At 65.3% G+C, this 45580-nt stretch carries 37 protein-coding genes and 1 pseudogene; 12 read left to right on the top strand and 26 right to left on the bottom strand.

Going from position 1 to position 45580, the window contains the following annotated elements; all coding sequences use genetic code 11:
* The 12 genes and pseudogenes from GOOTI_RS15280 to GOOTI_RS15225 form a co-directional block, all read right to left on the bottom strand.
* A pseudogene (locus GOOTI_RS15280) lies at positions 1-436 on the bottom strand (NAD(P)H-hydrate epimerase); the annotation flags it as partial.
* Positions 437-445: 9 nt separating this feature from the next.
* Positions 446-2308 carry a glutamine--fructose-6-phosphate transaminase (isomerizing) gene (gene glmS / locus GOOTI_RS15275; protein ID WP_007239512.1) on the bottom strand — a complete coding sequence of 621 codons (1863 nt, stop codon included), beginning with the start codon at positions 2306-2308 and terminating at the stop codon, positions 446-448.
* 6 nt (positions 2309-2314) lie between these two features.
* Positions 2315-3250: a dienelactone hydrolase family protein gene (locus GOOTI_RS15270; RefSeq protein WP_007239511.1), complete on the bottom strand. Its 936-nt coding sequence runs from the start codon at positions 3248-3250 to the stop codon at positions 2315-2317.
* 10 nt (positions 3251-3260) lie between these two features.
* On the bottom strand, positions 3261-3518 hold the full coding sequence (locus GOOTI_RS15265) for a hypothetical protein (RefSeq protein WP_007239510.1): 258 nt from the start codon (positions 3516-3518) through the stop codon (positions 3261-3263).
* A complete protein-coding gene (locus tag GOOTI_RS26410) occupies positions 3515-4603 on the bottom strand; it encodes a hypothetical protein (protein ID WP_007239509.1) in 1089 nt (362 codons plus the stop codon). The genes GOOTI_RS15265 and GOOTI_RS26410 overlap by 4 nt, the downstream gene beginning before the upstream one ends.
* Entirely contained in the window at positions 4600-4956 is a 357-nt protein-coding gene (locus GOOTI_RS15255) for a hypothetical protein (protein ID WP_007239508.1), read from the bottom strand. The genes GOOTI_RS26410 and GOOTI_RS15255 overlap by 4 nt, the downstream gene beginning before the upstream one ends.
* Positions 4957-5181: 225 nt before the next feature.
* Positions 5182-5880: an HAD family hydrolase gene (locus tag GOOTI_RS15250; protein WP_007239507.1), complete on the bottom strand. Its 699-nt coding sequence runs from the start codon at positions 5878-5880 to the stop codon at positions 5182-5184.
* Entirely contained in the window at positions 5877-7241 is a 1365-nt protein-coding gene (glmM, locus tag GOOTI_RS15245; protein WP_007239506.1) for a phosphoglucosamine mutase, read from the bottom strand. Before glmM ends, GOOTI_RS15250 begins: the two co-directional genes overlap by 4 nt.
* Before the next feature lies 1 nt (position 7242).
* Positions 7243-7845 carry a 30S ribosomal protein S9 gene (rpsI, locus tag GOOTI_RS15240; RefSeq protein ID WP_007239505.1) on the bottom strand — a complete coding sequence of 201 codons (603 nt, stop codon included), beginning with the start codon at positions 7843-7845 and terminating at the stop codon, positions 7243-7245.
* Positions 7842-8285 (bottom strand): 50S ribosomal protein L13, encoded by a 444-nt coding sequence (gene rplM, locus GOOTI_RS15235; RefSeq protein ID WP_005174183.1) that lies wholly within the window; start codon positions 8283-8285, stop codon positions 7842-7844. The genes rpsI and rplM overlap by 4 nt, the downstream gene beginning before the upstream one ends.
* Positions 8286-8989: 704 nt before the next feature.
* Entirely contained in the window at positions 8990-11509 is a 2520-nt protein-coding gene (locus GOOTI_RS15230) for an NACHT domain-containing protein (protein WP_007239504.1), read from the bottom strand.
* Positions 11510-11590: 81 nt separating this feature from the next.
* A complete protein-coding gene (locus GOOTI_RS15225; protein ID WP_007239503.1) occupies positions 11591-12535 on the bottom strand; it encodes a 4-hydroxy-3-methylbut-2-enyl diphosphate reductase in 945 nt (314 codons plus the stop codon).
* An 83-nt stretch (positions 12536-12618) separates the two neighbouring features.
* On the opposite strand from GOOTI_RS15225, the gene GOOTI_RS15220 reads away from it, so the two are divergent.
* Genes GOOTI_RS15220 through GOOTI_RS15210 form a run of 3 tightly spaced genes read left to right on the top strand, consistent with a single transcriptional unit; the run spans position 12619 to position 15202 of the window.
* On the top strand, positions 12619-13500 hold the full coding sequence (locus tag GOOTI_RS15220; RefSeq protein WP_039994182.1) for a lipid droplet-associated protein: 882 nt from the start codon (positions 12619-12621) through the stop codon (positions 13498-13500).
* Complete coding sequence (gene xseA / locus GOOTI_RS15215) at positions 13497-14918, top strand: exodeoxyribonuclease VII large subunit (protein WP_007239501.1); 1422 nt, start codon at positions 13497-13499, stop codon at positions 14916-14918. The genes GOOTI_RS15220 and xseA overlap by 4 nt, the downstream gene beginning before the upstream one ends.
* Positions 14915-15202, top strand: coding sequence for an exodeoxyribonuclease VII small subunit (locus GOOTI_RS15210; protein ID WP_007239500.1), 288 nt, complete (start codon positions 14915-14917; stop codon positions 15200-15202). The genes xseA and GOOTI_RS15210 overlap by 4 nt, the downstream gene beginning before the upstream one ends.
* Positions 15203-15236: 34 nt before the next feature.
* Here the strand turns inward: GOOTI_RS15210 and GOOTI_RS15205 are convergent, their stop codons facing one another.
* Positions 15237-15809, bottom strand: a complete 573-nt coding sequence (locus GOOTI_RS15205) for a DUF4245 domain-containing protein (RefSeq protein ID WP_007239499.1) — start codon at positions 15807-15809, stop codon at positions 15237-15239.
* A gap of 112 nt (positions 15810-15921) precedes the next feature.
* Here GOOTI_RS15205 and GOOTI_RS25220 point away from each other — a divergent pair, with 112 nt between their 5' ends.
* The 3 genes from GOOTI_RS25220 (at position 15922) to glpX (ending at position 19463) form a co-directional block, all read left to right on the top strand.
* Positions 15922-17460 carry an ABC transporter permease subunit gene (locus GOOTI_RS25220; RefSeq protein WP_007239498.1) on the top strand — a complete coding sequence of 513 codons (1539 nt, stop codon included), beginning with the start codon at positions 15922-15924 and terminating at the stop codon, positions 17458-17460.
* A 68-nt stretch (positions 17461-17528) separates the two neighbouring features.
* Complete coding sequence (locus GOOTI_RS15190) at positions 17529-18308, top strand: amino acid ABC transporter ATP-binding protein (protein WP_007239497.1); 780 nt, start codon at positions 17529-17531, stop codon at positions 18306-18308.
* 159 nt (positions 18309-18467) lie between these two features.
* Positions 18468-19463, top strand: a complete 996-nt coding sequence (gene glpX / locus GOOTI_RS15185) for a class II fructose-bisphosphatase (RefSeq protein WP_007239496.1) — start codon at positions 18468-18470, stop codon at positions 19461-19463.
* Positions 19464-19530: 67 nt separating this feature from the next.
* Here glpX and GOOTI_RS15180 read toward each other — a convergent pair whose 3' ends face one another.
* Genes GOOTI_RS15180 through GOOTI_RS15170 form a run of 3 tightly spaced genes read right to left on the bottom strand, consistent with a single transcriptional unit; the run spans position 19531 to position 24739 of the window.
* Positions 19531-20976, bottom strand: a complete 1446-nt coding sequence (locus GOOTI_RS15180) for a wax ester/triacylglycerol synthase domain-containing protein (protein WP_007239495.1) — start codon at positions 20974-20976, stop codon at positions 19531-19533.
* Complete coding sequence (locus tag GOOTI_RS15175; protein ID WP_007239494.1) at positions 20973-22502, bottom strand: HAD-IB family hydrolase; 1530 nt, start codon at positions 22500-22502, stop codon at positions 20973-20975. Before GOOTI_RS15175 ends, GOOTI_RS15180 begins: the two co-directional genes overlap by 4 nt.
* Positions 22499-24739 carry a glycerol-3-phosphate 1-O-acyltransferase gene (locus GOOTI_RS15170; RefSeq protein ID WP_007239493.1) on the bottom strand — a complete coding sequence of 747 codons (2241 nt, stop codon included), beginning with the start codon at positions 24737-24739 and terminating at the stop codon, positions 22499-22501. The genes GOOTI_RS15175 and GOOTI_RS15170 overlap by 4 nt, the downstream gene beginning before the upstream one ends.
* A gap of 192 nt (positions 24740-24931) precedes the next feature.
* On the opposite strand from GOOTI_RS15170, the gene GOOTI_RS15165 reads away from it, so the two are divergent.
* The 3 genes from GOOTI_RS15165 to GOOTI_RS15155 all read left to right on the top strand — a co-directional run bounded on the left by GOOTI_RS15165 (position 24932) and on the right by GOOTI_RS15155 (position 28946).
* Complete coding sequence (locus GOOTI_RS15165) at positions 24932-26632, top strand: fumarate hydratase (protein WP_007239492.1); 1701 nt, start codon at positions 24932-24934, stop codon at positions 26630-26632.
* A gap of 197 nt (positions 26633-26829) precedes the next feature.
* Complete coding sequence (locus tag GOOTI_RS15160; RefSeq protein WP_007239491.1) at positions 26830-28230, top strand: class II fumarate hydratase; 1401 nt, start codon at positions 26830-26832, stop codon at positions 28228-28230.
* Positions 28231-28250: 20 nt separating this feature from the next.
* Positions 28251-28946, top strand: coding sequence for a PIG-L deacetylase family protein (locus GOOTI_RS15155; protein WP_007239490.1), 696 nt, complete (start codon positions 28251-28253; stop codon positions 28944-28946).
* An 84-nt stretch (positions 28947-29030) separates the two neighbouring features.
* On the opposite strand, the gene GOOTI_RS15150 is transcribed toward GOOTI_RS15155, so the two are convergent.
* Positions 29031-29993, bottom strand: a complete 963-nt coding sequence (locus tag GOOTI_RS15150; RefSeq protein WP_039994186.1) for a L,D-transpeptidase family protein — start codon at positions 29991-29993, stop codon at positions 29031-29033.
* Between the two features lie 208 nt (positions 29994-30201).
* On the opposite strand from GOOTI_RS15150, the gene GOOTI_RS15145 reads away from it, so the two are divergent.
* The gene (locus GOOTI_RS15145) at positions 30202-31161 is read left to right on the top strand and encodes a phosphotriesterase family protein (RefSeq protein WP_007239487.1); all 960 of its coding nucleotides are present in this window, start codon (positions 30202-30204) and stop codon (positions 31159-31161) included.
* Between the two features lie 40 nt (positions 31162-31201).
* Positions 31202-32734: an AMP-binding protein gene (locus GOOTI_RS15140; protein ID WP_007239486.1), complete on the top strand. Its 1533-nt coding sequence runs from the start codon at positions 31202-31204 to the stop codon at positions 32732-32734.
* Between the two features lie 51 nt (positions 32735-32785).
* Here the strand turns inward: GOOTI_RS15140 and GOOTI_RS15135 are convergent, their stop codons facing one another.
* From GOOTI_RS15135 to GOOTI_RS15100, 8 genes are all read right to left on the bottom strand, one after another.
* Positions 32786-33481: a TetR/AcrR family transcriptional regulator gene (locus GOOTI_RS15135; protein ID WP_007239485.1), complete on the bottom strand. Its 696-nt coding sequence runs from the start codon at positions 33479-33481 to the stop codon at positions 32786-32788.
* Positions 33482-33547: 66 nt separating this feature from the next.
* Entirely contained in the window at positions 33548-34597 is a 1050-nt protein-coding gene (locus GOOTI_RS15130) for a phosphotransferase family protein (RefSeq protein ID WP_373279027.1), read from the bottom strand.
* On the bottom strand, positions 34594-35898 hold the full coding sequence (locus tag GOOTI_RS15125; RefSeq protein WP_007239483.1) for an acyl-CoA dehydrogenase family protein: 1305 nt from the start codon (positions 35896-35898) through the stop codon (positions 34594-34596). Before GOOTI_RS15125 ends, GOOTI_RS15130 begins: the two co-directional genes overlap by 4 nt.
* A 42-nt stretch (positions 35899-35940) precedes the next feature.
* Complete coding sequence (locus GOOTI_RS15120) at positions 35941-36765, bottom strand: SDR family oxidoreductase (RefSeq protein ID WP_007239482.1); 825 nt, start codon at positions 36763-36765, stop codon at positions 35941-35943.
* A gap of 70 nt (positions 36766-36835) precedes the next feature.
* On the bottom strand, positions 36836-38692 hold the full coding sequence (locus GOOTI_RS15115) for an ABC transporter permease subunit (protein ID WP_007239481.1): 1857 nt from the start codon (positions 38690-38692) through the stop codon (positions 36836-36838).
* Positions 38689-39873, bottom strand: coding sequence for a polyamine ABC transporter substrate-binding protein (locus GOOTI_RS15110; protein WP_039994181.1), 1185 nt, complete (start codon positions 39871-39873; stop codon positions 38689-38691). Before GOOTI_RS15110 ends, GOOTI_RS15115 begins: the two co-directional genes overlap by 4 nt.
* Positions 39870-40985: an ABC transporter ATP-binding protein gene (locus tag GOOTI_RS15105; protein ID WP_007239479.1), complete on the bottom strand. Its 1116-nt coding sequence runs from the start codon at positions 40983-40985 to the stop codon at positions 39870-39872. The genes GOOTI_RS15110 and GOOTI_RS15105 overlap by 4 nt, the downstream gene beginning before the upstream one ends.
* The gene (locus GOOTI_RS15100; protein ID WP_007239478.1) at positions 40982-42652 is read right to left on the bottom strand and encodes an amidohydrolase; all 1671 of its coding nucleotides are present in this window, start codon (positions 42650-42652) and stop codon (positions 40982-40984) included. Before GOOTI_RS15100 ends, GOOTI_RS15105 begins: the two co-directional genes overlap by 4 nt.
* 200 nt (positions 42653-42852) lie before the next feature.
* On the opposite strand from GOOTI_RS15100, the gene GOOTI_RS15095 reads away from it, so the two are divergent.
* Positions 42853-44247, top strand: a complete 1395-nt coding sequence (locus GOOTI_RS15095) for an NAD(P)/FAD-dependent oxidoreductase (protein WP_007239477.1) — start codon at positions 42853-42855, stop codon at positions 44245-44247.
* 185 nt (positions 44248-44432) lie between these two features.
* Here the strand turns inward: GOOTI_RS15095 and phoH2 are convergent.
* On the bottom strand, positions 44433-45580 hold a 1148-nt coding region (gene phoH2, locus GOOTI_RS15090), incomplete at its 5' end, for an RNA 5'-3' helicase PhoH2 (RefSeq protein WP_007239476.1).

Genomic DNA, 45580 nt, shown 5'->3' with positions numbered 1-45580 from the left:
GTGGCGGGGTCGATCGACCCGAACACCGTTGCCGCGGCCGGTCGCAGGGGCCCGTGCCCGCCGATACCCACGACACCGTCGACGACGGCATCGAGCGAACCCGGCAGTGCGTCGACGACCCGACCCCCCGGCGTCGGAGAGCCGTCAGCCCGCCGGGGTGTGCCTTGTCGGGAGAAAGGAGGACCGCACGGACAGCCACACCGCGCCTCGCGAGTTCGGCTCCGGCGTACAACGCATCGCCGCCGTTGTCGCCTGCTCCGATTACGAGGCCGACAGTGCGCCCGACGACGGCGCCTGATCGGTCACGAAGGAGTGCGAGCACTGCTCCGGCCACACCGTGGGAGGCGCGGCGCATCAGCGTGCCGGTGGTCAGCAACTCCCCTGTCGCGCGTTCCGCGGCTCGGACGGCGTCGGCGGTGAGGTAGCTGACCGGCATGTGGCTCCCCTATTCGACGGTGACCGACTTGGCGAGGTTTCGCGGCTTGTCGACGTCGTAGCCGCGTGCCTGCGCGACGCTCGCGGCGAAGACCTGCAGCGGCACGGTCGACACCAGCGGCTGCAACAGCGTCGGCGTCTTCGGGATCGGGATGAAGTGGTCGGCGACCGCGCGCGCGGCGTCGTCGTCGTCCTCGGCGATCACGATGGTCCGCGCTCCGCGCGCCTGGATCTCCCGGATGTTGCTGACCATCTTGGAATGCAGCACCGCACGGCCATCGGCCTGCGGCATCACGACGATGACAGGCAGTCCGTCCTCGATGAGGGCGATCGGACCGTGTTTGAGCTCACCCGCCGCGAATCCCTCGGCGTGCATGTAGGCGAGCTCCTTGAGCTTGAGCGCTCCCTCGAGCGCCACCGGGTAACCGACGTGACGCCCGATGAACAGCACGGTCGGGCGATCGGCGAGCGACTCCGCGAGTTCGCGGACGGGCTCCATCGTGCCGAGCACCTCGGTCACGGCGTCGACCATGGCCTCCATCGCACCGAACTCCCGCGCGACCTCGTCGGCGTACTTGGTGCCGCGCGCCTGAGCGAGCGCGAGACCGACGAGATAGGCGGCGGCGATCTGCGCGAGGAAACACTTCGTCGAGGCGACGCCGATCTCGGGGCCGGCATGTGTGTAGAGCACAGCGTCGGACTCGCGGGGAATCTGCGCACCGTTGGTGTTGCAGATCGCGAGGACCCGGGCCTTCTGATCCTTGGCATGCCTGACGGCCTCGAGCGTGTCGGCGGTCTCGCCGGACTGCGAGATGGCCACGACGAGGGTCTGTCGGTCGAGCACCGGGTCGCGGTAGCGGAACTCGCTTGCCAGCTCGACCTCGACGGGCAGCCGGGTCCAGTGCTCGATGGCGTACTTGGCGAGCATGCCTGCGTGATAGGCGGTTCCACAGGCGACGACGAAGACCTTGTCGACGTCGCGCAGGTCGTCGTCGGACAGACGCTGCTCGTCGAGGACGATCCGCCCGTTCTCCAGGTGCCCCAGGAGTGTGTCGGCGAGAGCTCGGGGCTGCTCGGCGATCTCCTTGAGCATGAAGTAGTCGTAGCCACCCTTCTCCGCGGCAGCCAGATCCCAATTGATGTGGAACGGTTTGCCCGGGCGGGGGTTCTGGTCGAAGTCGGTGATGGTGTAGCTGTCGGCCGAGATCACCACGACCTCGTCCTGACCGAGCTCGACGGCATCCCGGGTGTGTTCGATGAAGGCGGTGACATCGGAGGCGACGAACATCTCGCCCTCACCGACGCCGACGACCAGCGGCGTCGACCGTCGTGCCGCGACGATCGTGTCGGGATGATCGGAGTGGGTGAACACCAACGTGAACGCGCCGTCTAGTCGACGCAGCGCCGAGTAGGCGCTCGCTACGAAGTCACCCGCGGTCGGGCCGAAGTTGTACTCGCGCTCCACGAGATGCACCGCGGTCTCGGTGTCTGTGTCGGAGGTGAACTCGATACCCTCGGCTTCGAGCTCGGCGCGCAGCGGTGCGTAGTTCTCGATGATCCCGTTGTGCACGACGGCGAGCTTGCCGTCAGTGCTGACATGCGGGTGGGCGTTGCGGTCGGTGGGCTGCCCGTGCGTCGCCCATCGTGTGTGCCCCATCCCGGTCGTGCCCGCGAGGGCATCCCGACCGACCGACGCGATCTGCTTGTCCAGGTTCTCGAGGCGACCTGCCTTCTTCTCGACGGTCGTGTGACCGTGCCCGTCGAGAATGGCGACGCCCGCCGAGTCATATCCGCGGTATTCCATCCGGCGCAGCGCCTCGACAACGATGTCAAGGGCATCGCGCCTGCCCACGTATCCGACGATTCCACACATAGATGTTCAGCGTACCGGGGATTTTGCGAGCAATTGACGACCCGCACCGCTCGACTTCGCACCGAACAGACGCGACACCGAGTCGAGCCGCTCCTCCGGCGGTTCCTCGACGTCGACGACCGTGGTCTTGCCGATCTGCGCCTCGGGGTCGGTGAAGCCGGCGTACTGGGGGTCTCCGGTCAGGGTGTACAGCAAGAATCCCGTACTGATCGCACGTACGGTCGAATGCGACTTGCGGTCGACCGCACTCAACCCGATCAGCGACTTGATCGACGGTCGCGCGACGATGTCGGCACGCGTGGCCTTTGGGATGGTGCGCAACGCCACATCGCCCGCGTAGTCACGCGCCAACGCCAGGGCGTTCGCGTCGACGTTGTCGAGCTCGCGCGCACCGGTCAGGATCAGACACGGAGCCGTGGCAGTCGCCGCGGCTTTCGGCAGGGCATCGGTCGTCGGGGCGGGGAACAGTGCCACGACGCTGCGCAGAGCGAGCGCTTCCTGCCCGAGCAACTGCTCGTCACTCGCGGCGATCACGGCGGCAGCGGCGCCGAAACCGTGACCGATCACACCGATACGGTCACGGTCGACGGTGACTTCTCCGGTGCCGAGTGAGTAGTTGCTGACCACTGCCGCGGCGGCACGCAGATCGGCTGCCAGACCGACGTCGGAGGCCAGTACTCCCTTCTGATCGTCGGGCGCCGCGACGACGATGCCCCATGAGGCGAAGTGGTACAGCAGGTCGCGATAGCGTTTGGCGCTGCTCAACCACCCGTGACCGAAAGCGACGGCCGGATACCGACCGGCGTCGGCCGGTGTGAAGACCTGACCGTGCATGCCGACGATGCCGAGGTCGCCCCGCAGCACCTTGTGCGGACCACGCCGAGCGAGCTGCTTGGCCAACTTGTCGGGAGACTTGGCGGAGATGCGCTTTTTCCGGGCCACGTAGCTCAGCCTATGTGCTCTCAGCGGGAGAATGCGGACTGGCCTCGGCCATGTCGGCAGGCAACAGCACGCGGGGAAGCGCGTCGGCTTCGTCTGCGTCGATGACGAGCTGCTCACGCGCCAGTGTCGATGGGGAGCCGGGTCGGCTCCGGTGCTCGGCACACGCGCTTGCCAGGTCGGTCTGTGTCGCGCTGAACTCACGTGAGGCACCGACGATCGACTCTGTCGCCGCGCGGGCAAGCGCGTCGATCTGATCTGCGATGGTCACTGGTCACCCGCCAGTGCCAGATCGGCCGCGGAATCTGATTCGGGGACCTGCGACAGGGGTTGATCGGCTCGCGGGCCATCGCCACCCGGCGGTGGCTGGTCGGCCGGCGGGCCGGGGACTGACTGCGGGCCGGGGACTGACTGGGGGCCGGGGACTGACTGCGGCCCCTGCGTGGACGTGGCGGGCTGATCGGGGCGCGGCAGGGTCAACGGGACGTCGACACTCTCGGACTGACGACCTGACCGGGGCGTGTTCTCGCCCGTGTGATCCGGCTGCTCACCCGAACGCGCATGCGCTTCGGGCCCCGCAGGCGCATGCGCGCCGGGTCCGACAGGCGCATGCGCGCCGGGCCGCTCCTCACCGGCCGGCGCCTCGGGGATCACGATCAACGTGCTCTGCGCTTTCGCAGGATTCACGTCGAGACGTCCCCTACCTCGATCGCCGGTCTGATATGCGTCGCCATCAAGGCCCTCCGTCGCACGGTTGAGAGTGTGCAGGATGTCGTCGAGTGCAGCGACCGTCGTCTCGGCGGTGCTGAGGACCAGTTGAACGCGGGAGAGGATGTCGGCGGCGACGAGCGTGAGCGGCACCCTCCCGGTGAGAATCGCTGTCGGCAGTTCGCCGCTGGGTACTCCCGCCACGAGTGGGGACGAACATCGCGCGACAGTGACGTACCACGTCCGTAAGAGACGGTCGATGCCCGTCGCCGCTGCGTTCGTCGAGTCGGACAGGGCACGCAGCGCGCCGAGGTCTGCTTCGATGCGACGCTGATGATCGAGGACGTGGCCGATCGCTGCGTCGCCCGACGCGCTCGACCATCCGTCGTCGAGCCTGACCTGCTGCTCGGGCAGGCAGTGCAGTTGCTCGGCGACCACACGATGGGCGGATGCGAGTCGGTGCGCGTCGTCGGAGAGTCCGGCGATGTCGAACTGGCCTATGCGCACCAACGGTTTTCGGATCTCGTCGTCGTCGGCGGGCACGTCGATCCCCAGTGTTCGCCCGACACCCATCAGTGAGATCAACTCGTCGCTGCCCGCGATCGCCTGTGTCCGTAGTTCGGCGAGACTGCCCGGTCTCCGACTCACGAGGGACTCCCGGTGGCACGGGCGGTCCTGTGAGGTGACGCTGCCGTGGCGGCGTCGCGACCGTCGGCTCGACGTATCGTCGACGCGCCGGCGGAGTCGGCATCGTCGAGGCGCGATGCTCCCTGGGTCAGTATGTCGGCGAGGTCGGCTACTGCGGCGGCCTGCGCTCGGAGACGCCCGACGAGATGCTCGCCCATCGCACCATAGCGTTGCGCCATCAGGGCATACGCCTCCCCGACGCTCCACCGCCCGAACGGTCGGGATTCCATGCCCGACGCTGCAGCGGCGACCACCGAAGACGCGTGTCGATAGAACGACGCCACCGCATTGACCTGATCGACGTCGACACGCACGTGATCTACCGCGGCATGCGGCCCACTCTTCGGCACAGTCCTGCCCCCGTCCGTCCACCGTCACGTCTTGTCGAGATGCCTCGGTGTTCCGTCGTCGGGATGTCCGGTCTGCGGCACTCTACGTGTGGCGTTGAAGTCTAGACGCTGAGCAAGTGCTGTGGGTTCCATGTTCGTCGAGAATTCCGCACTCGACGTCTCGGTGTGTCGCTCGGCCGCGGGCCGCGGTCACGGCAGCGCGATGCCATGGCGTGCAACGGCATCGAGGAGCGCCGTGGGCCGATCGGTAGGCGGGACGTCATGGACCAGCTCGAAAGCGCAGCCGATCCTCGTCGCGCCGCCGTCGGCTTCCTGGCTGTCACCGATCATGAGCGCGTCGTACCCGGCGACCCCGAGTTCGTCGAGGGCCGCGTGGAAGATACGGGGGTTGGGTTTGATCGCACCGACCTCATACGACAGCGCGTACGACCCGACCAGATCACGTAGGCCGACACGCTCGAGAACCTCGCGGACGTCGAAGGCGATGTTGCTGACGACGCCGACCGGAACCCCCGCCGAACGCAGGCCGCGCAAAACGGCCTCGGTGCCGTCGAACGGCTCCCACGACGCCGGATCGAGCACGCGCTCGTAGAGCGACTCCGCCTGCCCGGGAACCGTGAGTCCGGACGCACGCAGGATCGCGAGGTAGGCACGACGATGCTCAGCGGGATCGAGATCCCTTCTCTCCCAGGAGATCCGATCGTCATCCTCGACGGCGGCCGGCAGCCCGACGGGCTGGGTCATCCGTCGGATCAGTTCCATCTGATGGTCGAGGTGCAGCGGTTGGCCGTTCTCGTCGTGCAGATCGGCGAACCACTCGGGCCTGTCGGTGAACCGGAACAACGTGCCGGAGAAGTCGAACAGGACCGCCTTGGGTGGCGAACTCATCCCGCAGCCCCGGCGTCGGCGACGACGCCCGCGATGCGAGCAGCCACCCCGTGCGCGAGTTCCGGGGTCGGCGCCTCCACCATGACCCGCACTAACTGCTCGGTTCCCGAGGGCCGCAACAGGACTCGGCCGGTCGATCCCAGCTCCTGCTCGGCTGCGTCGACGGCGTCACGCACCGACTCCGCGATCGCGACGGCGTGCTTGTCGGCGACGCGGACATTGATGAGCTCCTGCGGCAACACGGTGACGATCGACGCGAGGTCGGCCAGGCGCCTGCCCGACCTGACGATCTGCTCCATGAGCAGCAGGCCGGTGAGGATGCCGTCGCCGGTGGTTCCCGCGTGCGGGTAAACGATGTGGCCGGACTGCTCACCGCCGAGCGAATAGCCCCCGCGACGCAGCTCCTCCAATACGTATCGATCACCGACGGCGGTGGTACGCACCTCGATTCCCGCTTCGCGCATCGCGATGTGCAGACCGAGGTTGCTCATCACCGTCGCGACGAGTACGTCGTCGACGAGTCGGCCACGGGCGTGCAGCGCGGTGGCCAGGATCGCCATGATGGCGTCGCCGTCGACGAGCTGCCCCGTCGAATCGACCGCGAGACATCTGTCGGCGTCGCCGTCGAACGCGATGCCGAGGTCGGCGCCGTGCTCGAGGACGGCTGCCTGCAGTTTCTCCATGTGTGTGGAGCCGCAGTCGGCGTTGATGTTGATGCCGTCGGGTTCGGCGTGGATGGTGGTGACGTTCGCGCCCGCGGCACTGAACACGTGCGGACCCACCTGTGCCGCTGCGCCGTTGGCGCAGTCGACCACGACGTTGAGGCCGTCGAGTCGCGCGTCGATCGCTGCGGCGAGGTGCGCGCCGTAGCGCGCAGCGGCGTCCGGGGCGTCCCGAAGTCGGCCGACGCCTGCGCCTGTCGGATGCGGGACGTCGCCGGAGGTCATCACGGCTTCGATCCGGTCTTCGACCTCGTCGTCGAGTTTGTGTCCGCCCGCGCCGAAGAATTTGATGCCGTTGTCGGGCATCGGGTTGTGCGACGCGGAGATCATGACGCCGAACGTGGCGTCGTAGTCGCCGGTCAGGAATGCGACCGCGGGCGTCGGCAGTACGCCGACACGGATAGCGTCGGCTCCGACGGCAGCCAGGCCCGCACAGACAGCGGCCTCGAGCATCTCGCTGGATGCGCGCGGATCGCGGCCGACGACCACCTGGGGCCGGGTGCCGCGTGCGTCGTCGCGGGGTGTGGAAAGTTGTCCGAGAACGACCGCGGCGGCCGAGGCCAGGCGCAACGCCAACTCGGGTGTGAGTTGATCGTTGGCCAGGCCTCGGACGCCGTCGGTACCGAAAAGGCGTGCCAAGTCAGCGCTTGGAGTACTGCGACGCCTTGCGGGCCTTCTTCAGGCCGTACTTCTTGCGCTCGACCGCACGCGGGTCGCGCGTGAGGAAGCCGGCCTTCTTCAGTGCCGGGCGGTCCTCAGGGGTGACCTCGATGAGGGCACGGGCAATGGCGAGCCGCAGCGCACCGGCCTGGCCCGAGGGGCCACCGCCGACGAGCTTGGCGAAGATGTCGAACGACTCGGTGCGCTCGACGGTCACCAGCGGAGCCTTGATGAGCTGCTGGTGGACCTTGTTGGGGAAGTACTCCTCGAGGCTGCGGCCATTGAGGGTGAACCCACCCGAACCGGGCATCATGCGAACGCGAACGACGGCCTCCTTGCGGCGGCCGACGGTCTGGATCGGACGGTCGATGACCACGGGGCCACGATCGATGGTGACCTCGGCGGCAGCGGGTGCCTCGGTGTCGTAGTCGTCTGCGGCCTGCTCGAGCTCGACTGCGGCCTCCACGGCGGCTTCTACAGCTCCCTCGGCGGCGGCGGTGTCGTCACCGGCAGCGGCCTGGGCGGCAGCGGCATTCTCCACCGCGTTCTCCACAGCTTCGTCGCTGATGTTCTCGTTGCTCACTGGGCCACCTGCTTGATCTCGAAGGGGACGGGGCGCTGGGCCGCGTGGGGATGGTTCGGGCCTGCGTACACCTTGAGCTTCGAGGCCATGGCGCGGCCGAGCTTGGTGTGGGGCAGCATTCCCGTGATCGCCTTCTCGACGACCCGCTCGGGGTGCGATTCGAGCAGCTCGGCGGTGGTCTGCACCTTGAGGCCACCCGGATGTCCGGAGTGCCGGTAGTTCAGCTTGCGGTCAGCCTTGTTGCTGGTCAGCGCAACCTTCTCGGCGTTGATGATGATGACGAAATCGCCACCATCCATGTGGGGTGCGTAGGTCGGCTTGTGCTTGCCGCGGAGCAGGTTGGCGCTCTGCACGGCCAGCCGGCCGAGCACCACGTCGTTGGCGTCGATGACATGCCACGTGCGGGTGATGTCACCGGCCTTCGGGGTGTAAGTAGGCACAGGTGGTCCTCAACTCTTGTTCGATGGTGCTGGTCAGGTGCGCAGACGGAGGTGATTCCCGGCGACCAGTGGGGACCCGGGACTCTGCTACCTTGCTCCACGCGGGAGCGAAGGTGTCACGCACCAGCGGTCCAGAGTACGCGACGCCGCTGGTCAGGGTCAAAATGGCACTTCGGGGTGTTTGGGACTAACGCGCGCTGCGTACCGATATGCAGAGCACCAGCCCTCCCGCCAGATCGCACCGAAAGTAGAGACGATCATCTGAGTAGACGCGGTGACGCTTCGAACGAGACCGCGATCATTCGCCTACTAGTGCGGGTGCCGTGACCACTGGAGCGCACCACCTCTGCTACACGGATAGTGGTACGCAACATAGGCATCGGCCCTCAGTAGCGACTACGCCCTAGGAAAGGTGGGAGGCTAAGCAGAATCTCATCGACCGGTGTCCAGTCATCGAGCGCCGCACCAGCCCGTTCGCGCGGGCCATGGATGCCACACGTCGAGGGCCCCCGATGAGATCAGGCACTTCGGAGCTCCCGAGCAAACTAGCCCAAACTTGACAGCAGTCAGGAGATGCATTCCTGCCGGGATCAAGCAACTCAGCCGATGACCTCACGTTTGACAGCACAGACCCTTGCAATCGACGCATTTGTCGAAACTCGCAAAATAGGTAGGGCGTGTTTTATATTCCACTGGCATCATCGTCAACTACCCCTGCCAGTCTGAGATCCGATGACGCCATTTAAACGACGCTTCTCCTCAGGCTTTTCAATCCGTTCCAGACTCTGCCGGGTCTGAGTGATGCCCTTCTCCACCTTGTTATAGGCCAGCTGCCGGTGTGTGCTGTTTTTATATTTGTAACGATCAACAACGCTCAATACCGCCGCTTTCTTCAGCATAGTCTCTTCACTGGGAAAGTGACGACCAGTCAGGTATGCGCCCACCAACACTAGTGAAAAAAAGTCACGATAAAAGTTAGTCTGCTCGATTTCCTGCACGAGCGGCTTCAAGTCGCTCACCCATCCACGTTGTCCCACGCAAGCGATCAATATCGCGGCGGGAGCCGCATTGCTGACGTCTTCTCGAAAACCTTCCTCTTTCAATAGCTCATCCAGTATCGGCAACAGCTTCCGCGTCGAAAGAGTCGAGTCCATCATATTCGCCACAAAAATGCACGGCACGACGGTTCGCAAAAACATCGGATTGCTGGCTGCGGTTTCATCGCCGTCCGTGTCATCGCTATAGTCTTCCTCACGCGCACTAGCATCGCCGTTCGACAGCATTTCAGTCAGAACGTCGCGCAAGTCGGAAAAGCGTGGATCATGCTCCACTAGTCCGATCAGCTCACTCCAACCCCTAAGGACCAAGCGTAACAACTTTGCTTTTGACGACAGATCCCGAACCTCGTCGGAGTCGCGCAAGATTGAAGATACCGTTTCAAGTGTCAGCATATACCTACGCAAGAACGTTTCTTCTGATTCAACAATATCTACGAACGGATGCCTATCTCGATCGGGTACCACATCCAAGAAGTCGTGACCATCCTCGTCGCTGTCACTATCATCTTCGTCGTCTGCAACAAAAACAGATTGGTCCGATTCGTCATCATCTGCGATCAATCTATCTGGCGCAATGATCGTGCTAAAATTCTCAAACGCTGTGGCAGTTGATTGTTGACTAAAGGAGGATAGGAACTGTATCAACCGCGGCAGGATGTCATCGTTACGCCTATTCAGCGCGGCATAATGCCGTATCACTGGAGCAAACTTTAGTATATTTTCCATCAAAAAATCCCGAAAGTCCAGGTCTCGCGTAGCTGCCTTCGCTGCAAAAAGATGCAGATAAGAGCTGCGTGCGAAGCAAACGCCCGCTTGACTCACTCGCAATATCCGCGATTCCCGGAGCATCGATAACATATCGGAGGCCGTCTCAGGCCATGCGAAATCGCTCTTAAGACGTTCGAGGACCTGCAGCACGCTGCTTTCCGGCCAGTATACAATTTCGTTCCGGGTGTATTCTTCAGCCAGTTTTGAAAGGGCAGTAATGGCTTGATCTGGGCCAATAGAATATCGAGAGTCTGCCAATGGATTACCACGGCCGACCAGTAGACTTAAGTATTGCTCGAGTATTCCTGTTGCTGAAGACTCCGAACTCACATCTTCCCCAGCGAGAAGAATGGAGATTAGCAATGATACGGTGAACGGCGTACGAGGAAGCCGTTCCACACTCAGTAACGAAACTATCTTGGTGACCATCTGCTCGTGTGCGACGGGTGCAACGATCCGCGCTAGCTCGGCGACGTCTGTGGTGTTCAGTTTACCTAGATACACCACCTGGGGGCTAACGCCGACTGCACGCAGTTTCTCAACCACGTCAGCTTCCTCGCCCATCCGGCACCCGAGGAAAATAGTAGCCGCGTCCAAGTTTGCTATGTCGGAGATAGCGTTATTCGACACCTTCGGGACAAAAGGGGAATAATTGTCGATAGCAAGAACGTAAGGAGGTAAAGAATCTCTCTTCTTCTCAATCACTTCCTTGTCAAGCGCTTCCCTCACTACGAGACTTCTGAGTGGGCCAACACCCTTAGGACAGTAGTTGAAATCAACCAGTATTGGGGTAAGCGCAGGGTTTTTCTCGGCCGCACGCAGTGATAGCCATGTCAAAGTTGTCGATAGTCCCGATTGTTCTTCCCCCGCCACAACAGTAACACCAGGACGAGTACATTCGAGCTCAGGATCTAGTCGCTTCACCCCTTCGCGATCCAAGGGCTTGTCAATATATTCTGGATTCGGCACTGGTCGCAAGATCGGCGCTATTGTGGCGCTTCGTATTCCATCCGGAATGTGATCCGGAATTCTTCCAGGACCATAAATCTGCTTCAGTTCCTCGATCACACTGGCCAGAATGCGAAGCCGCGACTCTTCGGGAATATTTCGAGCGATTCCATGTTCGTTACGCCGCACCAATCCTCTGGATGCATCAACGAGACTACTGACAAAGTGGGGAAGGTCTGAATACTCCTTACCATAAGACACCGCAAGAATATTGTCGTCGCTGTGTTGTCGAACAACGTCTTCTAGTTCCGAATCCTTGCATAGACGGAAATGCTTTACGCCAGACTCTGGAAATACGGTTCGATGCCATTCCAATAACTTGCCAAAATTGGGGTCAGCGAGGCCAGAACCACACCCGAGGTAGATAATCGAGCGTGTGAGCAGAATCATACATTTGCGGCGCTCTGACTGATCGGCTAGCTACGAACACGGAGATTGCCTGCCCCATGTAAGCGCGTTAATTGAGACCACTTACCGCGCGGGACGCAATTCACGCGGCAACGCGAACGTCAGCGTCTCCTCGGCGGTGTTGACCTTCTCGACGGTGTCGTAGCCGCGCTCGGCCAGGTAGTCGAGCACCCCGCGCACCAGCACCTCGGGAACCGACGCACCGGAGGTCACGCCGACCGTCGAGACACCGTCGAGCCAGGCGTCGTCGATCTCGCGGGCGTAGTCGACGAGGTGTCCGTCCTTGGCGCCGTTCTGCACGGCCACCTCGACGAGGCGTACCGAGTTGGACGAGTTCTTGGAGCCCACCACGATCACGAGGTCGCACTGCGGCGCCATGGCCTTGACGGCGACCTGCCGGTTCTGGGTGGCGTAGCAGATGTCGTCGCTGGGCGGATCAGCCATCTCGGGGAATTTCTCGCGGAGCCGACGGACGGTTTCCATCGTCTCGTCGACCGAGAGCGTGGTCTGCGACAGCCAGATCACCTTCGACTCGTCGCGCACGGTGACGTTGTCGACGCTGTCGGGGCCGTCGACGATCTGGATGTGCTCAGGCGCCTCGCCCGAGGTGCCCTCGACCTCCTCGTGGCCCTCGTGGCCGATCAGCAGGATGTCGTAGTCGTCGCGGGCGAAACGCTTGGCCTCCTGATGCACCTTGGTCACCAGCGGACATGTTGCATCGATCGTCTTCAGGCTGCGCTCGGCGGCGGTCCGATGTACCTCGGGAGATACGCCGTGAGCGGAGAACACGACGATCGCGCCCTCGGGAACCTCGTCGGTCTCGCCGACGAACACCGCACCGCGCTCGGTGAGCGTGTCGACGACATGTCGGTTGTGGACGATCTCTTTGCGCACGTAGACCGGTGCTCCGTGCTTGTCCAGGGCGCGTTCGACGGTCTCGACCGCTCGGTCGACGCCCGCGCAATAACCACGCGGCTCGGCCAGCAGGACACGCTTGGATTCAGACATGGTCTCCAGGGTACGTGGTGTGAGACCTCCGAACCGCCGTGCTCCGGGTTGGTGTGACGCAGACCAGATGGCAGAGTGTTGTCATGGTTCGCGCACCCTATCCTGCACGTATCGCCGCAGGTCTCATCGTCGTGGCAATCGAAGAGACCCGCCGACTCCCGACACGCCTGTTCACGCTGCCCATGACAGCGGTCAGTCAGACCCTCCAGGCGGGGATGCGCGCGCAGCAGCAGATCGCCGAACTCGCCATCAAGGGCGACGAGGCTCTCGACATGATCTTCGACAAACCGGACGAGCAGCCCGAGTGGGCCCGCTTCGACGAGGACGAGCTCACCGAGATCGATCCGGGAACCCCCATCGAGACCGCGGAAGTCGACGTTCCCGATGCCGAGGACGCGCCGGTCACGACGCTGCACCCGACGCCTCGCGCAACTCCGTCAACCGCGAAGGCTCCCCCGACGCAGAAATCCGCACCCTCCAGCAGCGCCGCACCGAAAAGTGCGTCACCAGAGAGTGCGGCCCCAAAGAGTGGAACACCGAAGAGTGGAACACCGAAGAGCGCGGCCCCGAAAGCCACACCGGCCAAGAAAGCCACGCCGGCGAAGAGCGCCACGGACGCAGACGGTCCGTCGGACGCCGCATCATCACCGAGCGCGGCATCGCCGACGGTGCCACGGGCCGACGCGGGGCGATTCGCGCTCTACAGCTCTGCCCCGGCAGACCTCGTCGCAGGCGACACCCCGACAACCGATGGCACCCCCGACGTCGACAAACCGGAGATCGTCGAGTTCATCGAGTACGACAACCTGACCCTGGCTCAACTGCGCGCCAAGCTCAGAGCCGTCGACCTCGACGATCTGACCGCACTCGCGGCATACGAGGCGGCCACCAAGAACCGCGCGCCGTTCGTCACCATGCTCGACAACCGGATCACGGCACAGAACAAGCGGTCCCCCAACTCGTGACCTCGGCGCACGGAACGCCGACCGGCAACAACCCCGCGGATTCCAGCACCAGGGGCTCCGCTTCCAGGGACTCGGGCAACAAGCACTCAGGCAACAATGCGGACAACCCGTGGCCGGTGCGCACGGTCAACCGCAAGATCGCCGAGTGGATCAACCGCCTCGGTCAGATCTGGGTGGAGGGCCAGGTCACCCAGGTCTCGCGTCGTCCCGGAACGCGCACGTCTTTCCTGACACTGCGCGATCCGGCCGCCGACATCTCGATCACCGTCACCTGCAACCCTGATCTGCTGATGCGCACGGAGGTCCCGGTCACCGAGGGCAGCCACGTGGTGATGCTCGGACGCCCCGACTTCTACGCGGGCCGCGGGACGATCTCGTTGCGCGTCACCGACATTCGACCCATCGGCATCGGCCAGTTGCTGCTGCGGATCGAGCGACTCAAACAGCTCCTCGCCGCCGAAGGTCTCCTCGATCCACGACTCAAGCGCCGGCTGCCGTTTCTCCCGCGCACGGTGGGCCTGATCTCCGGACGGGCCAGTGCCGCGCAACGCGATGTGATGACGGTGGCGGCCGCACGCTGGTCGCAGGTCCGCTTCGCGGTGCGTGACGCGCCCGTGCAGGGTCCGACGGCAGTACCGCGGATCCTGGCACACCTCGCCGAACTCGACGCCGATCCCGACGTCGACGTCATCGTCATCGCACGCGGCGGGGGCAGCGTCGAGGATCTACTCCCCTTCTCCGACGAAACACTCCTGCGTGCCGTCGTGGCGTGCTCGACGCCGGTGATCAGCGCCATCGGACACGAACCCGACAACCCGCTTCTCGACCTCGTCGCCGACGTCCGGGCGGCCACCCCCACCGACGCGGCGAAACGGGTGGTCCCCGACGTCACCGCCGAGCTGGCCGGGATCGCCGAGATGCGCCGACGCAGCGCCCACGCCCTCCGGAACTGGGTTCATCGCGAGGAACGGGTGATCTCGGGGCTGCGCGCCCGACCGGTGCTGGCCAACCCGTTCACGATGATCGACCGACGCTCCGACGACGTCGAGCGCATGCGCCGCGACATCCGCCGCGACGTGGTCCGGATGGTGGATGCCGAGGAACGTCGCGTCGAGCACCTGTCGGCGCGGCTGTCCACCCTCGGACCCGCGCAGACACTCGCGCGCGGATACGCCGTGGTCCAACGCGTCGACACCGGCGAACCCCACGTGGTGACCTCGACCGACCAGATGCCGGCGGGGGCACGGCTGCGCATCCGCGTCGGCGACGGCGCCGCGCTGGCACAGGTCTCCGACGGCACCACAGACCCCGCCGACGGCATCAAGAATCCCGCCGACGGCACCACAGACCCCGCCGACGGCATCAAGAATCCCGCCGACGGCACCGGCAACTGCAGCACGAAGAGGAGCACCACGTGACCGGCCCTGCGAAAGGCAAGTCCGCCAAGCCGATTCCGGTCGAGCAACTCGGCTATGAGCAGGCTCGTGACGAGCTCATCGAGGTCGTCACGGCACTCGAGCACGGGGGCCTCGACCTCGACGCATCCCTTGCTCTCTGGGAGCGTGGAGAAGCACTGGCCACGCGGTGCGAAGCGCATCTGACCGGCGCCCGGGACCGCATCGAGGCCGCACTCTCGCACGAGGTAGACACCGACTCGGACGACGATCCGGACTCCGACGACGAGGATCTCGACGACGAGTGACACCCTGTCCGGCGGGCCACACGCGCCACCGCGGTCAGGAACCGGTCTTCGGCAACGGCTCCTGAGCCAGCACGGACTCGGCCATCTGCTGCATCTCGGAATCGGGGCCACGCGACATCACGGCGATCCGCACGTCCGAGAGGTCGGTGATCCAGAACTTGTTGCCGTCGTGCGTCGAATAGGCCACCCAGGTGCGGCCACCGATCTCCTTGGTACCGGTTCCCGACGACACGTCATCACCACCCAGCTTCTCGACCAGGTCGTCCTCGGACGCGTTGGTCTGGGTGAGCTGCAGGTATGCGCCGGTGCCGGTGACCCATCCGACATTGCTCGACGTCGAATTAGCTATCTCCTGCGTGCTGCCGGAGTTCGGTTTCCAGCCCTCGGGTGTCGGCGGACGTCGGATCGGGAACGGCATGATCCTGGCGTCGGCGGCGAGGCCGTCCCGGACGTCGTAGGCGGGGGTCTTGTCATCCGACGCGGTGCCGGTCAGCCCGACCGAGCAATTCCCCGAGGCGATCGCAACGAGTGCGCACACCGCCAGCAACGGGATCAGCGTCCAGATCATGTCCTTGCCGCTGGTCAGGATGCGGGGTTTGCTCGCCATGGCTCACGAGTATCCCAGTCGTCGACGACGCCTCGTGCCGCGGCCCTCGACGAGCGTGCCCGCGGCCACAGTTGCATCACGTCAGCGTCGGTCCCACGCGGTACCGTTCCGTATGCGCGCGCTACAGCTCGTCGTGTCCCGTCTCGGGTTCAGCACTGTGCTGGTTCGTCGCAGCGGACGGGTCGCCGTCGCGGTGCTGGTCGCGCTGATCGCAGCCGGAGCCCTCGCCGCCTGCGGCAACTCCGACGGTCAACGCAACGGCATCGACGAGATCCGGTCGTCGGGCGTGCTGCGCGTCGGTACGGAGGGCACCTACGCACCCTTCAGCTATCGCGATCCGACGACCGGTCAACTCGCGGGATATGACGTCGACGTCGCGAACGCGGTCGCCGACAAGTTGGGTGTGCGCACCGAGTTCGTCACCACGCCATGGGATTCCATCTTCGCCGGCCTCGAGGCGGGCCGGTTCGACGTCGTCGCGAATCAGGTGTCGGTCACCCCGGAACGCAAAGCGAAATACGACCTCTCCAAGCCGTACGCCGTCAGCGAAGGGGTCATCGTCACGCGTGCCGACGACAACTCGATCCGTTCGCTCGACGACCTGAGGGGCAAGACCACCGCACAGTCGGCGACGAGCAACTGGGCGCAGGTGGCCAAGGACGCGGGCGCGACCGTCGAGTCCGTCGAGGGATTCACCCAGGCGATCAAGCTGCTCAATCAGGGCCGCGTCCAGGCGACGGTCAACGACAGCGTCGCGGTCTACGCCTATTTCGCCGAGACCGGCGACACGAGTGTCAAGATCGCCGCCAAGACCGGGGACACGAGCGAGCAGGCATTCGCCGCCAGAAAAGACAGCGGCATCACCGGCGACATCAACAAGGCGCTCGACGAACTGACCGCCGACGGGACACTTTCCCGCATTTCGCAGAAGTACCTCAAAGCCGATGCGAGCGGCAGCGCGGCGGCCGGGCAGCAACAGGCCGTTCCGCGGAGCACCTGGAAGATCATCGGCGACAACCTGTGGCCCATGGCGAAGGCAACGATCACCGTGACCATCCCACTCGCGGCGATCAGCTTCGTGGTCGGACTGGTGATCGCATTGGTCGTGGCGCTGGCGAGGCTCTCCGACACGCGGGTGGTCAACTGGCTCGCGCGTGTCTACATCTCGATCATCCGCGGTACGCCGCTGCTGGTGCAGCTTTTCATCATCTTCTACGCGCTACCCGAACTGGGCATCAAGGTGCCGCCGTTTCCCGCGGCCGTCGTCGCGTTCTCGCTCAACGTCGGCGGGTACGCGGCCGAGATCATCCGCAGTGCGATCCTCTCGGTTCCGAAGGGTCAGACCGAGGCCGCGCAGACGATCGGCATGAACTATCGCACGACGATGCGTCGCATCATCCTGCCGCAGGCGGCGCGCAATGCGGTGCCGGGCTTGTCGAACACGTTGATCTCCCTGGTCAAGGACACGTCCCTCGCGTCGACGATCCTGGTGACCGAACTCCTACGCGTTGCGCAGCTGGCCGCGGCTCCGACGTTCGAGTTCTTCGCCCTCTACACCACGGCCGCGATCTACTACTGGATCGTGTGCCTGGTGCTGTCCGCGCTGCAGAACAGACTCGAATCCCGACTGGGGAGGTTCGTGACACGATGACCGACCACGACCCGACGCATCCCGACGCCCCACACCACGAGCCACACGACGAGTCACACGACGGCCCGATGGAACGACCTGCGCCCGACGCCCCATCCGGGCCCGTCGTCGACGTCGCCGGACTGACCAAGTCGTTCGGCGACAACCACGTGCTACGCGGAATCGACTTCAGCGTCGACCGGGGCACCGTCACTGTCATCCTCGGCCCCTCCGGGTCGGGCAAGACGACGATCCTGCGGGCGCTCAACGCTCTCGACATCCCCGACGCCGGTGTCATCCGCGTCGGCACACAGACGATCGACTTCAGCGGGCAGTACACGAAGTCCGACATCGCCGCCTACCGCGCGCAGAGCGCGATGGTCTTCCAGAACTACAACCTCTTCCCCCACAAGACTGTTCTCGAGAACGTGATCGAGGGTCCGGTCATCGTGCAGCATCGCGCGAAGGCAGAGGCGGTCGCCGAGGCCGAGGCGTTGCTGACGAGCGTCGGGCTCGCCGACAAGCGCGACCAGTACCCCCACCAGCTGTCGGGTGGCCAGCAGCAGCGCGTGGGAATCGTCCGCGCCGTCGCACTGCACCCGCAGGTGCTGCTCTTCGACGAACCGACGTCGGCGCTGGACCCCGAACTCGTCGGCGACGTGCTGAAGGTACTCAAGGGTCTGGCCGAGGAGAGTTGGACGATGGTGGTGGTCACCCACGAGATCCGGTTCGCTCAGGAGGTCGCCGATCAGGTGTTGTTCGTCGACGGCGGCGTCATCGTCGAGCGCGGCGGCCCCGACGAGGTGATCACCCGCCCTGCCAAGGACCGCACCCGCCAGTTCCTGCGACGCATCCTCGACCCGCTCTGACCGAGGCCCCGACCCGCGTGCGCTGCGTCGACACGTCAGATCAGCCGCCGGGCGAGTGCGTCAGCTCCCGCGCGACGTGAAATGATGAGCACGAGCATCACCGCCGACGCCCATCACCGTCGGCGCACCTCATCGCTGACGCCAAGGAGTCGATCAGACATGACAGCCGAGAACCACCAGGCACCCGACCGCAACCTTGCCATGGAGCTGGTGCGGGTCACCGAGGCAGCGGCGCTCGCCGCGGGACGCTGGGTGGGTCGCGGCGAGAAGAAAAAGGGCGACGGCGCAGCCGTCGACGCCATGCGCGAACTCCTCTCCACGGTGTCGATGCGCGGCGTCGTGGTCATCGGTGAGGGCGAGAAGGACGAGGCGCCGATGCTGTTCAACGGCGAGGAGGTCGGCAACGGGCTCGGCCCCGAGTGCGACGTCGCCGTCGATCCCATCGACGGCACAACCCTGATGGCCGAGGGCCGCCCCAACTCGATCGCCGTCATCGCGGTCAGTGAACGCGGCACCATGTACGACCCGTCGGCCGTCTTCTACATGGACAAGATCGCAGTCGGACCGGAAGCCAAGGGCGCCATCAACATCGACGAATCGGTCGAGTGGAACATCAACTCGGTCGCCAAGGCCAAGGGCATCGACGTCGGCGACCTGACCGTCGTGGTCCTCGACCGTCCGCGTCACGCCGATCTGATCGGCGAGATCCGCAAGGCGGGCGCCAAGATCCGCCTCATCTCCGACGGCGACGTCGCGGGCGCGATCGCCGCTGCCGGTGACTACTCGACCGTCGACATGCTGATGGGAGTCGGCGGTACCCCCGAGGGCATCATCACCGCGGTCGCGATGAAGTGCATGGGTGGCGAGATCCAGGGCAAGCTGTGGCCGCGCAACGACGAAGAACGCCAGAAGGCGATCGACGCCGGCCACGACCTCGACCGCGTGCTGGGCACCGACGATCTGGTCAGCGGCGAGAACTGCTTCTTCGCGGCGACCGGTGTCACGAACGGCGACATGCTGCGTGGCGTCACCTACCGTCCCGGTGGGGCGACCACCCGCTCACTGGTCATGCGATCGAAGTCGGGAACGATCCGTCGTATCGAGGCCGTGCACCGCACCACCAAGCTGCGCGAGTACGCCCGCCTCGACATCTAGTCGGTACCCCCCACGAGCCGGGTCGTCTGCGCCAGACCTCCCGGCTCGTGCGGATTCCCGGGGTCGTTCAGACCACTCGCCGCATCCCGACCCGCACGGCCGCATCGTCGGCAGGGTCGGCAGGGTCGGCGAGCGAGAGCACCTCGTCGAATCCGGCGACGATGCATTCGGCGAACAACTCGGGGTCGGTGATCGACGCCGCGTCGCAGTTCAATCCCAGGCATGCGGTGGCGTTGTGCGTGATCATGGTCGCCATCACCGCGCAGCCCGGCAACGGGCCGAACGGGAACAAGCGCTCGACCTTCGCCCCGGCGACGAAGGTCTCCCACGGAATACCGGGCACATTGCTTGCCTGTAGGTCGTTCATGCTCGTTGCGCCGCTGAACTGACCGAGGAGTTCACCAGGCATCCACGCCAGCACCGAACCGAGCGTGTTGAAGATGTCGACGGCGGGTTCGGTACGGGCCGCGCGGACCTGCTCACGGATCGTCAACACCCGTTCGAAGGGGTCGTCGATCGACATCGGCCCCGCCAGTCGACCTACCGCTATCCTGTTGCCGCCCTCCGGGTCCTCGGGTCGACGCACCGAGATCGGGATCGCCACCGGGATCGCGTCGACCTCCTGCCCCATCTTCTCGTGATAGATACGGAAGCCGCCGATCAGTCCGCCGAGATAGACGTCGTTGATCGATGCTTTCATCGACGTCGCCGCGGCCTTCAACTCCTCGAACGGAACCTCGAACGCCAGAAATCGCCACGAGAGACTCCGGTGCGCGAGAAGCGGTGAACCGGGCGGACTGATCAGCCCGGCGACCCGGGGTACCGAACGCCCGTATCGCAAGACCTTGCTCAGCGCGCGTTTGGGATCGGTCAACGCGAGCGCACCACGTACGACGAGTCCGGCCCGATACGGCGTCCGCCTGATCTCCTGGCCGACCTGGCGAGCGAGGACCTCGAGCGCCGACAGTTCTGTCGGTGCGGGGGCCGGCGGCTGAGGCTTGTCCGGGATCGGATCGCGCGAGGTCGAATGAAGTTGCGCGAGCGCGAGAATCGCTCCGAGTCCGTCAGTCAGCGCATGGTGTGCCTTGAGGAAGTACGCTGTCTTCCCGTCGGCGAGTCCTGTGATCAGGTAGCCCTCCCACGGTGGGCGTGCGGGGTCGAGCGCCGTCATCGCCAACTGTTCGCAGGTGGTGAGCAGTTCACGCATCGACCCGTCGCCGGGCAGTCTGATCCGGCGGACGTGGTAGTGGAGGTCGAACTCCGGGTCGATGGCCCAGCTTGGGGTCCCCGTGTGCAGCGGCGAATCCACCACGCGCGAACGAAACCTCGGCGCCATGCGGCTACCCCAGTCGTGCGCCGCAATCAGTCGGTCCCAGTCGGGTTCGCAGTCGTAGATCTCGATCATGGAGATCGTTCCGCGTAGTCGTCGGTCGGTATCGCCGCGCCACATCAACGCGTCGACCGGACTCATGTGCTGCTCAGTCCCCCACTCGAGGGGTTGGTCCTCACTCATCCGACAGTCTCCCCTGCGTCGTCGCGCTTCTCGTCCTGCTGCTCAACACCCGTGTTCTGCGAACCCTCTTGTTGCGCAGCGCCACTCGGCTCCGGCCAGTCGGCCAACGCGGTGATGAACATCTGACGTACGTCCTCGGCGTGCTCGCCGATGGTCTCGGTCTGCCACGCCGACGTGTCGACGGGCGGGAGCACCCGAACCTCGATCGTGCCGGGCGCGACGAGTTGCGCACCACGCCACATCAATTCGCCGACATTACGTAGCACCACCGGCACCACCGGAACGCCCGCCTGCATGGCGATGTGGAACGGACCCTTCTTGAACCTCCCGATCCGGGGCGTCGGTGAGCGTGTGCCCTCCGGTGCCACCACGAGCGAGTAGCCGTCCTCGCGCAGCTTGCGGACCGCCGGCTCGAGCTGATCGATCGCTTTGCCCGCGTCCGCGCGGTCGATGAACACCAGCCCGGCGGCATCGAGTATCTGGCCGAACACGGGTAGTGAACGAATCTCCTTCTTCGCGACGCCGGTCGCCTCGCGCTGCACGAGATGGATCATGACGGGCAGGTCGAGCTTCGACTGGTGGTTGAAGGCAAAGACGCACGGCCGATCCGACGTCAGGTGTTCGGAACCCTCGATCACCTCGACATGCACACCGGCCAACGACAATCCGACGTCGTTCCCGCTGGCGATACCCGACTGGACGATCGTCTCGAATCGCCCGCGCTGCACAACCCCGCCCACGAGTCCAGCCGCAGCGCCTGCGAGAAACGAGCCGTACATCGCCCCGGTACGCAATGCCATGCCGAAGCGGTTGTGCGACGGATTGCGCAGATCGAGGATCGGCCACCCTCTGGCCTGCGCCTCGGCCCGCAGCGTGCGTCGCGGCGACACCGCAGCCGGATGTCCGACGCTCTCGAGGTAGGGGATGTCCTCGTTGCCGTCGCTGTAGGCGAACGACGCGTCGAGATCCATGTCGTGTTCGCGTGCCAGCGCGCGCACGGCTGCCGCCTTGCCCGGACCCCACAGCGGCCGGCCGAGCACCTCTCCGGTGACGATCCCGTCGATCACCTCGACGTCGGTGGCCAGGGCGTGGTCGGCGTCTATCTCCCGGGCGATGGGTTCGATCTGGAATCGGGTCGCCGACGACGCGATGACGATCCGATGCCCCATCTCACGGTGCGCGCTGAGGATCTGCCACATCTGGGGTCGGAGCTTGGCAGCGGTCTCGTGCCGAAAGAGACTGTCCCCCATGGCGAGGAGCTCCTCATAGGTCTTCCCTGCGAACGTCGGCTTGGTGGCCTCGAGCACCTCTGCATAGTCCTGTTCGGATTCGACGCCGCGCAGACCGATGAGCGCGAAGTCGGCAACCTCGCCGAGCCCGAATTCCATACTGCGTATCCGGGCACCGAAAATGGCTGTCGCGGAGAACCCGTCGATGAGGGTGCCGTCGTAGTCGAAGAAGGCACCGATGTGTTTGCCGCGCGGCGCCGAGCGGATCTGCACCAGACGGTCGCCCAACGCACTCATACCGACGTCACTCCCGTCTGCTGGGCCTCGATCTCTGCGATCCGCGCCAACCGGTCCCGCATGTCCTCCACCTCGTCGAGCCACTGCAGGCGTGCCTCGACCACGTCGACGCCGTCGGCCGGGTCGATGAGTCCACGGTTGTCGGCCAGCTTGTACGCGGCGTCGTAGAGCTCGGTCGACACCGAGTCCCTGCTCTTCACCACTCCCTGCAGAGCCAGCTGTTTACCGAGTCCGAGGCAGTCGGTGATGATCTCCTCTTTCTCGCGTGGTTCGGTGTTCAGATCGACGAGTCGTCGAGCCATCACCAGCTGGGCGTCGAAGAACGGTTGCAGGGTGCGTCGCGCGAACAGCTCTCCCGACATGGCCGCGAAGGTGTCGTGCAACCAGGCGGGCGTCAGCCTGACGTGGCGCCACTCCGGTGCGATCAGGTCCATCTCGGCGCCGAGCCGATGCAGGAACTCCTTCTTCTTCGGGAAGAAGAACTCGAACTTGAGCAGATCCCTGATCCGCAGAGCCTCCGCCTGCGCGGCGGCCAGCCGTGTGTCGCGGTCCTCGTCGACCTCGTTGTGATCGGCCGCGAACAGCGCCACCTCGACGATCGCGCGATCGACGAAGTGGTGGATCGCGCCGTTACGGTAGTACGCCGCGACCGCATGGTTCTCACCCGCGATCGACCACACGTCGTCGATGCCACCACTGAAATGAGTGAGCACGCCTGCGTCGGTCAGTTCCTTGAGAGTCGACTTCAGTCCCAGCCCCCGACACATCGCCGGGTCCGGGCCGGGCAACCCGCGACGCTCGATGTAGGCGAGCAACGGCCGCAGGATGTGCTCGATCTCTGTTGCGGTGTATGCCCTGTCACCGGCCCCGAGCAAGGCGAAGCCGGCCAGCGAGGTCGCCGAAATCGGTGTGGCGGCATTGATCTCGTCCATCACCTTGAACGCGATCTTCTCCAGCCGCGCGGGGTCGTCCTGGTCGTGCTCGGCGATCGACTCCCGCAACGAGAACGGCTCCCCGAAACGTACGCGAGCCTCACCGAGATACGACCGCTGCGCCTTGGCGTATTTGAGCAGCCAGGTCATGTCCTCCGGCTTCTTCGTGCCACCTGCCGCCTCGCGGGCGATCGCCGAGATCTCGTGCAGTTGGTCGTAGACGATGGAGGTGGGCACGACCATCACGTCGGCGGTGTCGAGTTGCTCGATGGCGTCGACGACGTAGGCGAGCAGTCCCATCATCGGTGGACGCAACTTGCCGGTACGGCTGCGTCCGCCCTCGATGTACCACTCGAGGTTGAAGCGCTTCTCGACGATGAACGAGAGGTAGGCGCGCATCGCGAACTTGTAGATGGGATCGTTGCCGAACTTGCGCCGGATGAAGATCACACCCGCGCGCCGCGCGATGGGCGCGAGCGGCCACAGCGCAAGATTGTTGCCGCCGAGCACCAGGTTCGGTGGAAAGTCGTGGCGGCGCAGCGCATCCGCCAGCACCAGCGTGTCGACATACGACCGGTGTGACGGCAGGAAGACCAGGCCGTGTGACTTGTTGAGGTTCCGCAGCTCGCTCAGGGTGTCCAGATCGACCGACACCGTCCAGGTACGTTCGTAAAGTTTGCCGAACGTCGTCGAGAAGACGTCGTCCATCAGCGGGCTCTGCGTCGCCACGAACGTCGACATCTTGTCGATCGCGTCGGAGATGATCGCTGCCACCGGCCGACCGAGATCTGCTGCGAGCTTCGCAGCGTTGGCCTGGAAACGCGCCGACGAACCTATCTGTTGCGCCACGAGTTTGGGCACCTTGTACCGGTCACCGATGAGCTGGCGTTCGGCGCGCTCTGCCGACAGTGCGGCCGCCAATGCAACGAAGTCCGCGAAGTCCTCTCCCTCGGCCGATGCCTGCTCGTGTCGGAGCCGCAGCTCCTCGACCGTTGCCGCTTCCCCGGCAACGACGCGGGCACGGTCGGGCGAGCGCTTCTTGATGGCCCGCTGCCGGAAAGCCGGTGGGCGACGGGGATTGGAGAGCACGAGGACGTCTGCCACCGACACCCGCCGTTCGCCTTTGCGAATCGGCGGCAGCCAGACGACGCGCGCGGGGATCAGCGTCGTGTCGGGGTCGAGCGCGTCCGTGTCGATCTCGTCGAGCGTGCGAACGGGAGCCTCCGGATGTCGGTTCGACGCCCATTCGGCCACGGCCTCGCGTTCGCAGGATGTGCGTACCTCTGCCAGCACGATCGCAGCCAATGCGTTCCCCTCCCGTGTTGATCTCAGTGAATCGGACACAGTGAACTGAATCTGTGATCCACCACACAGTAATACCCGCATTGTGTTCGGCCCGCGCGGGGGCCGATTCGCCGACATCGCCGCGCGGTGGCCTGTGCCACAGCTCCCGACGGCACCCACGAGGGCGCTGACCGGCCGCGATAGAGTTTGCGCGTGAGCAAACCAGCCCTTGCTCCGGAGTTCCGCTATGCCGATTTGCTGCCCTCCGGCGCCGACGACACGCCCTACCGTCTGATCACCAGAGAGGGGGTGTCCACATTCGACGTCGACGGTCAGACCTTCCTCAAGGTCGCGCCGAAGGCACTCGAACGACTGACCTCCGAGGCGATGCACGACATCAGTCACTACCTCCGGCCGGCCCATCTGCGCCAGTTGCGCAGGATCATCGACGATCCGGAGGCTTCGGGCAACGATCGGTTCGTCGCGCTCGATCTGCTCAAGAACGTCAACATCTCGGCCGGCGGCGTGCTGCCGATGTGTCAGGACACCGGCACCGCGATCGTCATGGGAAAGAAGTCCGAGGGCGTGCTGACCGGTGTCGACGACGGCGAGTGGATCTCACGCGGTGTCTACGACGCCTACACCAAGCTCAACCTTCGCTACTCGCAGCTCGCACCACTGACCACGTACGACGAGAAGAACACGGGCACCAATCTGCCTGCGCAGGTGGAGATCTACTCGACGCAGCAGGGACCGAAGGGTCCGGAGTACAAGTTCCTCTTCATGGCCAAGGGCGGCGGCAGCGCCAACAAGTCGTTCCTGTTCCAGGAGACCAAGGCGATCCTCAACCCCGACCGCCTATTGTCCTTCCTCGACGAGAAGATCCGCTCGCTCGGCACTGCGGCCTGCCCGCCGTATCACCTCGCAGTGGTCATCGGCGGAACGTCGGCGGAATTCGCTTTGAAGACGGCCAAGTACGCGTCGGCGCACTACCTCGACACGCTCCCGACGGAAGGGTCGATGTCGGCGCACGGGTTCCGTGATCTCGAACTCGAGGAGAAGGTGTTCGAGCTGACCCAGTCCTTCGGCATCGGAGCACAGTTCGGCGGCAAGTACTTCTGCCATGACGTCCGCGTCGTGCGTCTGCCACGTCACGGCGCCTCGTGCCCAGTGGCCATCGCGGTCTCCTGCTCGGCCGATCGCCAGGCTCTCGGCAAGATCACCGCCGACGGCGTCTTTCTCGAGCAGCTCGAAACGGATCCGGCACAATACATGCCCGACGCCGGCGTCGCCGAGGACATCGAGGGCGGCGAGGTCGTCAAGATCGACCTGAACCGCCCGATGCCCGAGATCCTCGCCGAACTGTCGAAGTACCCGGTCAAGACGCGACTGTCACTGACCGGCCCACTCGTCGTGGCCCGCGACATCGCACACGCCAAAATCAAGGAACGCCTCGACGCGGGCGAGCCGATGCCGCAGTACCTGCGCGACCACCCCGTGTACTACGCGGGCCCCGCCAAGACGCCCGAGGGCATGGCGTCCGGTTCGTTCGGTCCGACGACCGCGGGTCGGATGGATTCCTACGTCGAGCAGTTCCAGGCCGCAGGTGGGTCGATGGTCATGCTGGCCAAGGGAAATCGCTCCGCCCAGGTCACCAGGGCGTGCGACGCCCACGGGGGCTTCTACCTCGGTTCGATCGGCGGTCCCGCGGCCCGCCTCGCCCTCGACTGCATCAAGAGCCAGGAGGTCATCGAATACCCCGAGCTCGGCATGGAGGCGGTGTGGAAGATCGAGGTCGAGGACTTCCCCGCGTTCATCGTCGTCGACGACAAGGGCAACGACTTCTTCACCGACCCGTCCGGCTCGGTCACCGTGCCGCTGGGCGGCGTGCGGATTCGGTCGAAGGAGCGCTGAGCGAGCGGTCTTGCGGCTCGTGCTCTTCCGGGCACGGACACCGCACCGCGGCGTCGATCATGATCCCCAGTGCCTCTGCCGTACACAGGTGCCAGATCCTGGCACCTGTGTACGGCAGACGCGGCCCCACAACCCGCTGCGAGTAGCGTTGTTTGAGGTAGTCCTAACCCACCGTCGAGAACCGGAGGACGAGACAGATGGCGCAGCAGCAGTACCGCATCGAGCACGACACCATGGGCGAGGTCAAGGTCCCCGTCGACGCGCTGTGGCGCGCGCAGACGCAGCGCGCAGTGGAGAACTTCCCGATCAGCCACCGCCCACTCGAGCGCACGCAGATCCGGGCAATGGGACTACTGAAGGCAGCCTGCGCACAGGTCAACAAAGACCTCGGTCTGCTCGACGCCACCAAGGCCGACGCCATCATCTCCGCGGCCAAGGAGATCGCCGACGGCAAGCACGACGACCAGTTCCCGATCGACGTCTTCCAGACCGGCTCGGGCACCAGCTCGAACATGAATGCCAATGAGGTCATCGCCTCGATCGCCAAGGGCAACGGCGTCGACGTCCACCCGAACGACGACGTGAACATGTCGCAGTCGTCGAATGACACGTTCCCGACGGCGACACATGTCGCGGCCACCGAGGCTGTCGTCACCGACCTCATCCCCGCGCTCGATCATCTCAGGCTCGCGCTGCTGGCCAAGGCCGAGGAGTGGCGTGAGGTGGTCAAGAGCGGGCGCACCCACCTGATGGACGCGGTTCCGGTCACGCTCGGCCAAGAGTTCAGCGGATACACACGACAGGTCGAGGCCGGAATCGAACGCCTGACCGCTACACTCCCGCGCGTCGGCGAGGTACCGATCGGTGGCACAGCAGTCGGCACAGGACTCAACGCCCCCGACCATTTCGGCACGAAGGTCGTCGCCGAACTCGTCAAGCTGACCGACGTCGACGCGATCACGTTGGCCAAGAACAACTTCGAGGCCCAGGCGGCGCGCGACGGTCTCGTCGAACTGTCGGGTCAACTCAAGACGATCGCGGTCTCGCTGACCAAGATCGCCAACGACGTCCGCTGGATGGGCTCCGGCCCGCTGACCGGACTCGCCGAGATCCACCTCCCCGACCTCCAGCCGGGCAGCTCGATCATGCCGGGCAAGGTGAATCCCGTTCTGCCCGAGGCGGTCACGCAGGTCGCCGCCCAGGTCATCGGCAACGACGCCGCGGTCACGTGGGGCGGTGGCAACGGCGCGTTCGAACTCAACGTCTACATCCCGATGATGGCCCGCAACGTGCTCGAATCGTTGAAGCTGCTCGCCAACGTCTCGCGGCTGTTCGCCGACCGGTGCATCTCCGGACTGCGAGCCGACGAGGAACGCTTGCGGACTCTCGCGGAGAGCTCGCCGTCGATCGTCACGCCGCTGAACTCCGCCATCGGCTACGAGGAGGCCGCGGCGGTGGCGAAGCAGGCACTCAAGGAGCACAAGACGATTCGACAGACCGTCATCGACCGCGGTCTCGTGCCCGACAAGCTCAGCGAGGAAGAACTCGACAAGCGCCTCGACGTGTTGAAGATGGCCAACCTCGACCACAAGCGTTGAGCCGTCGATAGAGTCGGACCATGTCCGATCTGACACCCTTCCCGACCGACTGGCACACCGCTCTGGCGCTCGTCGCGCATCCCGACGATCCCGAATACGGGATGGCGGCGGCGGTTGCGAAGTGGACCGGCGAGGGCAAACGCGTGGTGTACGCCCTCGCGTCGAGCGGTGAAGTCGGCATCGAGGGGATGGACGCTGCGCAGGCAGGCCCGCTGCGCGAGGGTGAGCAGCGAGCGTCGGCCGCGATTGTCGGCGTCGGCGAGGTCGGGTTCTGGGGCTTTCCGGACAGCAACATTCGCAACACGCCGGAACTGCGTGCGGCGGTCGCAGACACCATCAGGCGTGTCGATCCCCAAGTGGTGCTCTCCCTCTACGGCGGCGCGGAGTGGGCTCCGGGTAAGCCCAATCAGCGCGACCACATGGAGTTCTCCGCCGCAGTCCTCGACGCCTACGACTCTCTCGCCGAGGACGCCCCCCGATGGTTGTTCGAGAACGGCCCGCACCCGACCCATGCGGTCGATGTCACCGACCAGGTCGATGTTGCGGTGAAATCCCTTGCCGCACACGAGGTGTATCTGGGGGTACTCGACCCGGCCACACCCGTCGTCGAGCAGGCCCGCGCACAGGTCGAGGCGATGACCGCGCCGCGCGACGACTTCGGCGGTCGCCACGCGGCGTGCTTCGAGCTCAAGCGGGAGAACGTCGCGTCACACTGACCCCCATCGACAAACGTGGGTCGAATCCGAGAAGCGGTGCTCTAGCACCCACATCTTCGGATTCGACCCACGGTCGGTCTAGGGCTACTTCGTTCCCAGCAGCGTCGGGATGAGGTTGACCAGCTGGGTCAGCAGATCGCTCAATCCCTTGTCGCCCAGGATGTCCGACACCCCCGGAAGACTCGGTGTCGTGGGAGTGGTCGGCGTCGTGGGAGTGGTTCCCGACGGCGCGGTGGTGCTCGGGGCGTCACCCGTCGGCGCGGCGGCGTTGACCCCGATGGTGATCTTCGGGTGCTTGGCCGGGTCGAGCCAGACGAGGATCTTCTTCATCAGCTCACGGTCGATTGCCACACAGCCCTGCGTCGGCTCACCGTTGGTGACGTGGAGGAACATCGCCGACGCCTTGCCCGGCACACGTTGCGGATTGTGGGCGATGTTGACGGCGTAGTCGTAGACCGGACCGGAGTCGTAGAGGTTCTCGCTGTCGCCACCGGGGCTCTTGGCCGACCGGACGTGTGTGTTGTAGGTCGGCGACTTCATGTTCGAGTCCCACCAGTCCTGGCGCGTGGCCTGGAAGTAGGGCATCTTGGTGCCCGGATTCGCTTCCCTGCCGAATGCCTGGTCGAGCGCGAAAGTGCCCTCGGGCGTGCGGGGCACGTTGTCCTTCGGTTCGCCCATCCCCTGCGATCCCAGGAATGCCTTGGTCGGTCCGAATGCGGGCTTCCACGACTTGTCGGCGCCCTTTTCGAAAGCGGTGAGTGTCGCAGTGGTGTCGGTGGCCTTCGGCGCGGTCACCACGATCATCTGGCTGGTGTCCGACGCCGTGGTCCCCGGCGTCGTCGATCCGTTCCCCGCGAGCTTGTCGAGGAGTCCGTCAACCGCGGGAATTCCTATCGACGGAATCGGTGACGTGCCCGACGTCTTCGGAGTGGTCGGCGTTGTCGGACTTGTGGGGGTTGTCGAGGTTCCCGGCGCGGCCAATGCCTGGCCGGCACCGGCAACGATTGCGGCCATCACCGCAATCGCTACAAGTCCCAACAGTCTCATTCGCCTCATCAGTAACTTCTGCACCACACTAGTGTGACAAATGGCAAGACGACTTGAGTCTCAGGGGGATCACGGTGCTGCACTGATCGGATGACACCGACCCCTCGGACAAGCACTTGAACATGAACTCAGTCTCATCTACTGTCCAGTGGTGACGCAGCACACACCACGTGGTCCGCGGCTGCTCACGCATCGCGAAGGGAATCTGATGAGCACTGTCAACACCGTTACCGGCCCCGTGAGCTCGACCGACCTGGGTAGGACCCTCATCCACGAGCACATCTTCGTCGTCGGCGAGGAACACCGGGAGAACTACCAGGACGACTGGGATGAGGACCAGAAGATCGCCGACGCGGTTCGCGACCTCACCGAGCTCAAGAGCCTCGGCATCGACACCATCTTCGATCCGACGGTCCTCGGGCTCGGACGCTACATCCCGCGCATCAAGAGCATCGCCGACCAGGTCGACCTCAACATCGTGGTCGCGACCGGGCTCTACACCTACAACGACATTCCTTTCCAGTTCCACTACACCGGTCCGGGACTGCTGTTCGACGTCGACGAGCCGCTGGTGGGCCTGTTCGTCCGCGACCTCACCAAGGGAATCGCCGACACCGGGGTTCAGGCGTCGTTCCTCAAGTGCGCCATCGAGGAACCCGGCCTGACCCCGGGTGTGGAACGGGTGATGCGGGCCGTCGGCCAGGCACACGTACAGACCGGTGCTCCGATCACCGTGCACACCAATCCGCACACCGGTTCGGGTCTTGTCGCCCAACGGGTGTTGGCCGAGGAGGGTGTCGACCTGACGAAGGTCGTGATCGGGCACTCCGGCGACTCCACCGACCTCGACTACCTCATGAAGATCGCCGACGAGGGATCGATTCTCGGGATGGACCGGTTCGGACTCGACGTCCTGCTGCCGTTCGACGATCGCATCAACACGATCGTCGAACTGACCAAGCGCGGCTACGCCGATCGGATGGGGCTGGCACACGACGCGTCGTGCTTCATCGACTGGTTCGACCCGGAGGCCAAGAAGCAGGCCGTACCCAACTGGAACTACCGACACATCAGTGAGGACGTCCTGCCCGCACTGCGCGAGCGCGGGGTGAGCGATGCCGACATCGACACCATGCTGGTCGACGTCCCGCGCCGCTACTTCGAGTGACCACCACGCCCCACCGATCCACTGCCCCGAGGGACCTATCATGTCCAATCCCGTTGCCGCCCTGTGGAAGGGCGCAGACACCTACCCCGACCGGATCGCCGTGCGCAGCGGCGACCGCATCCTGCGTTACGGCGAACTACGCGACCGAATCACCCGCAGCGCAGCGTACTTCGCAGGTCACGACGTGGCGCCCGGCGACCGCGTCCTGCTGGTTGCACCGTCGATTCCCGAGTTCGTCATCGCGTACTACGGACTCCACACGATCGGCGCGACCGTCATCACGGTCAACACGATGTCGACCAGGCATGAGATCGACTACGTGGTCGAGGATTCCGGGACGTCACTGATCGTCGCATGGCACGAATCCGCAGCGGCGGCCGATCTCGTCGCGACCGACCGTGGGATCCCGTTCGTCGAACTCCGAGCATTCGAGGAGGATGCGAATGCGGACGGGCCATCCGTCGACGCATTCGTCGAACGCGAGGAGGACGACACCGCGGTCATCCTGTACACCTCCGGTACGACCGGGAAGCCCAAGGGTGCGCAGTTGAGCATCGCGAACGTCAACGCAGCCCCGGTCGCATTCCGGTCGGCACTGCGCCTCGCCGACGATGAACGTTGGGCCACCGCACTTCCACTCTTCCATTGCTTCGGGCAGGTGGTCGTCATGCACAACGCCCTGACATGGGGTGGCAGCCTGTCGCTGCTCTCGCCGTTTGCGCCCGTCGAGTTCATGAACCGCCTGCGCGACGAACGTGCCACGATCGCCTGTGGTGTGCCGACGATGTGGAATGCAATGCTGCAGAACGCATCCAATTACACCGCCGACGACTTCGCCGACCTCCGGTTGGCGTGCTCGGGTGGGGCGTCGATGCCGGGCGAGGTGATCCGTGCGTTCGCCGACACATTCGGGTGCGCGATCCTCGAGGGCTACGGCCTCACCGAGACCGCAGGCACCGCGACGTTCCGCAACCTCGACGGTGCGCCGAAGGTCGGGACCGTCGGTCCGGCGTTGCCCGGCTTCACGATCGAGGTACGCGACCCGGACGGCGCACCGCTGCGCGCAGACGAGATCGGTGAGATCTTCATCAAGGGACCGACGGTGATGACCGGATACTGGAACCGGCCCGACGCCACGGCGTCTGAACTCGTCGACGGATGGCTGCGCACCGGGGACATCGGCTCGATGGACGCCGACGGCGACGTCCGGATCATCGACCGCGCAAAAGATCTCATCATTCGTGGCGGCTACAACGTGTACCCACGCGAAGTCGAGGAGGTGCTCTACGGCCATCCCGATATCGTGGAGGTGGCCGTGGTCGGTGTCCCCGACACCCACTACGGCGAGGAGATCGCCGCAGTGATCGCGGTCCGCCCTGGCGCAGTGGTCGACACAGCTGCGCTACGCGAATGGGCGAAGGAACGTCTCAGCGCCTACAAGGTGCCGCGCATCGTCCACGTCGTCGACGCACTTCCGAAAGGCGCGACCGGCAAGATCCTCAAGCGCGCGATCGACCGCCACTCGCTGCGCGAGCTCACCTCGAGTAGCTCGGGTACACCGCGATCTCGATAGGTTGCCGTCGGGATCGGTGCAGTGGTGCGGCGACCGTGTGCCGGGTCGGCGCTATGCGCGGTCGGGGCGTCGAACTCCGATCGCGTTGACCCACAGTCGCGTGGCGGTGTCGACCATCATGTCGATGTCGATGGGCTCGCCGCCGACCACGAACGTCTGATATGCCATGCGCGACACCATGCCCGACAGTGCCGCGGCTGCGGCGGTGGGGTCGAGTTCGGGATCTGCGATGCCACGCTCCTGCAGTTCTCTGATGTGGCGCGCGTTTCGCTCGACGAACACCAGACTGCGTTGGCGCCGCTTCTCACGGAACTGCGCCATCGTCGACGAGACCTGCTCGAGTACCAGACGCAAACCCGCGTTTCGCCGATACGCCTCGAAATAGGCCCGGTTGGCCGCGGCGAGGATCTCGGTCGGATCGTCCTCGGAGCCGGGTTCCACATGCGGAAAGCCCGGATGCAGCATGTCCTGGTGGGCCTCGGCGAGCACGGCGTCGAGAACTTCTTCCTTGCTGTCGAAGTAGGTGTAGAACGATCCGATCGAGCACTGCGCCTCGGCGGTGATGTCGGTGAGTCGTGAATCGGCGAACCCATCACGTTCGAATACCGTGCGCGCCGCGGAGACCAAGGCTGCCCGTGTCCTCTCGCCCCGGGCGGTCAGTGGCTTTCGCACGCTCGAGGCAGCCGCCACCGACGGCACCTGCAGCGCGTCGTCGTGCGCGGCGGTCTCGTCGGGGCGGACGCTCATCTGGCTCTCCTGTCGCCGGCCACCTCGTGGCCTACCGAATGATCGGAACCGCTCAACGGTATCGGCTCACGACAATCCAGCCTCATCGGCCATCGCTGTCGCCTTGTCGACGAAGCGGTCTACCACGGCCGCGGTCGGCACTCCCGTCGCGGCGCGATTGGCCGGATCGTCCTGGACCCGCCGCACGACGCCCTCGGCGATGATCGCGACCTTCCACAAGCCGAGCGCCCGCCAGAACTTCAGCGCTTGCGGGTCGCGCCCGGTGATCCGCAGATAGTCTGCTGCCACGTCGGCGGGTGTTGGGAATCCCTCCATCGTTTCCGCGCTGAATCGCCCCGGGATCTCCTCTCCCACCTCGGGCCAGTACGCGAGCGTGCTGCCGATGTCGGCGAGCGGATCTCCGAGCGTCGAGAGCTCCCAGTCCAGTACGGCCCGCACGTCGCCGGTCTCCTGATCGACCATGACGTTGCGAATGTGGAAGTCGCCGTGAACCAACGACATCTCACGCTGCTCCGGGATGTTGTCGGTGAGCCGCCGCGTCAGGGCGTCGAGCGCCGGAAGCTCGCGGGTCTTGGAATGGTTCCATTGCGCCGTCCACCGCTTGAGCTGGCGCTGCGCGTAGGGCTTGTGGCTTGCGAGATCGGTCAGACCCGTCGCGTCGAGGTCGACGGCATGGATGTGGGCCAGGGTCTGCATCATCGACGTCCCGACGTTGCGCCGCGCCGCCATCGGCATCTTCTCGGCGCTCTCGCGCTTCTCCAGGGAGATGCCGTCGACGAACTCCATGATCACGAGCGGTACCGGGGCCACCGCCTCGTCGGCGCAGACACCGTACACGGCAGGAACCGGGACGTCGGTCGGTGCCAGTGCCGACAGGATGCGCGCCTCACGGGCGACGTCGTGGGCCGACGCGAGCAGGTGGCCCACGGGCGGCCGGCGCAGGACGTATCGTCGGCCGGAGTCATCGGAAAGCAGGTACGTGAGGTTCGACTGTCCGCCACCGATTCTCGTCGTCCGCACGTCACCGTCGAGCTCGATCCCGTTGGCCGAGAACCAGGTACTCAGCCCATCCGGGTCGACCTCGGGAATGGACAGACCGGCCACCGATGAACTCACCACCGTGCCGCCAGCGCCTGATCAGACACACCCGCAACGGTTTCCGGTGCAGGACCGGTGCGATACGGCCGGAGTTCGCGACGTGCGATCGCCCGCTTGTGCACCTCGTCGGGGCCGTCCGCCAGACGCAGCGTTCTGATGTGCGCGTAGGCCATCGCGAGGGGGAAGTCGTCGGTGACCCCCGCGCCGCCGTACACCTGGATCGCGCGGTCGATGATCTTCAGCGCGACGTTGGGCGCCGCGACCTTGATGGCCGCGATCTCGGTGGCTGCGGCCTTGTTGCCGACGGTGTCCATCATGTCGGCGGCCTTGAGGGTCAGCAGACGCACCATCTCGATGTCGATGCGCGACTCGGCGATCCAGTCCTGGATGTTCGCGCGGTCGGCCAATGGCTCTCCGTAGGTGACGCGCTGGGTGGCGCGGGCGCACATCAATTCGAGTGCGCGCTCGGCCATCCCGATCGTCCGCATGCAGTGATGGATTCGTCCCGGTCCGAGTCGCGCCTGCGCGATCGCAAAGCCTTCCCCCTCGCCCTTGAGGACGTCGGCCACGGGGACGCGCACGTTCTCGAAGAGAAGCTCTCCGTGGCTCTCCCGGTCGACGTAGCCGAACACCGGGAGGTTGCGCACGATGGTCAGTCCAGGCGCGTCGGTCGGGACGACCATCATCGATTGCTGCTTGTGCGTCGGCGCAGTGGGATTGGTCTTGCCCATCACGATGAGCACCTTGCAGTCAGGCCGAACCGCGTTCGACGCGAACCACTTTCGTCCGTTGAGTACGTACTCGTCGCCGTCGCGGACCATGGACATCTCGATATTGGTGGCATCCGAGCTCGCCACCGCCGGTTCGGTCATCGCGAAAGCCGAGGAGATCTCGCCGTCGAGCAGCGGCTTGAGGTAGCGCTCCTTGTGTTCGTCGGTGCCGAAGAGCGTGAGCACCTCCATGTTCCCGGTGTCCGGTGCGTTGCAGTTGAACACCTCCGACGCCCAGACGACGCGCCCCATGATCTCGGCGAGCGGCGCGTACTCGAGGTTGCTCAGCCCCGGCCCCCACTCCTTGTGTGGATGGCTGCCACGATCGTTCCCGCTCGCGCCGCTCCCGGCGAACCAGAGGTTCCACAGCCCCTCCGCGCGCGCCTTCTCCTTGAGCTGATCGAGGATCGGCGGGTTCGCGTGCGGGTTGTCGAGCTCGCGCATCTGCTGCTCGTACACCGCCTCGTTGGGGTAGATGTACTGATCCATGAAGTCCAGCACGCGCTGGCGGTATTCCGCTGCGCGCGGCGACATCTCGAAGAGGCTCATCGGGTTCTCCTTACGGTGGAAGGCTGTGGGCGAATGGGGTCGTCAGGCGTCAGCGAGTTGACCGCGCAGCGTGTGCTGGTATCGGCGCATCCCGCGCAGCCAGCGGTCGTAGTCGGCACCCTTGTTGCGATACATCTCGAGGACCTCGGGGTGCGGCAGGATCAAGAAGTACTCGTCGGCGATGGCGGCGAGGACGACTTCTGCACATTCGTCGGGGGTGAGCACCCGTCCGGCGGTTTCCACCGCACGCTGCATCAGCAGCGCGTCCGGGTCGTCGGGCTCGGTCGTCGGTCGCAGCAGTGCGGTGTCGACGCCCATCGGGCACAGGCAACTCACCTTAACACCCGCGTCTCCGTAGGTCACGCTCAGCCATTCCGAGAAGGCCACCGCTGCGTGCTTGGTCGTCGAATAGATGGCCGAACCGATTTGCGTCAGCAACCCCGCGGCCGACGCCGTGGACACGAAGTAGCCGCCACCACGTTCTACCCACTCGGGCACGAGTCGACGGGCCGCCCGGACATGTGCGAGCACATTGACGTTGAGCGCGACGTCCCAGTCGGCATCGGTGGCCGAGAGCCCCGGACGACCACCGATGCCTGCGTTCGCGACATACATGTCGACGGGACCGAACCGCGACTGCGCCAAGGCGATCGTGGCGTCGATGTGGTCGGGCGACCCCGCATCGCCTGCCAGCGTGGCGACGTTGTCGCCGGTCGGGTCGACCTCGGCTGCCGCGCGGGTCAGCGCCTGTTCGTCGAGGTCAGTGGCGACAACGCGAGCACCGCCTGCGATGAGACCGCGCGCGAGCGCCGACCCGATTCCCCCGGCAGCACCTGTGACGATCGCAACACTTCCGTCGACGTTCATAGACGAAACCGTACTTGAACCCAATTTCAGGTTCAAGCACGGCGTCGTCTTTTCTGCGGCTGTCCCCTCGTCAGCCGAGCATCTTGACCATCGAGTTCGAGTCCTCACCGCTACGACGCAGGATCGCCGCGGACACCGCCAGCACCACCAGGGTGAGAGCCAACATGAGCGTCGACATCGCCGCGACCTCCGGACGCAACGCGACGCGCACGTTGGAGAACACGTAGACCGGCCATGGTGTGTACCCCGGCTGCTGCACGAAAGTCGAGATCACGACGTCGTCGAGGCTGAAGGTGAAAGCCAGCAGCATGCCGGCGATGATTCCCGGCATGGCCGCGGGCAGGATCACGTGCCGCAGCCGCGCCACCGGCGACGCGTAGAGATCGGCTGCGGCTTCTTCGAGCGCAGGGTCGAGCGAGGCAACGCGGGCTCGCACGATGAACGTGACGACCACCATCGACACCACGGCGTGCGAGATGACCAGACGGAACAGGCCGTTGTTGAACGGGGTGAGCCCGCCGTCCACGCCGAGGGTGACGTACCACGGGAGGAAGGCCACCGCGTCGGCGATGTCGGGGGTGACCAGTGTGACGGTGAGCAGCCCCAGCAGCCCGACGGACCACCATCGTGGCCTGCGTGAGATGCCGATTCCGATGCCCGCGAACCCGCCGAGCACCGTGGCCAGCAGAGCGGACAGCACGCCGACCTCGAGCGACACCTCCACCGACCTGACGATCGTGTCGTTGGTGAGCGCATCGGAGTAGGCGGTGAACCCGAACGAATCGAACTGCTGTAGGAGGCGACCGGTGTTGAACGAGTACACGACGATGACCACGATCGGCAGGAACAAGAACAGGAACACGATGACGGCCCACGCCTTGATCGCGAATGTGTACCAATCGAACTGTGTGCGTAGCGGTTTCATGGTCAGGGGCGGCAACGGACCGGACTTCTGGCCGGTGGCGTCGGGAAGTCGGACATCGAACACCCGCTTGTCCAGGTAGGTGGCGATCGCACGGATGACCAACCCGGCGAGAACCACGCACAACAGCACGACCAGCATCAGCGACACCGTCATCGCCGACCCCAGCGCCCAGTTCTGAGCGGTCTCGAACTGTGCCGCGATCATCTGTCCCGCCATCGTCCCCTTGGCGCCGCCGAGCACCGACGGCGTCACGTAGTCGCCCATCAGTGGAATGAACACGAGCAGGACACCCGACGCGATGCCCGGCGAGGCGAGCGGGAGTGTGATCCGGAAGAACGTGGTCCACCGGTTCGCCCCGAGATCCCGGCTCGCCTCACGTAACGACAGACCGGCGCGATCCATCGCGACGTAGAGCGGGAAGATCATCAGCGGTAGGTAGTTGTAGACGACGCCGATCTGTACCGCCGCACGTGTGTACAGGATGCCGAGTTCGCCGAGCCCCATACTCTGCATCGCGCTCGACAACCAACCCGAGGGCGCCAGCGTGATCTGCCAACCGATGGTCCGCACGAGGAAGTTGGTGAAGAACGGGACGATGATCAGCGCGAGGTACAGCGGACGTCGCCGTGGATTGCTCTTGACCGCAAGCCAATACGCGAACGGGATGCCGATCAGCAACGTGAGCAGGACACCGATGACGGCGATCTGGAGCGTGTTGGAGAAGGTGGATCGGTAGTCAGAGCCGAATGCCTCGCCATAGTTGTCGAACGACAGGCGATCGGTGGCGTACGTCGTGAACTGGTCGGGCTTGTACCCGAAGCTGTACCAGATCACCAGCGCGAGGGGGATGACGAAGAAGAAGACGATGTAGGCCCATGCCGGGAAGGTAAGACCGCCCGCACCGAAGAGACGTTGTCGGAGTGGGGGTTTGGGGGTACGAATCGGCTTGTCGTCCGGCTCGGAATGCTGCGGTGTCGGCGCGAGCGTGTCTGTCGTGGTCATCGGGCGCTCCTCGCCTGCATCTGATTGAGGATCTCGGTGCGTTCCTGGGTTGCCGAGTCGACGGTGGCGACGACGAGGCGATCGACGATCTCGTCGGACGGGAAGAGCAGTTCGGGGAACGGGAGGTCAGCGGCTTTCGCCTTCTCGACCATGCCCTTGATCCCGGTCTGGTAGCCGATGTACTGGAGTTCGGTGAACGAGACCTCCGGATCGAGCATGTGGTTGATGAATGCGTATGCGGCAGCGGGGTGTTGAGTACCACGGACTATCGCGAAGTTGTCGGTGAAGAGGTTCGCTGTGGGCAACGGGTACACGAAGCCCCACTTGTCGGGCTCACTCTCGTTCATCAGGGCCAGGCGGGCGTCGCCGTTCCATGCCTGCAACAGCGTGTAGGCACCTCCCGAGACGATCGACGTGATCGACGAGTTGTAGCCCTGGATTGTCGGAGCGAGCTGATTGACGAGGATGTTTCGAGCTGCGGCAAGGTCTTTGGCGTTCGTCGTGTTCGGGTCGATGTTCATCGATCCCATCGCTATCGACACGACCTCCCACGGATCCTCGACGACGCTCACCTTGCCCTTCGCGGGCCCGCGGGCGAGATCGATGAAATCCTTCCACGACGTCGGGGTCTTGTCGGTGAGCGACTTCTGGTACATGTACCCCGTCGTTCCCCAGTTCTTGCAGGCTGCGTGGCGCGAGTTCGGATTCCACGGCGGATTGAAGAACCGCTCCTCCAGGTTCTTCAGGTTGGGTATCCGGGAGTGGTCGAGTTCGTCGAGGAGGCCGTGCTCGACCATCTGCGGGATGTACACACCTGTCGGGACGACGACGTCGTAGCCGGAGGTGCCGCGGGCCGCGGCGAGTTTCGCGATCATCTCCTCGTTCGAACCGAACGAGTCGACCTGCAGCCGCACACCGAACTTGTTGCGATACGCGTCGAGGTCACCCGGGTCCTCGTAGTCTCCCCAGCTGTAGTAGTTGAGCTGGCTCTCCATGTCATCGGACACCGGTTTCGACGGGGCGATGGTCTTGTCTCCCCCGCATGCCGTCACGGCGAGACCTGCGACGGTGACGCCTATTCCGGCGAGGAAGCTGCGGCGGGTGATCCGGGACACGGCCGCGCGCGGGACGAGGGCGCGCACCGCCGTCGGATCGTCGTCTGCCCGTGGCTGCCGGCTCATTTGACGAACACCCGCGTGTCGGCACCGGCGAACGTGCACGTGACGTGCTGACCCTCGCGCAGTTCCGGGAAGTTGCGTGTCGCACCGCGCACCAACACCTCGGTGCCCGCGTCGGTCGTGACCACGACCTGCGTGAGGTCGCCGAGGAACGAGACACCGGCGGTGGTGCCGGAAATGACGTTGTCGGCGCCGTCGATGTCGGCCTGCGTCTCGGCGAACCAGATCGCCTCCGGCCGGATGGCGACGACGAGGTCGCCCGACAGGCTGTCCGGGTCGTCCGCGACCACGAAGGGGCCGTCGGTGGTCGGGAGACGACCGTCCGTCATGCCTGCGGTCACGTCGAAGAACGTCTGCTTTCCGACGAAGTCGGCAACGAAGCGGTTCACCGGTTTGGCGTAGATGTCCTTGCCGTCGCCGACCTGCGCGACACGGCCCTCACTCATCACGACGATGCGATCGCTCATCGAGAGCGCCTCCTCCTGATCGTGTGTCACGAACACGAAGGTGGTGCCCAGATCCTTCTGGAGCAGTTTGAGTTCGATCTGCATCTCCTCGCGCAGCTTGCGATCGAGCGCGCTCATTGGCTCGTCGAGCAGCAGTACGTCCGGGCGGTTGGCGAGCGCGCGAGCGAGTGCCACGCGCTGCTGCTGCCCACCCGACAGCATGGCCGGCTTACGATCGGCGAAGCGGGTCATCTGCACGAGCTCGAGCGCCTCGGCGACGCGCTGCCCGATCTCCTTCTTGGCGACCTTGCGCTGGCGCAGACCGAACCCGACGTTCTGCGCCACGGACATGTGCGGGAACAACGCGTAGGACTGGAACACCGTGTTCACGGGTCGACGCTCCGGCGGGACGTCGATGATCGACGTGCCGTCGAGCGTGATGTCGCCTTCTGTGGGCCGCTCGAACCCGGCGAGCATGCGCAGGAGCGTCGTCTTGCCGCATCCCGACGGCCCCAGTAGCGAGACGAATTCTCCTGCGGCGACGTCGAGATCGATGTTCGTCACCGCGACGTGGCCGTTGTCGTACACCTTGGTCACGCCGTGCAGTGAGATGGCACCGCGCTGCGCGGTCCTCACCTCCGTCGGCTTGGCGGCTTCGACTGCGGTCATGAGTGGGTCCTCTCGTAAACGATCTCACCGTCGGCGACGGTCAGGTCGGCTCGGGTTTGCCAGAGCGAGTCCGGTTGCTCGGCAAAAGGATTGCGGTCTGCGATGACCAGATCGGCACGTGCTCCCGGCCGGATGACCCCGACCTGGTCGCGCCTGTTCACGTGTGCCGACCCGCGGGTGTATGCGGCGAGCGCGGTGGTCAGGTCGAGCGCTTCGTCGGGGAGGAGCGGCTCGACCGACTCGCCGGGCGGGATGCGGTTCACGGCGACGGAGATCGCGGCCCACGGATCGGGTGTGCTCACCGCCCAGTCACTACCCATGGCAAGCGCGGCCCCCGATCGGGCGAGCGACCCGAACGGGTAGTGCCACTGATATCGCTGCTCGCCGATCGCCTCACGCACCAGGCTCACCATCGAGTCGTCGTTGCACGCCCACAGCGCCTGCATGTTGACGGTCACACCGAGCTGCGTGAAACGACTGATGTCCTCCGGTCGGATCAACTGCACATGTGCGATGTGATGTCGGCCTTCCGTCAGCCCGTTCGCGATGCGGGCCGCCTCCACCGCGTCGAGCGCGGAGGTCACGGCAGCATCGCCGATGGCATGGAAGTGGACGTCGAGTCCTGCGGCGTCGCAAGAGATCACCGCTTCGGTGAGCACTTTCTGGTCGAAGTACGCCAGTCCGGTGTCGGCAGGCGCGCACGCACATCCGCGCCTGCTCGCATCATCCTGACAGTACGGCTCCGTCATGGCCGCGGTGCGATTCTCCACCACCCCGTCGACCATGATCTTCACCGAGTGCACGCTCCACCGTCGGCCCGCGGTGTTCGCCCGCCGCGCCGCGAAACCCGCGACGATGTCGTCGACCGCCCAGCGATCGAGATCGCGCGGGAGCCATGACGCGCCGACGACCCGCGCGGTGAGATCGCCCGCCTCCTCGGCTGCCGTGTACACCGAGTCCAGATCGGCCATGCCGGGGTACTCCCCGACGATTGCCTCCTGCCAGCCCGTGACACCGAGCGAATGCAGGTACTCCTGCGCGCAGAGCAGTCCCGAGTACTGTTCGGCGGCGCCCGGCTGCGGTACGTGCCGGGCGACGAGGTCCATCGCACCCTCATGCAGGGTTCCCGTTGGCGAGCCGTCAGCGGCCCGCTCGATGCGCCCGTCCGACGGGTCGGGGGTCGCAGCGTCGATGCCGGCGAGCTCGAGCGCTCGCGAGTTGACCCACGCGTCGTGATGGTCGCGATTGAGCAGGAACACCGGACGGTCGTCGACGACGGCGTCGAGTGCGGCAGCGGTCGGGCAGCCCCGCTCGAAATGGCTCATGGTCCAGCCGGAGCCGACGATCCAGTCACGATCGGTCGCTGCGGCATAGGCGGCGATAGCGTCGAGGGTTGCGTCGGCGTCGTCGGCATCGGTCAGGTCGCACGCATTGCGGTCAACGCCCGCCAACAGCGCATGGACATGGGCGTCGGTGAATCCCGGATGGAGTAGCCGTCCCGCCAGGTCGATACGCTGCGCGCCGGCCACGAGCGACACGACGCGGTCGGTCGGGCCGATCGCGACGACCCGCCCGGAACGCACACCGACCGCCAGGTCGTCGTGGAGTCGATACCCGTCGAAGACCGGACCCGAGTGAAAGACGGTGTCCGGAAGCGGTACAGCCACGTGCGTTGCGGTCCTTCCGTGCCGGCAGGTCGAGCCGACGACCCGCTGGGTCACCACTGCGACAAGCTCCCCCGAGCAGTGGCTCGACTGCCGAAATTCGATGTTCTTGCGGAGAATCGTCACTGATTCCGCAGCAATTATCCATCTGAACAACCGCTTCTTAATCTGCTCGCAACATTGAGTGGCCTACCGTCTCTTCCATGCGCAACGGAGACGTCTCATTCTGGTTCTCGACGATCGATCCCGTCCGACGGCGTGCTGGGCTCGATCGCGATATCGACACCGACATCGCCATCGTCGGCGGAGGACTCACCGGCATCTGGTCGGCGTACTACCTGACCAAAGCACTGCCCGATGCACGCATCGTGGTGCTCGAGAAGGAGTTCTGCGGCTTCGGCGCGTCGGGTCGAAACGGCGGCTGGTTGTCGGCTGAGGTCCCGGGCAATCGGTCGCACTACGCCGACATCGCCGAGCAACGCGGACGTGACGGTCTCGACGCGAATCGTCGGCTCACCGCCACCATGCGCGCAGGCGTCGACGAGGTCCTGTCCCGTATCGACGCCGAGGGCATCGACTGCGACGCGGTGAAGTCCGGTGTGCTGCACATCGCGCGGTGCGCCGCGCAAGAGTCCCGCCTGCGTGGCGAGCTCGACTTCGAGCGGCATGTCGGCGCCGACGACTGGGAACTGCTCGACGCTGACGCGCTCGACGACCGTCTGACGATTCCGGGCGCTCAAGCGGCGATGTACTCGCCGCAGTGCGCTCGGGTCAATCCGATGAAACTCACGCGCGGCATCGCCGACGCCGTGTCCCGCACCGGAGTGACGATCTACGAGGACACCACGGTCACCGAGATCAGCCCGCGCATGCTCCGCACGACACGGGGAACAGTGAGCGCCGAGACCATTCTGGTCTGCCTCGAGGGGTTCACCGCAACCATGCCCGGACACCACCGCGCACTGCTGCCCTTGAACTCCTCGATGATCGTCACCGAACCGCTGTCGACGTCGACGTGGGACGAGATCGGTTGGGCCGGAGCGGAACTGCTCGGCGAGACCGCGCACGCCTACACCTATTCTCAGCGCACCGCGGACGGCCGCATCGCGCTGGGCGGGCGCGGAGTGCCCTACCGGTTCGGTTCGCGAATCGACGACAACGGGACGACCCAGGAGCGAACGGCGCTGTCACTGATCAGGGCCCTGCACGAGATGTTCCCGGCAACCGCGGACGTCGAGATCGCCCACGCGTGGTGCGGCGTACTCGGGGTGAGTCGCGATTGGTCCGCCTCGATCGACTTCGACCAGACCACCGGGATCGGTTCGGCGTCGGGGTATGTCGGCTCAGGCCTCACGACGACCAACGTCGCGGCACGCACCCTGCGCGACCTCGTCGTCGGCGACCGGACAGACCTCACCGACCTGCCGTGGGTCGCGCATCACGCGAGGAAGTGGGAGCCGGAGCCGTTGCGCTGGTTGGGGGTTGCGACCATGTACGGGGCGTACCGCGCCGCCGACCGCCGCGAACTGGCGTCGGAGTCGTCGAGTTCGGATGTGATCGCCCGTGTCGCGGACCGCATCTCGGGTCGGGCGGGGTGACCGTGTGCCGATTCCTGAGACGTACGTGCTGCAGTGACCGATTCCTCCGGTACGACACACATCCGTCCCCGCCCGCGGGCGCAGACCACCGCCCGCGCACCGGATGGGATGCGCAGACCACCGCCCGCGCACCGGATGGGATGCGCGGGCGGAAGTCGTTGTGTTGAAGGGCTGGTGAGCAGCTGTCAGTAGGTCGCGCCCGGCGCGAACTCCTCGAGCATCTCGGTGACCAGTGCGGCGATCGGGGATCGCTCGCTGCGGGTCAGGGTCACATGCGCGAACAGTGGGTGGCCCTTGAGTTTCTCGATGACCGCCGCGACGCCGTCGTGACGCCCGACGCGCAGGTTGTCGCGCTGTGCGACGTCGTGCGTGAGCACCACCCGCGACCCTGTACCCAGCCGCGACAGGACCGTCAGCAGTACGTTTCGTTCCAGTGACTGGGCCTCGTCGACGATGACGAACGAGTCGTGGAGCGACCGTCCGCGAATGTGCGTGAGCGGCAACACTTCCAGCATGCCGCGGCTGAGGACCTCCTCGATGACCTCCTGCGAGGCAAGACCTTCGAGGGTGTCGAACACCGCCTGCGCCCACGGGCCCATCTTCTCGGCCTCACCGCCGGGGAGATAGCCGAGCTGTTGTCCGCCAACGGCATACAGTGGCCGGAACACGACCACCTTGCGCTGCGTGCGACGCTCCAACACGGCCTCGAGGCCAGCACACAGCGCGAGAGCCGACTTTCCGGTGCCCGCCTTGCCGCCGAGCGACACGATCCCGACGCTGTCGTCGAGGAGTAGATCGAGCGCGACCCGCTGCTCAGCCGAGCGACCGTGCAGTCCGAATGCCTCACGATCTCCCCGCACCAATTGCACCTGCTTGGCCTCGTTGACCCGGCCAAGTGCACTCGCGGAGCCGTGGCCGAGGAGTCGAACCCCCGTGTGGCACGGCAGTTCTCGTGCTGCGTCGAGATCGACGATCCCGTCGGCGAACAGTGTGTCGATGACGGGCTGTTCGACGGTGAGCTCCGCCATGCCCGACCACCCGGAGACCACGACGTCCTGTGCGTGGTATTCGTCGGCGTCGAGTCCCACCGCGCCGGCCTTGACGCGCAGCGGCGTGTCCTTGGACACCAGCGTGACGTCCTTGCCCTCTGCGCGCAGGTTCAGCGCGCACGCGAGAATACGAGAGTCGTTGGTGTCGGTGCGGAAGCCTGCGGGCAGCACGGCCGGATCGGTGTGGTTGAGCTCGACCTGAAGGGTGCCGCCCTCCTCGCCGATCGGCAGCGGGACGTCGAGTCGTCCGTGTTCGAGACGCAGATCGTCGAGCAGTCGTAATG

It is taken from the genome of Gordonia otitidis NBRC 100426, from assembly GCF_000248075.1.
In the GTDB taxonomy this organism is placed as follows: domain Bacteria; phylum Actinomycetota; class Actinomycetes; order Mycobacteriales; family Mycobacteriaceae; genus Gordonia; species Gordonia otitidis.
The sequence above is the reverse complement of the archived record's forward strand: the minus strand, read 5'-3'. Positions and strand labels throughout refer to the sequence as shown.

Coding starts and splice junctions, on each gene's coding strand:
- glmS (WP_007239512.1), bottom strand. CDS start 2,308: ATGTGTGGAATCGTCGGATACGTGGGCAGGCGCGATGCCCTTGACATC.
- GOOTI_RS15250 (WP_007239507.1), bottom strand. CDS start 5,880: ATGAGTTCGCCACCCAAGGCGGTCCTGTTCGACTTCTCCGGCACGTTG.
- GOOTI_RS15230 (WP_007239504.1), bottom strand. CDS start 11,509: ATGATTCTGCTCACACGCTCGATTATCTACCTCGGGTGTGGTTCTGGC.
- GOOTI_RS15225 (WP_007239503.1), bottom strand. CDS start 12,535: ATGTCTGAATCCAAGCGTGTCCTGCTGGCCGAGCCGCGTGGTTATTGC.
- GOOTI_RS15220 (WP_039994182.1), top strand. CDS start 12,619: ATGGTTCGCGCACCCTATCCTGCACGTATCGCCGCAGGTCTCATCGTC.
- GOOTI_RS15205 (WP_007239499.1), bottom strand. CDS start 15,809: ATGGCGAGCAAACCCCGCATCCTGACCAGCGGCAAGGACATGATCTGG.
- GOOTI_RS25220 (WP_007239498.1), top strand. CDS start 15,922: ATGCGCGCGCTACAGCTCGTCGTGTCCCGTCTCGGGTTCAGCACTGTG.
- GOOTI_RS15190 (WP_007239497.1), top strand. CDS start 17,529: ATGGAACGACCTGCGCCCGACGCCCCATCCGGGCCCGTCGTCGACGTC.
- glpX (WP_007239496.1), top strand. CDS start 18,468: ATGACAGCCGAGAACCACCAGGCACCCGACCGCAACCTTGCCATGGAG.
- GOOTI_RS15180 (WP_007239495.1), bottom strand. CDS start 20,976: ATGAGTGAGGACCAACCCCTCGAGTGGGGGACTGAGCAGCACATGAGT.
- GOOTI_RS15175 (WP_007239494.1), bottom strand. CDS start 22,502: ATGAGTGCGTTGGGCGACCGTCTGGTGCAGATCCGCTCGGCGCCGCGC.
- GOOTI_RS15160 (WP_007239491.1), top strand. CDS start 26,830: ATGGCGCAGCAGCAGTACCGCATCGAGCACGACACCATGGGCGAGGTC.
- GOOTI_RS15155 (WP_007239490.1), top strand. CDS start 28,251: ATGTCCGATCTGACACCCTTCCCGACCGACTGGCACACCGCTCTGGCG.
- GOOTI_RS15150 (WP_039994186.1), bottom strand. CDS start 29,993: ATGAGACTGTTGGGACTTGTAGCGATTGCGGTGATGGCCGCAATCGTT.
- GOOTI_RS15145 (WP_007239487.1), top strand. CDS start 30,202: ATGAGCACTGTCAACACCGTTACCGGCCCCGTGAGCTCGACCGACCTG.
- GOOTI_RS15140 (WP_007239486.1), top strand. CDS start 31,202: ATGTCCAATCCCGTTGCCGCCCTGTGGAAGGGCGCAGACACCTACCCC.
- GOOTI_RS15135 (WP_007239485.1), bottom strand. CDS start 33,481: ATGAGCGTCCGCCCCGACGAGACCGCCGCGCACGACGACGCGCTGCAG.
- GOOTI_RS15125 (WP_007239483.1), bottom strand. CDS start 35,898: ATGAGCCTCTTCGAGATGTCGCCGCGCGCAGCGGAATACCGCCAGCGC.
- GOOTI_RS15120 (WP_007239482.1), bottom strand. CDS start 36,765: ATGAACGTCGACGGAAGTGTTGCGATCGTCACAGGTGCTGCCGGGGGA.
- GOOTI_RS15115 (WP_007239481.1), bottom strand. CDS start 38,692: ATGACCACGACAGACACGCTCGCGCCGACACCGCAGCATTCCGAGCCG.
- GOOTI_RS15110 (WP_039994181.1), bottom strand. CDS start 39,873: ATGAGCCGGCAGCCACGGGCAGACGACGATCCGACGGCGGTGCGCGCC.
- GOOTI_RS15105 (WP_007239479.1), bottom strand. CDS start 40,985: ATGACCGCAGTCGAAGCCGCCAAGCCGACGGAGGTGAGGACCGCGCAG.
- GOOTI_RS15095 (WP_007239477.1), top strand. CDS start 42,853: ATGCGCAACGGAGACGTCTCATTCTGGTTCTCGACGATCGATCCCGTC.